Annotated in this window: 51 protein-coding genes (1 of these 51 running past the window's edge); 29 read left to right on the top strand and 22 right to left on the bottom strand. The window is 33.9% G+C overall.

Annotated elements, in window-relative coordinates:
• From HOG71_12485 to ffh, 7 genes are all read right to left on the bottom strand, one after another.
• A protein-coding gene (locus HOG71_12485) for a glycosyltransferase (GenBank protein MBT5991661.1) crosses the window boundary here: on the bottom strand, positions 1 to 190 show its beginning. 728 nt of this gene lie to the left of the window's left edge; only the first 190 of its 918 coding nucleotides appear in the window; it begins with the start codon at positions 188 to 190; its stop codon lies beyond the left edge, outside the window.
• A gap of 2 nt (positions 191 to 192) precedes the next feature.
• Positions 193 to 891, bottom strand: coding sequence for a hypothetical protein (locus HOG71_12480; GenBank protein MBT5991660.1), 699 nt, complete (start codon positions 889 to 891; stop codon positions 193 to 195).
• A 10-nt stretch (positions 892 to 901) separates the two neighbouring features.
• The gene (locus HOG71_12475; protein ID MBT5991659.1) at positions 902 to 2,473 is read right to left on the bottom strand and encodes a S8 family serine peptidase; all 1,572 of its coding nucleotides are present in this window, start codon (positions 2,471 to 2,473) and stop codon (positions 902 to 904) included.
• Positions 2,474 to 2,572: 99 nt separating this feature from the next.
• Complete coding sequence (locus HOG71_12470; GenBank protein ID MBT5991658.1) at positions 2,573 to 3,532, bottom strand: hypothetical protein; 960 nt, start codon at positions 3,530 to 3,532, stop codon at positions 2,573 to 2,575.
• Positions 3,533 to 3,537: 5 nt separating this feature from the next.
• Positions 3,538 to 4,047 (bottom strand): 16S rRNA processing protein RimM, encoded by a 510-nt coding sequence (rimM, locus tag HOG71_12465; GenBank protein MBT5991657.1) that lies wholly within the window; start codon positions 4,045 to 4,047, stop codon positions 3,538 to 3,540.
• 19 nt (positions 4,048 to 4,066) lie between these two features.
• Positions 4,067 to 4,819, bottom strand: a complete 753-nt coding sequence (gene rpsP, locus HOG71_12460) for a 30S ribosomal protein S16 (protein ID MBT5991656.1) — start codon at positions 4,817 to 4,819, stop codon at positions 4,067 to 4,069.
• Between the two features lie 67 nt (positions 4,820 to 4,886).
• Positions 4,887 to 6,215 (bottom strand): signal recognition particle protein, encoded by a 1,329-nt coding sequence (gene ffh / locus HOG71_12455; protein MBT5991655.1) that lies wholly within the window; start codon positions 6,213 to 6,215, stop codon positions 4,887 to 4,889.
• A 364-nt stretch (positions 6,216 to 6,579) separates the two neighbouring features.
• On the opposite strand from ffh, the gene HOG71_12450 reads away from it, so the two are divergent.
• Positions 6,580 to 6,738 carry a hypothetical protein gene (locus tag HOG71_12450; GenBank protein ID MBT5991654.1) on the top strand — a complete coding sequence of 53 codons (159 nt, stop codon included), beginning with the start codon at positions 6,580 to 6,582 and terminating at the stop codon, positions 6,736 to 6,738.
• An 8-nt stretch (positions 6,739 to 6,746) separates the two neighbouring features.
• On the opposite strand, the gene HOG71_12445 is transcribed toward HOG71_12450, so the two are convergent.
• Positions 6,747 to 9,344 carry a hypothetical protein gene (locus tag HOG71_12445; protein MBT5991653.1) on the bottom strand — a complete coding sequence of 866 codons (2,598 nt, stop codon included), beginning with the start codon at positions 9,342 to 9,344 and terminating at the stop codon, positions 6,747 to 6,749.
• 133 nt (positions 9,345 to 9,477) lie between these two features.
• Here HOG71_12445 and HOG71_12440 point away from each other — a divergent pair, with 133 nt between their 5' ends.
• Together HOG71_12440 and HOG71_12435 are read left to right on the top strand one after the other, a co-directional pair.
• Positions 9,478 to 10,470: an aspartate-semialdehyde dehydrogenase gene (locus HOG71_12440; protein ID MBT5991652.1), complete on the top strand. Its 993-nt coding sequence runs from the start codon at positions 9,478 to 9,480 to the stop codon at positions 10,468 to 10,470.
• Between the two features lie 8 nt (positions 10,471 to 10,478).
• Complete coding sequence (locus HOG71_12435; protein MBT5991651.1) at positions 10,479 to 10,709, top strand: cytochrome b5; 231 nt, start codon at positions 10,479 to 10,481, stop codon at positions 10,707 to 10,709.
• A 49-nt stretch (positions 10,710 to 10,758) separates the two neighbouring features.
• On the opposite strand, the gene HOG71_12430 is transcribed toward HOG71_12435, so the two are convergent.
• The 3 genes from HOG71_12430 to HOG71_12420 form a co-directional block, all read right to left on the bottom strand.
• Positions 10,759 to 11,154 (bottom strand): 30S ribosomal protein THX, encoded by a 396-nt coding sequence (locus HOG71_12430; protein ID MBT5991650.1) that lies wholly within the window; start codon positions 11,152 to 11,154, stop codon positions 10,759 to 10,761.
• Positions 11,155 to 11,382: 228 nt separating this feature from the next.
• Positions 11,383 to 13,848, bottom strand: a complete 2,466-nt coding sequence (gene priA, locus HOG71_12425; GenBank protein MBT5991649.1) for a primosomal protein N' — start codon at positions 13,846 to 13,848, stop codon at positions 11,383 to 11,385.
• Between the two features lie 11 nt (positions 13,849 to 13,859).
• The gene (locus HOG71_12420) at positions 13,860 to 15,878 is read right to left on the bottom strand and encodes a hypothetical protein (GenBank protein MBT5991648.1); all 2,019 of its coding nucleotides are present in this window, start codon (positions 15,876 to 15,878) and stop codon (positions 13,860 to 13,862) included.
• 212 nt (positions 15,879 to 16,090) lie between these two features.
• Between HOG71_12420 and HOG71_12415 the strand changes: the two genes are divergently transcribed.
• The gene (locus HOG71_12415; protein ID MBT5991647.1) at positions 16,091 to 17,104 is read left to right on the top strand and encodes a fatty acid desaturase; all 1,014 of its coding nucleotides are present in this window, start codon (positions 16,091 to 16,093) and stop codon (positions 17,102 to 17,104) included.
• A 152-nt stretch (positions 17,105 to 17,256) separates the two neighbouring features.
• Here HOG71_12415 and HOG71_12410 read toward each other — a convergent pair whose 3' ends face one another.
• The 4 genes from HOG71_12410 to HOG71_12395 form a co-directional block, all read right to left on the bottom strand.
• Positions 17,257 to 17,598 (bottom strand): type II toxin-antitoxin system PemK/MazF family toxin, encoded by a 342-nt coding sequence (locus tag HOG71_12410; protein MBT5991646.1) that lies wholly within the window; start codon positions 17,596 to 17,598, stop codon positions 17,257 to 17,259.
• Positions 17,588 to 17,818, bottom strand: a complete 231-nt coding sequence (locus HOG71_12405) for a hypothetical protein (GenBank protein ID MBT5991645.1) — start codon at positions 17,816 to 17,818, stop codon at positions 17,588 to 17,590. Before HOG71_12405 ends, HOG71_12410 begins: the two co-directional genes overlap by 11 nt.
• Before the next feature lie 161 nt (positions 17,819 to 17,979).
• Entirely contained in the window at positions 17,980 to 18,528 is a 549-nt protein-coding gene (locus tag HOG71_12400; protein MBT5991644.1) for a transposase, read from the bottom strand.
• Between the two features lie 125 nt (positions 18,529 to 18,653).
• Positions 18,654 to 19,235 (bottom strand): hypothetical protein, encoded by a 582-nt coding sequence (locus HOG71_12395; protein MBT5991643.1) that lies wholly within the window; start codon positions 19,233 to 19,235, stop codon positions 18,654 to 18,656.
• Between the two features lie 287 nt (positions 19,236 to 19,522).
• Here HOG71_12395 and HOG71_12390 point away from each other — a divergent pair, with 287 nt between their 5' ends.
• Positions 19,523 to 20,527 carry a DUF288 domain-containing protein gene (locus tag HOG71_12390; GenBank protein MBT5991642.1) on the top strand — a complete coding sequence of 335 codons (1,005 nt, stop codon included), beginning with the start codon at positions 19,523 to 19,525 and terminating at the stop codon, positions 20,525 to 20,527.
• 41 nt (positions 20,528 to 20,568) lie between these two features.
• Here the strand turns inward: HOG71_12390 and HOG71_12385 are convergent, their stop codons facing one another.
• The 3 genes from HOG71_12385 to HOG71_12375 are packed head-to-tail and all read right to left on the bottom strand — an operon-like array spanning position 20,569 to position 22,727.
• Positions 20,569 to 21,321: a transporter gene (locus HOG71_12385; GenBank protein ID MBT5991641.1), complete on the bottom strand. Its 753-nt coding sequence runs from the start codon at positions 21,319 to 21,321 to the stop codon at positions 20,569 to 20,571.
• A 1-nt stretch (position 21,322) separates the two neighbouring features.
• Entirely contained in the window at positions 21,323 to 22,054 is a 732-nt protein-coding gene (locus HOG71_12380; protein MBT5991640.1) for a tRNA threonylcarbamoyladenosine dehydratase, read from the bottom strand.
• On the bottom strand, positions 22,038 to 22,727 hold the full coding sequence (locus HOG71_12375; protein MBT5991639.1) for a TatD family hydrolase: 690 nt from the start codon (positions 22,725 to 22,727) through the stop codon (positions 22,038 to 22,040). Before HOG71_12375 ends, HOG71_12380 begins: the two co-directional genes overlap by 17 nt.
• Positions 22,728 to 22,866: 139 nt before the next feature.
• Between HOG71_12375 and HOG71_12370 the strand changes: the two genes are divergently transcribed.
• From HOG71_12370 to HOG71_12355, 4 genes are all read left to right on the top strand, one after another.
• Positions 22,867 to 23,604, top strand: a complete 738-nt coding sequence (locus HOG71_12370) for a glycosyltransferase family 2 protein (GenBank protein MBT5991638.1) — start codon at positions 22,867 to 22,869, stop codon at positions 23,602 to 23,604.
• 21 nt (positions 23,605 to 23,625) lie between these two features.
• The gene (locus HOG71_12365; protein ID MBT5991637.1) at positions 23,626 to 25,656 is read left to right on the top strand and encodes an NAD-dependent epimerase/dehydratase family protein; all 2,031 of its coding nucleotides are present in this window, start codon (positions 23,626 to 23,628) and stop codon (positions 25,654 to 25,656) included.
• A gap of 27 nt (positions 25,657 to 25,683) precedes the next feature.
• Positions 25,684 to 26,247: a UpxY family transcription antiterminator gene (locus HOG71_12360; protein ID MBT5991636.1), complete on the top strand. Its 564-nt coding sequence runs from the start codon at positions 25,684 to 25,686 to the stop codon at positions 26,245 to 26,247.
• A 158-nt stretch (positions 26,248 to 26,405) separates the two neighbouring features.
• Positions 26,406 to 26,771, top strand: a complete 366-nt coding sequence (locus tag HOG71_12355) for an endonuclease domain-containing protein (protein ID MBT5991635.1) — start codon at positions 26,406 to 26,408, stop codon at positions 26,769 to 26,771.
• Between the two features lie 207 nt (positions 26,772 to 26,978).
• Here the strand turns inward: HOG71_12355 and HOG71_12350 are convergent, their stop codons facing one another.
• Positions 26,979 to 28,430 (bottom strand): Do family serine endopeptidase, encoded by a 1,452-nt coding sequence (locus tag HOG71_12350; protein MBT5991634.1) that lies wholly within the window; start codon positions 28,428 to 28,430, stop codon positions 26,979 to 26,981.
• A gap of 233 nt (positions 28,431 to 28,663) precedes the next feature.
• Between HOG71_12350 and HOG71_12345 the strand changes: the two genes are divergently transcribed.
• The 4 genes from HOG71_12345 to HOG71_12330 are packed head-to-tail and all read left to right on the top strand — an operon-like array spanning position 28,664 to position 37,604.
• Positions 28,664 to 30,364 carry a T9SS type A sorting domain-containing protein gene (locus tag HOG71_12345; protein MBT5991633.1) on the top strand — a complete coding sequence of 567 codons (1,701 nt, stop codon included), beginning with the start codon at positions 28,664 to 28,666 and terminating at the stop codon, positions 30,362 to 30,364.
• A 4-nt stretch (positions 30,365 to 30,368) separates the two neighbouring features.
• Positions 30,369 to 33,245 carry a T9SS type A sorting domain-containing protein gene (locus HOG71_12340; GenBank protein MBT5991632.1) on the top strand — a complete coding sequence of 959 codons (2,877 nt, stop codon included), beginning with the start codon at positions 30,369 to 30,371 and terminating at the stop codon, positions 33,243 to 33,245.
• 2 nt (positions 33,246 to 33,247) lie between these two features.
• On the top strand, positions 33,248 to 36,133 hold the full coding sequence (locus HOG71_12335; protein ID MBT5991631.1) for a T9SS type A sorting domain-containing protein: 2,886 nt from the start codon (positions 33,248 to 33,250) through the stop codon (positions 36,131 to 36,133).
• Between the two features lie 31 nt (positions 36,134 to 36,164).
• Positions 36,165 to 37,604 (top strand): T9SS type A sorting domain-containing protein, encoded by a 1,440-nt coding sequence (locus HOG71_12330; protein MBT5991630.1) that lies wholly within the window; start codon positions 36,165 to 36,167, stop codon positions 37,602 to 37,604.
• 106 nt (positions 37,605 to 37,710) lie between these two features.
• Here the strand turns inward: HOG71_12330 and HOG71_12325 are convergent, their stop codons facing one another.
• Entirely contained in the window at positions 37,711 to 38,331 is a 621-nt protein-coding gene (locus tag HOG71_12325; GenBank protein ID MBT5991629.1) for a YihA family ribosome biogenesis GTP-binding protein, read from the bottom strand.
• Between the two features lie 129 nt (positions 38,332 to 38,460).
• Here HOG71_12325 and gcvPA point away from each other — a divergent pair, with 129 nt between their 5' ends.
• The 14 genes from gcvPA to tpx all read left to right on the top strand — a co-directional run bounded on the left by gcvPA (position 38,461) and on the right by tpx (position 53,640).
• On the top strand, positions 38,461 to 39,798 hold the full coding sequence (gcvPA, locus tag HOG71_12320; GenBank protein MBT5991628.1) for an aminomethyl-transferring glycine dehydrogenase subunit GcvPA: 1,338 nt from the start codon (positions 38,461 to 38,463) through the stop codon (positions 39,796 to 39,798).
• Positions 39,799 to 39,806: 8 nt separating this feature from the next.
• Entirely contained in the window at positions 39,807 to 40,535 is a 729-nt protein-coding gene (gene ubiE, locus HOG71_12315) for a bifunctional demethylmenaquinone methyltransferase/2-methoxy-6-polyprenyl-1,4-benzoquinol methylase UbiE (protein ID MBT5991627.1), read from the top strand.
• A 17-nt stretch (positions 40,536 to 40,552) separates the two neighbouring features.
• On the top strand, positions 40,553 to 41,215 hold the full coding sequence (locus HOG71_12310) for a PorT family protein (GenBank protein ID MBT5991626.1): 663 nt from the start codon (positions 40,553 to 40,555) through the stop codon (positions 41,213 to 41,215).
• A gap of 90 nt (positions 41,216 to 41,305) precedes the next feature.
• Positions 41,306 to 41,965: a bifunctional nuclease family protein gene (locus HOG71_12305; protein ID MBT5991625.1), complete on the top strand. Its 660-nt coding sequence runs from the start codon at positions 41,306 to 41,308 to the stop codon at positions 41,963 to 41,965.
• Between the two features lie 109 nt (positions 41,966 to 42,074).
• Entirely contained in the window at positions 42,075 to 43,649 is a 1,575-nt protein-coding gene (locus HOG71_12300; protein MBT5991624.1) for a Na+ dependent nucleoside transporter, read from the top strand.
• 86 nt (positions 43,650 to 43,735) lie between these two features.
• On the top strand, positions 43,736 to 45,733 hold the full coding sequence (locus HOG71_12295; GenBank protein MBT5991623.1) for a hypothetical protein: 1,998 nt from the start codon (positions 43,736 to 43,738) through the stop codon (positions 45,731 to 45,733).
• A gap of 281 nt (positions 45,734 to 46,014) precedes the next feature.
• Entirely contained in the window at positions 46,015 to 47,388 is a 1,374-nt protein-coding gene (locus tag HOG71_12290; GenBank protein ID MBT5991622.1) for an AAA family ATPase, read from the top strand.
• Between the two features lie 110 nt (positions 47,389 to 47,498).
• Complete coding sequence (gene mltG / locus HOG71_12285) at positions 47,499 to 48,545, top strand: endolytic transglycosylase MltG (protein ID MBT5991621.1); 1,047 nt, start codon at positions 47,499 to 47,501, stop codon at positions 48,543 to 48,545.
• Between the two features lie 4 nt (positions 48,546 to 48,549).
• Complete coding sequence (locus HOG71_12280; GenBank protein MBT5991620.1) at positions 48,550 to 48,957, top strand: acyl-CoA thioesterase; 408 nt, start codon at positions 48,550 to 48,552, stop codon at positions 48,955 to 48,957.
• A 70-nt stretch (positions 48,958 to 49,027) separates the two neighbouring features.
• The gene (locus HOG71_12275) at positions 49,028 to 49,918 is read left to right on the top strand and encodes a YihY/virulence factor BrkB family protein (GenBank protein ID MBT5991619.1); all 891 of its coding nucleotides are present in this window, start codon (positions 49,028 to 49,030) and stop codon (positions 49,916 to 49,918) included.
• 676 nt (positions 49,919 to 50,594) lie between these two features.
• Positions 50,595 to 51,170, top strand: a complete 576-nt coding sequence (locus tag HOG71_12270; protein MBT5991618.1) for a Crp/Fnr family transcriptional regulator — start codon at positions 50,595 to 50,597, stop codon at positions 51,168 to 51,170.
• Between the two features lie 84 nt (positions 51,171 to 51,254).
• Positions 51,255 to 52,238, top strand: coding sequence for an NADP-dependent oxidoreductase (locus HOG71_12265; protein MBT5991617.1), 984 nt, complete (start codon positions 51,255 to 51,257; stop codon positions 52,236 to 52,238).
• 18 nt (positions 52,239 to 52,256) lie between these two features.
• The gene (gene hchA, locus HOG71_12260) at positions 52,257 to 53,105 is read left to right on the top strand and encodes a protein deglycase HchA (protein MBT5991616.1); all 849 of its coding nucleotides are present in this window, start codon (positions 52,257 to 52,259) and stop codon (positions 53,103 to 53,105) included.
• A 37-nt stretch (positions 53,106 to 53,142) separates the two neighbouring features.
• Entirely contained in the window at positions 53,143 to 53,640 is a 498-nt protein-coding gene (gene tpx / locus HOG71_12255) for a thiol peroxidase (protein MBT5991615.1), read from the top strand.
• Between the two features lie 322 nt (positions 53,641 to 53,962).
• Here the strand turns inward: tpx and HOG71_12250 are convergent, their stop codons facing one another.
• Both HOG71_12250 and HOG71_12245 read right to left on the bottom strand, forming a co-directional pair.
• Positions 53,963 to 54,475 carry a hypothetical protein gene (locus tag HOG71_12250; protein MBT5991614.1) on the bottom strand — a complete coding sequence of 171 codons (513 nt, stop codon included), beginning with the start codon at positions 54,473 to 54,475 and terminating at the stop codon, positions 53,963 to 53,965.
• Positions 54,472 to 54,696: a hypothetical protein gene (locus HOG71_12245; GenBank protein ID MBT5991613.1), complete on the bottom strand. Its 225-nt coding sequence runs from the start codon at positions 54,694 to 54,696 to the stop codon at positions 54,472 to 54,474. Before HOG71_12245 ends, HOG71_12250 begins: the two co-directional genes overlap by 4 nt.
• Before the next feature lie 455 nt (positions 54,697 to 55,151).
• Here HOG71_12245 and HOG71_12240 point away from each other — a divergent pair, with 455 nt between their 5' ends.
• Positions 55,152 to 55,793, top strand: a complete 642-nt coding sequence (locus HOG71_12240; GenBank protein ID MBT5991612.1) for a hypothetical protein — start codon at positions 55,152 to 55,154, stop codon at positions 55,791 to 55,793.
• 197 nt (positions 55,794 to 55,990) lie between these two features.
• On the top strand, positions 55,991 to 57,409 hold the full coding sequence (locus HOG71_12235; GenBank protein ID MBT5991611.1) for a TlpA family protein disulfide reductase: 1,419 nt from the start codon (positions 55,991 to 55,993) through the stop codon (positions 57,407 to 57,409).
• The last annotated feature ends 262 nt before the right edge of the window (positions 57,410 to 57,671 follow it).

Raw genomic sequence — 57,671 nt, 5'->3', positions numbered from 1 at the left:
TTCGCCTGACTTCTGCTATGTTTTTTTGAGCAGTTTCGCCAATACCATCTTTAGGGCCATCAGCATAAATATATAAAACTGAATCCTTGGCTAATAAGTTTTGGGTAAGACTACGAAGCGTTTTGAGGGTATGCTCTGGTCGTCCGTAAACAAATAAACAAATGGGCGCAATATGTTTATACGTACCCATTTTTAGTCAAATGTGCTGATTTCTATACCTAGCATTAATCTTGGTAATTCGGGAAGGTTAGCACTGCTTTTAAAAAAATCGGAATAACGATAATTAGCCGTAAGAGCAAATTGGTTATAACCAAAACGAAACAAGGGGCCAAAATTATATGGAATGTCGAAATCATAACCATAACTGTTAGATTTAAACGTGACGCTGCCAACCTTATTTTTTCGTTGAAGTAGCATGTGGTAATTATAATCTGCTCGTCCTCCCAGATCCATATATAGTCCGATTAAATTTCCTCTTTTTTTCGAAAAATTAATTCTGAAATATAATTCGCCACCAATGCTATAAAAGCTCAGCGTTTCTTTTTTATTAATGCTAGCATCTGGCAATATCTTTCCCGCTTCCTGAACCAGCTTAAACGATGAAAAACGACCACTTACTCCATAGCCTCCTGAAAATACTTTACTGAATTTTCGTTTGTGTCGGAACCCAAATTCATAAAAGCCGGAGCTGCCATAATGAATTTTTGCACCTGCTATGTTTTCTCCTAGATTTAAGCCATAGGTCACATAGGTGTGACTGAACTTTTTAAGGTTAGGTCCGTTTTCATCTAATTGACTATAATCTTTAACTTCATTTTCAAACACAACATCTTGTGCTGACAGACAAAATGAGGTTAGGAGCAGTATGCTTATAAAAAGTACTTTATGCATTTTTTTATCTTTAAAATTTATAATGAGAGCTGAATCCTCTAAAATGTACATTGATCGTTTTGGGAGTTGCATCCATCTCTGTCCGATCAAATTCAAGAACTACTTCTTGTGAGACTTCAACAACATAATAGGACTCAAGAATACCGTCTTCTCCTTCCATGTTATAATACAAAAGATGATTGCTGTTTGTCGCATTTTTATTGTTGTAGTTTTCTAAAATTGCCCGAACAATCAATTTATCATCTTCTTCAATAAATTCAAATGTTTGCTGAATTGGTTTTTTATCTGCATCTAAAAAATAGGATGCTTGTGGAACGCCATATCCATGCGCATAGTCAAAATATGGGTAGAGGTGTCCTGATTTCTCCAACTCATAAAACAAATCCATATTGGTAAAACCAGGATTGTGTTGCAATATACAAGCTGCAAATCCTGCTGTTAGGGGGGATGAGAATGAGGTTCCATCTACTTCTTTTAATCCTTTTTTGTCGGCTGTAACCACATGACCAAAAGCTGAAACATTGGGTTTCATTCGCTTGTCTGCCGTAGGTCCATATGAGCTAAAAGAAATGTGATAATCGAGATCAGGATCAATTCCTCCAACTGCCAATACAGAGTCTCCATCAGCTGGAGTAATAATTGTTTCCCAGCTGTCAGTTGCTTCATTTCCTGCTGAATTAACGACTAAAATCCCTTTTCTTGCAGCCATATGAGCTGCCTTTACCACCAAACTAGTTTTTCCATCCATATCATTGGTGAAATAGCGATGGTGACCATAACCCAAGGAACTATTAATAATATCGGCTCCATTTTTATCAGCCCATTCGGCAGCTGCCATCCAGTATTCTTCTTCAGCAAAAGGTTCTGTGCCGATTTCTGTTTTAGCTAACATATACTCAGCACCTGTAGCCAGTCCAATGTTGTTTTCTTTCCAAAAACCACCAACACAAGCAAAAGTCATTCGACCATGATTATTGCCATAAAAAACATTTTCCTTGTTTTTGATAAAATCCCAGGTGGCAACTAGTCGGTTTTGATTAATGATATGAGTGAAAGACGGATGTGTATTTACCTCTGGAAATCCACCATCAAAAATAGCGATCCGAACCCCTGTTCCATCTAACTCCTTTTCTTTCAACAAGCTTCCACCAAAACGTTCTGTTTGGTTTTTCATGAGCTCTTCATCGTAATACTCATCACTGAATTCAGTTTCGGCAGTATACAGTATTTCGACTTTTATGGATTGCTCCATCTTAGCCACGCAATCCAGTTTTCTTAAGTCATCTAACTGTTTTTGATTCGAAACATCCACTAAAACAAAATTAAACCAACGTGATTCAAAACCGCTTGCATCTGCTATTTCCCTAACCTGGCCTACATAATTTTGATTTAACGGGAAGTCGCTTGGATCATACAATGAAACATCATGTTTAATTCTTCTGTCGATTGCTTTTTGATCAAAATAAGCCTCAGGGTTGAATTCAACCCCAGCTTTATCTTTGAAATAAACCCTGTATTTCTGCTGAGCGGATAAGTTCAGCAAGATGGAAAAAAAGACTAGCAATAAAATTATTTTTCGCATTATAGTTTGCATTAAAGGGAATGATTTGAATAATAACACCACAAAATAAACAAATATTATACTTTGGTTGTTATTCTGTTACAAAAAAAAGAAAAGTTTCTAATTTTTCAGAAAAATCTCAGTAGCTCCATAACCGTATTCTCTAACGTTTGCATCCTTATAATGAAGAACATATTTGTTCCCATTCAAGTATTTCCTAATTTTTTCTTTTAAGGTATTAATCCCGATTCCATGAATGATAATGATGTTTTCATAGTCGAAGGCAATCATTTTCTCAAATTCTTTAATGAAATAATTAAACTGAATTTGAAAAATTTCATCTCTTGCTAAAATGTCGAAATTGGGTTCAATTTTATCAATGTGTAAATCAATTATATTATCTGGTCTGTCAACATCGATAATTGCTTCTGGCTCAGATTCAATAATTTGAATTGGAGCAGTGCTAGTAGCTTCTTGTTTTTCAATTTCATACAACCATGCATGATAATCAACCAAAGGTGCTTTTTCCTGTTTTTTCATTAATTCTTTCCCTGATGGTGAAAAGGAATAAGAAAAGGACTCATCAATTTCAGTTGCATATTCATTAAATGGGAGAATACAAATGGTATAAGTAGGAAATTTAACGGATCCAAGTTGATCGTAAGTAATTAATGCCGTGTCGGAATAAGCTTTTAAATGACCATGACAAAGGGCACTGCTCGCATTGTTTATTTGACTGTAAAAAGTGAAGTAAATTTGATTTTTTGTATCGTTTATCAATTGGAATTGAAATGTTTCAGGTTTTTGTCCAGTTGAAAGTGCAATAAATAATCCTTTATTTGTTGCTTCTGATTTTTGTGTAAAGCTATTAACCTGTGTTAAATCATCTTTGTATTTTTCGGCCAGATTTGTTGCTTTTACTGGTCCTTTTGATATTCTTATGAGTTGTGATTTATATACAGGAATTTCAAGTCCTTCGATGGAAATGATAAGTTGCTTATTGTCCAGAATAGAAACAACGGTTCCAACAGTATTATCATCGATAAACTCGACCTGATCACCAACTTGAAAATTTTCCATAAAATTTAATCGATAAGTCCTTCCGGAATTTGGAGATAAACAGCCTTTTTCTCAATATTCAACTCGATGAGAAGGTCTTCATGAAAGGGAATTAGAATGCCATCTGCTGTTTCCAGAATGTAATGTGCTGGATTTTCAATGATATGCTGAACAATTCCAATTTTACTATTATGCTGGTCAAAGACAGAATATCCTTTCAAATACGCCATCTGAAATTCTTCGTCAGATGATGCTGTTTGGAACGTATTGTTCAGGAAGAATTCAAGGCCAATGAGTTCTTTTGCTTGATCAATGCTGTTGATATCTTCTAGTTTTAAGATAACTGAAGATGCTGAAAAATGTGAGCATTCTTCAATAAAAAAAGGTACTGGCTTTTTATGAATCATAATAAAGACAGTACCTTGAGGTTCTTTCTCGGCTTTGTATATGCTCGAGAAAACTATTTTAATTTGGCCTGAGAATGCATGTGCTTTTGTAATCGTTCCTGCGTGAAAGATATTTTCAATTTGCAGCATATTTTCTCATTGAATAGGATTATTTCTTATCGGCCTCTTCTTTTTTCTCTTCTTCTTTTGGGGCTTCTTCAGCAGCAGCCTCTTCTTTTACTTCAGCAACAAGAGCTTCTTCTTTTGGAGCTTCTGCAACAACAGCTTCTTCCTTAGCTTCAGCAACAGGAGCTTCTTCTTTCGGAGCTTCTGCTACAACAACTTCTTCCTTAACTTCTGCTGCAACTTCTTCTGTAGCTGTTTCAGGACTAGCTTCAACAACTTCTTCAGTTGCTTCTACTTCTTCCTCAACCTCTTCTGCCGGAGTTAATGCGTCAATCTCCGCTTTTCTTTTTGCTGCTATTGCTGCTGCACGTTTTTTATTTACCTCAGCCTCGTGATCTAAAGCTGCCTGCTTACTCTTAGTTGTTTTGTCTTCTAATTTTTCAATTTTCTTACTATACTGGTCTGCTTTCTGAGCAATGAACTCATTGAATTTTACTTCAGCTTCTTCTTCAGTAAGAATACCCATTTTTATACCTCTTGATAAATGCTTCTTAAACAGAACACCTTTAGTTGACAAAAGTGTTTTCACTGTTTTGGTAGGAACTGCTCCTAAATCTAGCCAGCTTACTGCTTTGTCTGTGTCAATATCAATTTGTGGTATAGTAGGAATCGGGTTATAAGAACCTATCCTCTCGATGAATTTACCATCTCTGGGAGAGCGGGCATCCGCAACCACTATATAATAATATGGTGCTTTTTTTCTCCCCTTGCGTTGCAATCTAATTTTAACTGCCATTTTAAATAAAATTTGAATGTTTTAAAAGTCGTGCAAATATCTGATTTATTTTGGTTTAAACAAGGAATTATCGTTTAAATGGCATTTGCGCAGCCATTTTTCCTTTAAATCCCGGTTTGTTCATTTTTTTCATAATCTTTCGCATGTCTTCCAATTGTTTTACCAACTGATTAACTTGCTGAATACTGGTTCCACTACCTCCTGCAATTCGTTTCCTTTTGAGTCCATTAAGCAATTCAGGATGCTTTCTTTCTGCTGGTGTCATGGAAAAAATGATTGCTTCAACATGTTTGAAAGAGTCATCATCCAATTCTTGATCTTTCATTGCTTTATTCATGCCCGGAATCATGCCCATCAAATCTTTGATGTTTCCCATTTTTTTGATCTGTCGTAATTGATTCAGTAAATCTTCAAAATCAAATTGGCTCTGTCGGAGCTTTTTTTGAAGTTTCTTGGATTCTTGTTCATCAAATACATCCTGTGCTTTTTCTACGAAAGAAACAATGTCTCCCATACCCAGAATACGACTGGCCATACGATCAGGATAAAAGATATCGATGGCATCCAATTTTTCACCAATACTAATAAATTTGATTGGTTTTTCAACAACTTTTAAAATTGAAATAGCTGCTCCACCTCTTGTATCACCATCAAGTTTGGTCAGCACAACTCCATCAAAATTCAAAGTGTCGTTAAATGCTTTTGCTGTGTTCACAGCATCTTGTCCTGTCATTGCATCAACAACAAATAGTATTTCCCCTGGATTTACTGCTTTTTTGATGTTGGAAATTTCATTCATCATGGCCTCATCAACTGATAAGCGACCTGCCGTATCGATTATAACAACATTGTTGTTATTAGATTTAGCATGTTTTATAGCATCTTGGGCAATTTTAACAGGATCTTTTATATTTTCATCACTATAAACTGGAACGTTAATTTGTTCACCAAGTACTTTAATTTGTTGAATTGCAGCAGGACGGTATACGTCACCTGCTACCAACAAGGGTTGCTTTCCTTGTTTTGCGATGTGACCTGCAAGTTTTCCTGCAAAAGTGGTTTTACCAGATCCTTGTAAACCTGAAAGCAAGATGACTGCTGGATTGCCTTTGGTATTGATGTCTTTTTTGTTGACACCCATAAGTTTTACCAACTCGTCATGAACAATTTTTATCATTAATTGTCCGGGAGAAACAGCGTTGATAACATTTGCACCAATTGCCTGAATTTTCACTTCATCGGTAAATTCTTTCGCAATTTTATAGTTAACGTCAGCATCAATGAGTGCCCGTCTGACATCCTTTAAAGATTGTGCAACATTAATCTCTGTTATACGACCCTTTCCTTTAAGCGTTTTAAAAGCTCCTTCTAGCCGTTCTGTTAAGTTCTCAAACATGTTTTAATATGTATTATTCCTTGTTCATATGAGCCTGCAAATATAGGAAATATTGGTGTTAGTTTTTAGGATTGTGACTGGTTTCTCGTCTCTGGTTTCTTGTATCTCGTTTCTGGTTTCTCGTCACTGTAGTTATTTTGTCTTTCTGAGTATTATTTCTTTCTGAGTCTTTGCAGACTTGGATTTACATCTTTCCTAAATCAAACAACCTATTTTCTCATAGAAATCGTAAAACTACTAAATGGAATAATCAGCTGGCCTGGATATTGAATTTATTAAGATGAATTTATACTGTAACAAATAAACAAGTTCATACGTATAAGAACAAACAGGATTTTCCGTTAATCAGTAAAAGGACAAAACGATGAAAAAGCAAAGAAGAATTGAACTCGAAAGAATTATTCGCGAAAAAAGAGAACAAGCAATCTCATTCATGACATCTGGAAATATTTCAGCTTATATTAAAACCCTAATTGATATTGAATCACATTCAGAAGGTGTTGAAACAATGTTGGCTAGTTAAGATTTTTTTTATTGAAACTTAGCTAATGTGCAAGTCCGTTTATATTTAAATGTGCTGCCGTCTAAATTATTGATTTCGGCTACAATAATATAAACGCCTGATGGCGACAATTCTCCATGATCATTAATGCCATCCCAGCTATAAAAACCATCCAAACCAAATAAATCGTTATTGACCAGAGTTTTAATTAATCGTCCACCAATATCGTAAATGCGAATGCGGCCAAAATTATCTGCATTTTGAAATGCATAATTAATAAATAATACATCATTGTAACCATCTCCATCAGGTGAAAAAACTTTTGGTTCGAGCCAGAGTTCTTTTTCTCCAACACTTGTTTCGCTGAACTGAGAGTTTTGATAAGTAGGTGTTGCATATCCATAGGATGAAGCTGCTGAATGCCAATTCGAGGGATTGGCTGTTTTCTCTTCAAAACTAACTCGTTCCATACTCACGCCTTCATCATCATCCAATAAAGCAAAATGCATATCACTGGAATAATGAAACATATCAATGACCTGATTGTTTTGATCCAGTAAGGCTACAATTCCTTCATCATCTGAAAAGGATGGAAGTTTTGTTTGGAATAATCGATCAGGATATTTACACAAATACTGTGATTCAATATCTGATGTGTTTTCAGAGATGACTAAATATTCTTCTGGATAAAGAATTTTTGTTTTCGCACTGATTGAATTTACATTTTTGATTTGCATGCTGTCATCAAAGGAAGCAATCTTGATTGTTTTTAGGTCAATAATATTTTTTGAACGATTGTAAATTTCAACAAAATCATAACTATTTGGGTATGGATTGAAAAGAATCTCATTAATAACCAAATTGGCACTATCAGCATTAACAGGAATGGCTAATTGCGTGTCAACCACAGTCATGTAGTTATTGCAATCCATTAAATGTGCTATTTGAATATGATAAATACTGTTCTTCTCCAATGTTTTATTGCAAGTAAATTCATATGTATTGGTTGCTGGTTGTGATTTTGAAATGAAATTTATGTTTTCCTGAATATTTGTCAGTGATGTAATATGACAGGTCGTTAATGATATGTCGTCAATATCGCGAAGTTTTTTATTGGCAGTAATTTGAACTACACAATCTGAAATAGTAGAAAGCGTAACAATTTGTGGAGGATTGAATCCAAATGTTTGATCATAATTTGAATTTTCATCTCCAGGTGTCCCTCCATTTTTATCAATGCTTGCTGTCCAATTATACTTATCAAAAAGACAATTCTCTTTCGGATTAATCAATTCCAAAGACCAACCACCCTCTTTTTTGATATCATCTTTATACCAGTTGTCACTGTAGCTAATTGAATCAACCAAGGTTTCATACTTATCTCTTAAAGTAATTATGTCTGACGTATTGTTTAAGGATGGAAGAGAGATGCCAATAACTTCACCAAATGGACTAAAAAGTGAAGTGTCTTGATGATTGCACAGAATTACATATTTATCTGGCTCAAGTTTAAAATCAGGTAAAACTGTTTGCTTTGACTGATCAGAAATAATGAAATCTTCTAAATTTATTGTGCTATTAGTAATATTATCTAACTCAATAAATTCAGCCTCAGGTAATTTATTTGCTGGTGAGGGATCGGGCATAATCTCATTGATTACAATGTCTTTAAAGTTTAGGCCGTTGAAAATTCTAATTCCTCCTGATGAATTTAAGTTACCAATCTTGTCATATATTTTATAGGAAAACATTATTGGGATGTATGAGAGAAAAGTTTCAGGGCTAATATCAAGCAAAAGAGTTTTTGAGTTTAGAATCTGAACATGAGTAATTAGATAAGCGGTGTAAGTCGGAGATGTAAGAGCAATCAGCGAGAAATCAGATACATCTACGGAATCCGTCAAGAAATCTTCATCAAACTGAATTTGAAATGTCGATTTTGTTAGAAAATCTGTTTCAACGGCCTTTGGGCCAATCGTATCTATTTGCTCTCCACCTATATAGAAATCATCGAAATAAAAATCATTGGCATTGCTTGACGTGTATTTACAGTAAACACCAAAATAGTTTGAGGTTTTGATTGCTGTATCAATAGCAGATCCTTCCAAAACAAAATTCTTGTTTCCTAAAGTATCAACATACAATTCCCACATCCCATCTTTTTTATGCAGGACTTTAATCCGTATTTCAGGTTTTTTAGCGGCATGACCATTTATCCCAGCAATTAATAGGGTTTCTGTTAAGCCTTCTTGTTTGTATAAATCGATTCCATCCTGCGCTAAATTTTCACCAATATTTATAAAATAACCATTCAGGGCTTTTGTGAAATCCTGCTTATCTGAAGCCAGATACACTTTAAGTTGATTGTTTGCTGATGGATCGAAATTTAATTTGCACCAGAAATTCCATTCTGTATCGGTAATGCTATTATTTGCAGTGAGAAGAAATTTTGTAGCACTTCCGATGGTATCTAGCTGCAGCTGATTATCACCATTGATAATAAAACTGCCAGTGTTTCCTGTCCATGTTGGATTTGAACTGAAATCACCATCTTCAAAATCATCAATTAATTGAGTGTAACCGATCAGCGGGATAAATAATGTGAAAAGAATCAATACTTTTTGCATAGAAATATTTGTAATAGAGAAAGTTTATTCTTCAAAAATACATATTCTTGATTTGGCTTGTATGAAGTATCTGTAGGAAAACAAATTTGTCGTTAGGTTTGTGCTGCTTATTTTTGAATATAAATTAGCAGATATGAGATTAGCTGTAATAGGTGCAAAAGGAATAGTAGGGCAGAAAATGCTTCAAATTATCCATGAAAGAGGGATTCAATATGACCATCTTTTGGTTGCAGCATCAGACTCCTCAATTGGAGATGAGATTTTTGTAGAGGGAAAGAAGTACGAATTAATTAGTGTTCAAGATGTTTTGAACCAAAAACCTGATATTGCTTTGTTTTCAGCTGGTGGAGCAGCTTCTAAAGACTGGGCTGTGAAATTCGCAGATTCTGGATGTTATGTTATTGATAATTCATCTTGTTGGCGCATGCATGAAAATATTCCTTTGGTTGTACCTGAAATAAATGGCTATACAATTACAAGTAGTCATAAAATAATCGCTAATCCAAACTGTTCAACAATACAACTAGTGGCTGTTTTAAATCCACTACACATTGCTTTTCAATTGAAAAGAGTGGTTGTTTCAACCTATCAGTCTGTTTCCGGATCTGGCATCAATGGGATTAATCAATTGATGAGAGAACGAGAAGGCGATTTTGAATTTAAAATATACCCTCATCAAATCGATCTGAATGTATTGCCTCATGGAGGTGATTTTCTTGAAAATGGTTACACTTCTGAAGAAATGAAATTACTGGATGAATCCAGGAAAATACTTGGTATCCCAGAATTAAATTTAACCAGTACAGTTGTTCGTGTCCCTGTTATTGGTGGTCATTCTGAAAGTGTGACTATTGAATTTGAAAAGGAATTCAAATTGGAAGATGTAAGCAGATTGTTGTCTTCAACTGACGGAATTGTTGTTGAGGATGACGTTCAGCATAACATTTACCCAATGCCTGTTAATGCTTATGAAAAAGACGACATATTTGTGGGTAGAATCAGGCTAGATTTATGTCAGCCCAAAACCTTGAATTTGTGGATTGTTTCTGATAATGTGCGAAAAGGAGCAGCTACGAATGCTGTACAAATTTTAGAATACTTGTTAAACAATAAAATCGTTTCGTGATGAGTGTGATTCCTGAATATACTCGAGGTGAATTAGCATTGCGTAATGGACAGGATATGGATGAAATTTGGCTGGCTTTTAAATCGTTGATATATGATGCAAGCCAAAGCAGGTATTGGAAGAAAGGCTTTCATTATGAACACTGGGCAGGACAGGATTTGACCGATGAATTAAAAGATGCCCCGCATACTATACAAGTATTTGAGAGATTAACAATTGTTGGAAAATTATTAAAGTAAAAAAGCCCTAAACCAAATTGGAAAAGGGCTTTAATTTATATCAAAAGTATTATTCTTCTTTTTTATCTTCTTTCTTCGCTGCAGCTTTTTTAGCAGGAGCTTTTTTTGCTGCTGCTTTCTTTACAGAAGCTTTCTCCTCTTTTTCAGCTTTTGGCTCAGCTTTTTTTGCAGGAGCTTTCTTAGCAGGGGCTTTTTCTACTTCTGCTGCTTTTTCTGCTTTGGGCTCAACTTTTTCAGTGGTTTCCTTTTTAGGTGCTGCTTTTTTTACAGGAGCTTTCTTTTCCTTAACTACCTCAATAACCTCTTTTTCAATAACTTCCTCGACAACTTTCTCTTTCTTTTTGACAACGATTACCTCTTCTTTTGGCTTTCTTGCTAAACGATGTTTGCCAAAACTACCTTTGAAAATTTTACCTCTTTTTGTTTTAGGATCACCTTTACCCATAATGTTTTTAATTAGATATTGCTTGTTTGCTGTTTTAAAATGCGAGGCAAAAATAAGGATTATGTTTTAATGTACAATATGGAAATTAAATTCAGTTGAAAGTAAATAAAGAAGGCTGGTGATTTGGAGTTGTTGAACTGACTTAAGATAATAAGTTCTCCGTATTATACTTCCTGAGAAATCCATATTTTATTGCCTAAGCTAATTGCAAGGCATTTTAGTTTAAATCTAAAACGGATCGACATCAACAATAATCTTTATTCTACGATACTTGGGGATAAAGCTAAAAGAAGCCAATTCATCCATTATTTCATTTTTGATTTGAGGAATATTATTATTTCTATTGAGCTTAATAATAATTTCCTGAATGTATTCACTTCTTATTCTGGAAACCAATGGCGCCTCAGGCCCTAACATTTTGTTTCCGACTATTCGCTTTAATCGACTTCCTAATAACTGACTTCCTTCAAGTAAAAGATTGTTATCTCTGTTTTTAAGTGTTAATTTGATCAGTTTCTTAAATGGAGGATAATTAAATTCATCGCGCTCAGGTAAATATTCTTTGAAAAAACCAGAATAATTATGTTCTTTTAAAAAGTCAAAAATTTTATTCGCTGGATTCATACTTTGAATAACAACCCTGCCTCTGTCTTCTCTTCTTCCAGAACGTCCACTAACTTGCGACATAAGCTGATAGCTTCTTTCCACTGCTCTGAAATCAGGAAAGCTTAACATTTGATCTGCATTCAAAATACCAACCAGTTTAACTTTTTCGAAATCTAATCCTTTGGTAACCATTTGTGTGCCGATCAAAATTTGATATTCACCCTTTTCAAAACTTCTTATCATGGTATCAAAAGCCTTTTTGCTCCTGGTCGTATCCATGTCCATTCGCATGACTTGATAATCAGGAAAAATGATTTCAATATCATCTTCTACTTTTTCGGTACCAAAACCTTTCATCAACATTGATGAATTACCACATTGAATACAAGTATTTGGAACTTTCTGTTTGCTTCCACAGTAATGACAATTTACCCGATGACTGTATTTATGATAGGTCATGCTGATATCGCAATTCGTACAATAAGGAATCCAACCGCATGTTTGGCATTCTAAGTAGGGTGCATAACCTCTTCTATTGATAAATAATATTATCTGATCGCCTTGTTCTAAAGTCTTTACACATTCTTCGTATAAAAGACTGGTTAGCTGTCCTTTTAATCTTTTTCTTTTTTGATCTTCAGCTAAATTACTAATTAAAACTTCGGGTGGTGTTACTTCGCTATAGCGCTTATTCATTGTAACCAGTCCAAATTTCTTCTTAGCCGCATTGTAATAACTTTCAAAAGAAGGAGTGGCGCTACCTAAAATGGTTTTAGCTCCATGTAAATTGGCCAATACAATGGCTGTATCCCGTGCCTGATATCTTGGAGCAGGATGTTGTTGCTTATAGGTGTTTTCATGTTCTTCATCAACTACCACCAATCCTAAATTCTGGAAAGGTAAAAATAATGCTGAACGAACTCCTAATACTACTTTGTATTCTTTGTTTAGTGTTTTATGCCATATTTCATAACGCTCGTTGGCGGAGAATTTGGAATGATATATACCAACTTCAGAACCAAAATAAGCTCGTAGTTTTCTGATTAATTGAGCTGATAATGCTATTTCAGGAACTAAATATAGTACCTGTTTTCCTTGCTCAATTATTTCTTCAATTAGTTTTAGATAAACATGTGTTTTTCCTGAACTGGTTATTCCATGAAGTAAAACTACATCCTGACTTTTCTGATTCAGTTTAATCTCATCAAATGCTTGCTGCTGGAAATCTTTCAGTTCAAAATCTTCTTTTTCTTGAATGAATGTTTCAATCCGATCAATATTGATCTTTTTTTCAACAAAGATTCCTTTTTTTATTAATGCTGTAGCGATGGCTGTTGATACTTCGGCCTTATTAAGGACATCTCGTTTAATAACCAGCGGAAACGATTGTGAGATTTGTTGGTAAGCCAAAAGTAAATTCAATTGTTTTGGTGCGGCAGATAGTGTTGAAAACAATGCTTTTAAGGCTTCTTTTGTCGAAAAATCCTGATGTAATTCTAAAACAGTTTCCAGTTTAGGTTTGTATGCTGTAAGCACTTCTTCACGGAAGAAAATAACACCCTGATTGTAAAGTGATTTTAAATAAGGAAAAGCATTTTTAATCTGAAGTATTTGCTCCAATTCGACAACCGACAGTTCCTCTTGCTTTCGCAGACTTTCAACAATTATCTTTTCGTATTCGTGCAAATAATCAATGTTTCCATCAAAGTCATAATTAAGTATTACACGACTTTCACTTTCCATTTTCATGCTGGCGGGTAAGGCTGTGTTCATTACCTCGCCCAATGAACAACAGTAATACTGCGCAATCCATTTCCAAAGTTTAATTTGAGAATCGTTAACAACAGCATGTTCATCCAACACGTCCAAAAGGTCTTTGGCTTTATATGTATCGGGTTGTAGGTTGTGCATCTCAAGTACAATGCCGGTGTAAATTTTCTTTTTCCCAAATTGTACTAAAACTCGTTTGCCTATTTCAACTTGATCTTGAAATTCAAGAGGAATTCTATACGTAAATGATTTATGCAACGGAAATGGCAAAATAATTTCTGCAAATAAGTGGATGTTTTGGTTTTCTGATTTTGCCATGAAGCAAGGAATTATTTCACTTCATACAGTATGGCCGGATACTGTGAGTTTGCGGACAAATCTAAAATAGGAGTCAAACCTTGTGGTGCCATATCTGGATTTAATAAAAAGGCCAGATTCAAATATCGTGATGCTTCGTGCTTGCCAAAATATAGATATTTTATCCCTTTTTGCTTTAAATCCGCTACTAAAAATTGAGCTTCAGATGGAGCGAATTCCACAAATGTACGGTTGATATAATATCCGATTAGTGGCATGGCGGCCATAATTTTTTCTTCCTTTACTTCAGGGTGATCTTTAAAAGGGAAGTGTTCGTTCATCCAATCGCCTGCTTTTACAATTTGTGCTTCAGCCGAATCAATTTTTATTTTGTAAATCAAACCAAATTCTTGTCTTTTTTTAACCTCAATTTTATAGGTTTGATTGCCCTCTTCTTTTTGTGTAATGACTTTGTTCTTTTGATTTGAATAGGCAACCAACTCAAAGTGTGGTGGGAGATTGTTAGGATCTTGCAAAAAGTTAAGTCCTCGGCCCATTTCCCAAACTCCATAAGATACATAATCGACTCCACTTCGCAAAATCAAAGCTAATTGTTCATTGTAGTCAGACGCATTGGGCACCCATGGTTTTTCCAAACCTAAATAATAGGCAATATGCCCCTTTCTGGCCATAATTTTATCACCTCTTGTTTCAATAGGTTCTGCTTTGTCGAATTGCTCTTTTAGTTTTAGCAAGTTTTTATCACCTGAATTTATATTTTCACTGTTGTATGTGTAGGAGTTTGAAAAGGTCCAGATGATTAATATTCCTGAAAGTAGGATTATTAAAACATTCGACTTAACAATTTTGTCTTTAAGAAACTTGTTTTCAGCAAACAAAAAATTCACAGCAAAAACTGTATAGAATGGAATCAGAAATAGAGAAAATCGCTCGCTATAAAAAACCAGTAATAGCACAGCAAAAAATAGTAAACTGGCTAAATAATAAGACCATTGTTGTTTATTAGGTGGTTTTGAAAACAATAGGAGTAAACCCAATAGTGAGAAAATAGAAATATGCCATCCAATTAAACTACTTAAATCTTTTCCTAAATGATCAAAGCCATTATTGAAATACTGTTTAAAAAATTTAGCTGGTTCTTTAAATATAACTTGACTTAGCGAAGAGTACTTATCGCGATTGCCTTGATACCAGAATTCGTCCCAACCCATTTCACCTTTTGCCAAATATTCATAGGCAACATTCTGATAGTTTTGATTGAAAAAAGCTTTGCCTTTTTCTTTGTGGGTATAAACACCCCAAGGAGTGATAATAATAATAAAGGTTCCAATAAAAATAGCAGAAGCAATAATACGATTAAGCCATGTGGTTTTAAATAAATTGATAAAAAGTATTACTGCCAGTGTTGTTATTACGATAAACACACCATTGTAACGAGTAATGTAGGCCAATCCAGCAAATAGCCCAGCCAGCAATAAATTACTCCACTTATATTCTTTGTTGCGAAGCAGAAAGTACAATGCAGCTGAGGCTATCAGGAAAAAGAACATATCAGTTCCTGCTGAATAGGTATACAAGTTAAAGGTTGTGTTTACAGCCATTAGAATAGTTGCTATTAATGCAACCAGTGGTGTGAATAAGTTTCGCAGTATGTTGTAAATGAAATATATAACAATACTGGACGATAGAACTGCAATGAGTATTCCTGCGGAAAAATAATTCCCTGTGATTATTTGTACTAGTGCCAAAATCATTGGATATAATGGTCCTCGGTATTTATCAATTTCAATAGTTCCATCCAAAAAGCTTTGTGCCTGAGGCACGTATGACCAGAAAAAGTCAGTTTCTATTCCGTAATCCCCAATTTTATGGTAGGTGAAGCTGATAATAGCCATGAGGATAAAATAAATTCCTCCTAATACCCAACCCATGTGTTTGTAATCGACAAAGGCAAGAGTTTGCTTTTTTTGTGATTTCTTTTCAACTTTAATTTCAGGCTGTTTTGCTATCTGTTTCTTCTTCTTGGGCATATTGAGATAAATTTTATTAAACCGATATATTATGAAAGAAATTTATTGAAGTCCATGCATTAATTTTCGTAATCCTTTAATTCAATTAAAAATAGCTGCATTTTTTTCAGAAGAAAAATACGGAAATTAAACATTTTTAAAGGCAGCAGATAGTCAAAAAGCTAATTAGAGAACGATGATATTAATAAAATGTTATTTATCTTTGGAAGGTAATGAAACACAATGTGCAAGAAGATTCCAATACCAAATTATCCTGGTACGAAATCGTTTCTAAATATAATCATCCAAGTAGCTTGCGAGGCGCTTGGCAAATTGTTAATTCAGTTGGCCCATTCTTAATCGTATGGTATTTTATGTACCAAAGCTTATCGGTTTCGTATTGGTTAACCATTCTACTATCCTTTATAGCAGCTGGTTTTTCAGTTCGGATTTTCATTATCTTTCATGATTGCGGACACGGATCTTTTTATAAATCCAGACAATGGAATAAAATAGTAGGTTCTATATTGGGCTTATTCTTTTTTACTCCTTTTTGGAAATGGAAAATAAGCCATGATATTCATCATCAAACTGTCGGGAACTTAGATGAAAGAGGAGTAGGAGATGTTAAGACGTTTACGGTTAAGGAATATCTGAAGTTACCCAAATCGAAAAGACGATTTTATAAATTCTATCGTCATCCTTTGCTCATGTTTCCTATTGGTGGACTCTTCATTTTTCTCATCCAGAATAGATTTTCATCCAAAGATCGAACTGTTAAAGAACACCTGAATGTTCATCTGATCAATCTTGTTATGGCTGCTATTATAGTGGGCATAAGTCTAATGATTGGATTCAAAGCGTTTATTCTTATTGAGTTGCCCATTTTGTTAATTGCTTCAGCAGCAGGTGTTTCTCTTTTCTACATCCAACACCAATTCGATGATGTTCAGTGGGAACGTAAAGAAAGTTGGGATTATAAAACGATGGCATTAAAAGGAAGTTCATATTTTAAATTACCAAAAATACTGCAGTGGTTTACTGGAAATATAGGCATTCATCATATCCATCATTTAAGTCCTAAAATACCCAACTATTATTTGCAAAAATGCTTGAGCGAAAATGAGGAATTTCATATCAAACCCATTACCATAAAGAATAGTTTTAAAAGCCTTAGGCTTCGTTTATGGGATGAAGATAAAAATCAGATTGTAAGTTTCAAATCTCTGCAATCGAATGAGAATTAATTTGAAGATTAATTGTTGAGTTCAACTATTTAAGAGAAGTTAGCACTGTTTTTCGGTTTTCGTCACGCACATAATGTGCGCGCGAGTGAGGGATTAATTGTTGAGTTCATATGGGACTAGTTGAGTGCTGATGAGCAAGTCAAAGTAATTCTTTATAAATCAAGAACAATCTTTATATTTTCTTTGATTTGTTCTTCAATATTAGATGTTAATCTCCCAATTCTTTTTATTAGTCTTTTATTGTCTATAGCTCTTAATTGATCAATAAGGATGTCAGCTGCTTTATCAAGATTTGCGGTTCTTTTTTTCAGATGAACTCTCAGTATTTTACTTTCTTTTTGAATGTTTGTTGTTAGAGGGCATATTATTGATGAAGGATGCTTGCTATTTAATAAATTAGTTTGAACAATTACAACTGGTCGTGTTTTACCTGGCTCAGTTCCTATTCTAGGATTAAGGTCAGCAATCCAAATCTCAAATTGCTTAATATGCATCTTCGAGTAATTCAAATTCGCTTAAAACATTTATGCTTTCTTTACTTACAAGTTTCGATTCTTTTTCTAACTGTTTTTCTAACAATTTCCTTTTCTGAATCTGATTATAGAATGCTAATGCTTCATTTATGTATCGATTTCTAGGAACTTTAAATTTTTTCAGTAAACTTTCTGTTTCTTTAAAAATTGAGTCATCTAGTTTTAATGATAAATTTTGCATTGTTGTATATTTTGTTAGTATATGCTACAAATATATGCTATTGTTATTAAAATTCCAAATATTTGTCATGACTCCAAGGGGTTGAGATCTGCGCTGTGTCAATCCTTCTTCTCAATACTAGTGCGCGCATTTTGCGCGTGCAACACATTTAGCAATAACTTTTATTCAATAAGTTCAATTTCCAATTGTCCTTTTTCTCCACAGTAAGTTTTAGCTGATGAATATGCATAGTCTTCTGCAATTGACATTAGACTACTTTTAACTGGATTTTCATGTAGATAGTTCAACCTATCATCAAGCATTTTATTTGTATACAATTCAACAGGATGATTTCCATCCTGCCAAATTTTATATTTCTTGATTCGTTTCAGCTCTTCAGCCCTTTTACTGAAAACTTTTAAAGCTTTTTGATCTTTATCGGAATTAGAAGATTCGATTTCTTTGGCAATCTTAATAGATGTAAATCTTTTAAAATCTCTTAAAATGTCAGATAAGAAATACGTCCCTTTTCTACTAATGATTAAATGAATATGATTTGGCATGATGCACCACGCATGTATAACTAATCCTTTTTCTTGTTGACAAAATTTTAATGAGTTGAGAATGATATCGCACATTTTCTTTTTCAGAAACAATGGTACCCATTCAACAATTGTTGATGTGACGAAATATATTCCATCGGGATTATGAAATTTATATTTTTCAGACATGAAGTAAAAATAGTGAAAATATGTGATTGTGTAGGTTTTTTCAGTTTCAAAATGGATGTTAGTGGTTTTGGTCACGCACATAATGTGCGCGCGAGTAAGTGAACTCCTATTTATTAGGGAACGTTTTATTTAAACATTGCATCCAAATCAATTTGAACTGGAATTGTTTTTTCTAATTTTCCATAAACGAAACAAATCGAAAGGATATTATTCCCAATTAGTTCTATTCCACAATTCCATAATATTGAAGTTGATGTTCTTTCAAAATTATCAAGCGAATATGGTGATATGTTTTCAAGTGATAAATTTAAAAGTTGTGTTCCAAAACTATCATAGATCACAATAATCTCATCACCAAATCCTGAGTAATACCAATTATCTATTGTAACAAGATATTTCCCATTATTTGAAACATGAGCAGAAATAGGAGATATTTTATTCAATAATTGCTTTTCCCAAACTAAACTATCTCCTATCAAACTTCTTGTGTACATTTTTGCAATACACGGTTCAAATTCAAGAATATCTAAATCCATAGAATCTCTATAATTTTCTAAGCTTTCTTTAATAAGTTTACCAGGTATTATACACACATAATATGAGCTGTCTGAACTATAATAGACTTTCGTTTTTGGTTCTTCCCATGAATCAGCATAGGAAATATGCCAAAATGTGATTATCAAGTATATAAGTACAAATTGTTTCATTTTAATGTTCCCTAACTTGGTTTCTAACGAATGTTTATTTCACAATAACTACGATATATAATTATAATGCGAATGTTTAATGCTTTGATCAAAAACAGATATTTATTGTCAACCAAATCAGATAAAGAATTCTCAAATTTATGTAATAGTTTTATAAATATGTAACGCATAATGCTATTTATGAATTTGTTCTTTTTTCTCTAAACAGTTTTCTAGATCATTTGAATTCTATTAAGAAAGGGTAGATAAGCAAATGCTTTGTATTTTTGCTCGCAAAATCTGATGTAATGGAAAAAACAGCCCTGATAATAACGTCAATTTCTGCTCCTAATCCTGTGATGAAAAGTCTGGCTGAAGGTAGCTTGAAAAACAATGTTGACTTTATAGTAATTGGTGATACAAAGTCGCCTGACAAATTTGAACTGAATGGATGTGATTTTTATTCTTACGAGGAGCAATTAAAACTGAAATTCAAGTTTGCCAAAGAAGTTCCAACCCGTCATTATGGTCGTAAAAATATTGGTTATTTATTGGCTATTCAAAATGGTGCTGAATTGATGCTGGAAACAGATGATGACAACTTTCCACGAGCTTCTTTTTGGGCAGATCGAAACATTCAGCAAAAATCAGCTGTTTCGGAAGGTGATTATTGGTTGAATACCTACACCTATTTTACAGATAAATTCATTTGGCCACGTGGTTTTTCATTGGAGCATTTGCAACAGATTCAACCGGCTAAGGATTCTTTCCCCATAAAAGACATTATTTCACCCATACAGCAAGGTTTAGCTGATGAAAATCCGGATGTAGATGCCATGTTTCGTTTATCATATCCTTTGCCTGTAAGTTTTGAAAAGGATTTTAATTTAGCTTTAGGAAAGGGAAGTTGGTGTCCGTTTAATAGTCAGAACACTACTTGGTTTAAAGAGGCATTTCCATTGATGTATTTGCCATCCTACTGTAGTTTTCGTATGACCGACATTTGGCGAAGTTTTATTGCTCAACGCATTTTGTGGGAAAACAATTGGCATTTACTTTTTCATAACTCTACCGTGTGGCAAGATCGAAACGAGCATAATTTAATGAAGGATTTTGAAGATGAAATTCCAGGTTATTTAAACAACGATAGGATTGTTAAAACATTGGAAGATTTAGATATCAAATCGGGAGAACAATATTTAAGCGATAATGTTATAAAATGCTACCAAGCTTTGGTAGATATGGAGTTAGTTGGAAAAGACGAAATAAAACTCATTCATAGCTGGTATGAAGATTTGGCTTCTATTAATTAATTTTCAATATTCTGGCTCAAGATAGGACGAGCAACAATAATTTATCTTGGAATTCGCCAACTCAATCCTGCGGATAAATAGTAGTCTGTTGCCATGTCATTTAATCCAATTCCTGCAGAAGCATCTATTTGTAAATTGTCATATAGTAGGAAAGTTAATCCTCCATCAGCTAATTGTTGGACACCTTCCTTATTCCAAATATCTCCAAATGCTTCAATATAGCATCCAAACTTTTCTGTAAGTCCTAATCCTAATGCTACGGTATAAACTCCCACGGGCATATTATGATTTCCATCCCATTCAATCGCTACATTATAACCTAACGAAAGCTTTTCTGAGAATGTATGCGAAAATGCTAACCTTAGGTCTGGTGCTATTCTATCTGTTTTAAAATCTTCGCTTGCAATTTTGGGAATTCCTAAACCTCCTAGTAAAGCAATACCGGGAAATACTCCATCCTCATTCGTAAATTCAAGCTTAAAACCAACATAAATAGGATTAAAACCTTTCAATTTTGCAGCTCCTGTTTTGGGCGTGTATATAGAATAATCAACGCCAAGTCTTAATTCAAAATCCTTAATAATTCCATACCTCAAAAGTGTAGAGTTTGCGGTAATTGTTTTTTCTCCAAGCTGAATTTTTGTTTCAAAGACATATCCTGATTCTATTTGCAAACTATGTAAAGGCACAACCTGAGCCGATTCAGTTTGATCTGGTCGATCTGTAATTAGTTCCTGAGCGTATGTATAAACTGTAGATGCTACCAATGCAATTATCAATACTAATTTGTTCATCTTATTCTTTTATTAAGTCATTAATTACTACTGATGCACAATAGTTCCCAAAAATAGCAGGCATATAAGAAATTGTACCCACATTGGTTTTTTTATTTTGTTCATTTTCGACATAAATCAATGCTTCTTTAATGACTTTTTCTGAGGAATAAACGGCCTTAAAACCGCTGGTAATATTTAGTTTCCTTAGTCTTTTCCGAACATGAATGGCCAAATTACAAGTGTGTGTGTCAGCAATATCAGCAATATGTATTTTTGTCGGATCGAGTTTAGCACCTGCCCCCATAGCACTTACAAGCCTTTGCTTATTATTCATGGCATGAAAAAGAAGAAAAACTTTGGGCGAAAGTGTGTCTATTGCATCCACAATATAATCGTATGGTTTTGAAACAAGATCTGTTAAGTTTTCATCCTTCAGGTAAGTGTTTACAATATTCAATTTTAAATCAGGATTTATATCTTTTAATCGGTTAGCGATAACTTCCGTTTTATCCATCCCAATTGTTGAATGCAATGCCGGAAGTTGGCGGTTTATATTACTTAAACTCACTTGATCGCTATCAGCAATTGTAAGTTCACCAATTCCTGCCCGTACCAATTGTTCGGTAGCAGTTGCACCAACCCCACCCAAGCCAATAACTAACACATGCGCCTGATTTAAGCGATTTAGTTTTTCTTCACCCAATAATAATTTGGTTCGCGATTGCCAGTGGTTTTCAAATTGTGAGCTCATCAAACAGTCTTTTATAATTCGCAAAGATCTGTTCTTTTATTTTTTCGACATAGCAATCTTTAAAATCGGCAGCTAATTGATAAAGTTCAATAACTGTAAATGATTTGTCATCTGTTTCGAAAAACAATTTATCCAAAGGGAATTTTTGAAATTCTTTAAATGTTTTACTGTTTTTATTCATTAATAAATGACCGATAGATATATAGCAGCCGGCATCAAAAATTTTAGTAGCTTTTTCAAAATCACCACTAAAACCATGAAAAATCCAAGGGATATTGGCTTTACTTTCTTGTCGAATTCTTAATAATTCATTAGTGGATTTAACATTATGTATGATAAGTGGTTTCTTCAGTTTTTCAGAGATTGTTATATGTGCTTTTAATACTTCGATTTGCTCAGCTAAAGGAGTTTCAATTTTTTTGTCAAGGCCACTTTCTCCGATTGCCAATACTTTGGGGTATTTTGCAAATTGGGTTAATCGTCTGAATTGACTTTCAAGATTTCCATATTTGATGTGCCAGGGATGAAGCCCCAATGAGTATGTATCTTGTTTGGCAAGTAAATCATTATCCATTTCTTCCGCAAATACATTACGAAGAATGAAAACAAAGTTCCTGCAACTTTTTCGATGAGTATGAATATCGATGAACTGATCTTCAAATGGTCTTAGCATGTTGCGAATTTATAGATTATTTAAGAATATACATATAGCACTATATTAATCATTGAATGTTGCACAACAAATCAAGATGTAAAAGCATGGACAAAAAATGATTGCTTTTGGTACTTTTGCATTGCTTAAAATTAATAGCATGAACTATTACGATAATGATTTTGCAATCACGGTTCCTATGGCTAACGAGGAAGAGGGCTTTGACGAGTTCGTGACTCTTGTCAAAAAAGTGTTTGATAAATTGGGTCAGGGAACAGCCTATTTTGTAATTGATAATGTTTCAAAGGATAAAACTTTGGTAATGAGCCAGGAATTAGAAGCCAAAGACAAACGATTTAAAACCGTTTGGGCTCCTGAGAATAGAAATGTAGTGGATGCCTACATGCGTGGTTTGCGTGAAGCTTACAATCATAATCATGATATTATTATTGAAATGGATGCAGGATTATCACACGATCCAAGGGCTATCAATATGTTTATACGCGTTTTAAACGAAGGCAATGAATGTGCATTTGGCAGCCGTTTCAACAATGGTGGCTCTATGGCCGATTCACCACTTTTCAGGCGTTTACTTTCAAAAAATGGAACCCGGATGACAAACCTGTTATTAGGCACTCGCATGTATGACATGACTTCTGGCTTTCAAGCATTTCATCGTGAAATTGTTAAGCAAATCATTGATTATCCTTTTAAGTCAAAAGCACATTTTTACCAAACAGAAATGCGTTATTTATTACGCAAAAAACGCTATCAGGAAGTTCCTATTCATTACCGCGCACCTTCAAAAAGTGTTTCTAAGGGAGCAATTAAAAATGCTGTTTTAGTGTTACTCTATTATTTCAGGAAGCGATTAGGATTTAGCGCAAAATATTTATAAGCAAAAGCAAATTAATACAGAATGAAAAAAGTTGTTGTAACAGGGGCATCGGGGCATATTGGATTTCATGTTGCTAAAGAATTATTGAGCAGGGGATATGATACAACAATTCTGATCAGGAGAGAAAACTTAAATGTATTTAAACTCAAAAAATTAGGCGCAAAAACACATAATTGCGATTTACTTAATCCTGAATCATATGCCAATCAACTTACTCATATTGATGCAGTTTTTCATTTAGCAGCAGAAAACACGACCAGTCGATCAAATGAAGACCGGATCATTCAGAACACAGCTGGAATTACAGAGGTCTTTTTCAATTCCTGCTTGGAGCAGAAGGTTCCTATTCTAATTTATACAAGTTCTGTGGTCGTTTTAGGTAGAAGTGAAAATAAGGATGTTCTTATCACCGAGAATGATCGTACAAAATTCATTGAAAGTCCGTATGTAAACGGAAAACTGATAGCAGAAGATTTTGTTGAATCATTGATTCAGGAGAAAAATGCTGACATCAGGAGAGTTTATCCATCTTGGGTAATCGGTCCAAATGATCCTAAGATGACTCCCCCTCATAAAATCATTACTGATTATGTTTCAAAGGGTCAACCATTCTATTTTTCCGGAGGTATATCGTTGGCATCAGTTACAGAAATTGCCAAAGCTCAGGTTAATCTTTTTGAACGAGGTGAGAAACAAGGGAAATATATTCTGGGTGGTTCAAACGTTACTTTCAAAGAGTTTTATGATACATTATCAGATTATAGTCTTTTTTCAAAACCTGTTATTAAAATACCAAAATGGTTAATTGTTTTGGGTGCTCGAATGACTGCTCCTATTTTTAAACTATTTGGCATGCAACCCATACTTGAAGCATCTTATGCAAAGAGTGTTTTTGGGAACTTTTCATGGTATGATAGTTCTAAAGCAGTACAAGATTTGGATTATAAAATAATTCCTACAAAAGAATTGATTTCGGATGCTGTACATGAAGCAAACAAACGAATTACAGGCACAACTAAGCTGGGAATGAAGCTTAAGGAGAATGCAAATGTGTCAAAAGAAGAGGGAAAACTGTTAATAACAGGTGCTCCAGGTTGGTTGGCCAATCGTATGATCGACATCATGATCAATGGAGATATTGATGGTGAGTTTCAGTCCAACCGTGCCGTTAGGCTATTAGTTCAAAAATCACACAGTGATTTGTTGGATTTACCATCGAACTATGAGATAGTGTATGGTGATATTACTAATAAAAAAGATATTTCGGATGCATTGGATGGCGTGACAAGCGTATTTCATATAGCTGGTGCTATTTATCCATCCAAGATCAAAGTGCTATATCAGGTTAATGAAAAAGGAACCCAAAATTTGGTGGATGCTTGCATAGAAAAAAACATTCGAAGAATTATTTACATGTCTACTGATTCAGTTTGTGGTCATGGCACGAAAAAGAAAAGGATATTTGATGAATACAATATAGCATCGCCCTACAAGAATTATGGAAAAAGTAAATATCTGGGCGAAAAGTATTTATTGGATCAAACAAAGAAAGGATTTGTTGATGGAACATCCATGCGAGGGTTCTGGTTTTTCGGGCCATTTGCACCCCCGCGACAATTGAATTTTCTGGGGATGTTTAGCTGGCCAAAACAATTGGTATTTGGAAATGGAAGGAATTTTCGTTCTACATCCCATGTAGATGATATTGTTCAAGCTTTTTTCAAAGCTGAAAAAAAAGAAAACACCTATGGCAAGTGGTATTGGATTGCTGGGAATGAACACACGATGAGTGTTGACGATATTTATCAAACCATAGCCAAAAGTTTAGGAACAGATTATAAGCCAATTCATCTCCCGAATTGGATGTGCAGCATGTTTAGCCTTGCTGATAGTATGTTGGGATTATTTGGATTCTTGCATCCAACTATTCACGCTGCTGGCAAGTTTCATTACGATATTGCTGGTAAAATTGATGCTGCAAAACGAGATTTTAACTATGAACCGAAATTCAGTTTTGAGGAAACAGCAAAAGGATTAAAAGAGTTGATTTAGACAAAAGACTAAATTATCATGTAAGAAATGGCAACTATTATTGATAAGGAACCCAAGTGGTATGCAGCATATACAAAATCAAGAGGCGAAAAGAAAGTTAGTGAGAAGCTTACTGAAAAAGGGGTAGAGCATTATCTGGCGATTCACAAAATTCTGAAACAATGGAGTGATCGCAAAAAATGGGTTGAAGAAGCTGTATTCAAGTCCTATATATTTATTAAAATTGGAATGGATGATTACTATGATGTTCTAAATACAGAAGGAATTGTCTCTTTTGTCAGGCTTGGAAGATTTCCCGAACCAATTCCTGAACGACAGATTTTAGCCGTAAAAAAAATGTTAGAATCTGATATTGAAATTGAAGTGAATACGCAGGAATACAAACTTGGAGATGCAGTTCAAATTATTCGAGGACCACTTGAGGGATTAATTGGGAATTTAGCTGAAGCACAGGGGCATCATAAGTTTATAATACATGTAGAGGTTATTGGACAAAACTTAGCGATGACAATTCCCAAATCTCATCTTAAGAAGATCAGTGGTGCGGAGGAAATGCACCAGAAGAGCAAAATGCAGAAGCGGTTTTTGTAGGTATTTGGAACTCATCCCTAGCCCTTCTCTACTGCGTAAAGAAGGGAACAGATTGTACTCCTATATATTTGTGAATAAAATTATAGTTTTGAAGTAGGATTAATTCCCCTTCTTTGATTTTTCAGAGAAGGGGTTAGGGGATGAGTTAAATTCAAGCCATGAATAAATGGGACGCTATAAAAAACACAGCTCGAGATTTGAGGAAAAATCAAACTCCAGCTGAAAAAATACTATGGAACATTCTAAGAAATAGAAAACTCGGAGGAAAGAAGTTTCTCAGACAGCATCCAATTGTGATAAAAGACTCAACCCAACCAGAGTTTTATATTGTTGATTTTTATTGTGCAGAGTATAAATTGATTATTGAATTAGATGGTAAGATTCACGATTTCCAAATGGAATATGATCAAGATAGAGAAGCAGTTTTAAAGAATTTGGGATATAGAATCATTCGCTTTAAAAATAAAGAACTTGGTGATATCAATTTAGTATTGGATAGGGTGAAAATTAGTTTTGAAGTATAGGTGTTAGGAACTCATCCCTAGCCCTTCTCTACTGCGTAAAGAAGGGAACACATTGTACTCCTATATATTTGTGAATAAATTTATATTTTGAAGTAGGATCAATTCCCCTTCTTTGATTTTTTAGAGAAGGGGTTAGGGGATGAGTCAAAAAAAGGCCATCCCGAATTATTCGGAACAGCCTTTATAAACTCTAACCTTAAATCAAAACTAATCACTTAATCCAAAGCCATAATATGCTTTTGAACCATCAGGTTCAATTCCTTCAATAAGTACGCCATCTTTGGCACTTCCAAGAAATTCATATACATCTTCAATTTTAATGACTCTTTTTCGATCAATTTTCGTGATCACAAAGTTTTTAGGAATGCCTGCAGATTTCATTTTTCCACTGGAAACATTACTCACCCGAACTCCATTCTCAAGACCCATTCTGGCTTTTTCTTTTGCAGTTAACTCAGCAAATTCAGCACCTAGTTCACGTCTTAATTCATCTGTTTTATCAATAACAATTTCTTCATTGCCTTTGAAATCTTTAAGAGTTACACTAAATACTTTTTCATTTCCGTTTCTGATTAAAGTGACGTCAATTTTATCTCCAGGTCTGTTAATGAAAACTTCTTCTTGCAAAGCTTGCACTGAGTTTACTTTCCTGTCATTGATTTTTATTATTATATCGCCCTTTTTTATTCCAGCTTCTTTTGCAGCACCTTCTGCAACAACATCCTGAATATATACACCTATAGGTTTATCCAATTTGTTATCCTTGGCAATTTCAGTAGTTACTTCAGAAATATTTACACCAAGTAAACCGCGTTGTACTTTTCCATATTTCTTAATATCATTAATAACCTTAATAACAATATTTGAAGGCACAGCAAATGAATAACCTTCATATTGCCCACTTCTGGAAGCAATAGCTGTATTAATGCCAACAAGTTTTCCTTCCACATTTACTAAGGCTCCTCCACTATTCCCGGGATTTACTGCGGCATCAGTCTGAATAAATGATTCTATTGCAGAACCACCACCTAATATTCCAATGCTTCTGGCTTTGGCACTAACAATACCAGCGGTTACAGTCGAGTTTAAATTAAAAGGATTTCCAAGTGCTAGCACCCATTCACCAACTTTCAATTCATCCGAATTTCCATAGTCTAAAATTGGTAAGTCCTTGGCATCTATTTTTATTAAAGCTAAATCGGTTTGTGGATCTTTACCAATTACTTCAGCCATGTAAGTTCTTTTATCGTATAAGCTTACTTCAATTTTATCTGCATCAGCTACAACATGATTGTTTGTCACAATATAGCCATCAGATGATATGATAACACCTGAGCCACTTCCTGATTGTGGATATTTAAACATTTTTGGATCAAGGAACTCAAAAAATGGATTGCCTTTATGTGGATTTTCAACTGAACTAGCATCAATCGTTGTTTTGATATGAACAACAGTTGGTGTAATGTGTTCGGCTATAACTGAAAAATCGAATGTGGGTATTGTAATTTGGTCGACTGTAAAATTAGTAAGATTGCCTGGTTTGTTGCCATCGGTATTCTTGTCATTATTATCAATTGACATGACAATTCCAACGCCAATTATTCCACCTAAAATCCCTGCAATTAAGAGTAGTATTAGTTGTTTCCCTATTTTATTCATGTTTTTTTATTTTAAATCAAGAATCAAATTGGCAAATGATATGCCAGCAGAATAATTTTGACATTTTTTAACAAATTGTCTGATTGTAAAATTAAACAAATATTTTATGTTTAATGGTTACTTTTGGTCTGACATATATACTAAAGGATGTTAATACGAATTTTCCTGAAAAGGTAAAACTCATTTCTCTTATGCTTGTAGTGAAAAATTTCTTATCAATAAACAGAAATCTTATGAAAAAACAGACTTTTCTAGCACTTGCTCTATTTATCTCTTTATCATTTTTTGTAAAAGCACAAACTGGCTATCTTGGAGGTGATATTACCTGGACGTGTATAGGTTCCGATAGTTTTATAATTAAAATGGTCTTGTATAAAGATTGCAATCAAGCTGCAATGCCAGATTCTATTCAAATGCCTATTAAGTGTAAATCAACAGGCACTTTAATTCAAAACCTTACAATAATGAAACCACCTCCGGTTGATATTACACCAACTTGTGGAGCAACTTCAACACGTTGTCAGGATCCCAACAGTACTTTTCCATATGGTATCGAACAATACACTTATTCAAAGTTGATTGTAATACCAAGTTCAGTTAGTTGTTGCGAAATTAGTATGTCGTATACAGCTTGTTGCAGAAGTAAAGCATTCACAAATATTCAGGGAAATAGTCCTTTTCATTTGGAAGCATGGTTAAACCGATGTATTTCTCCATGTGATAATTCCCCGAGTTTTACGAATCCTCCCATTGCTATTATTTGTAAAGATCAGGATTTTGTTTTTTGCCATGGAGTTGTAGATATTGATGTTGGAGGAAGTGGAGGCTTACTCGATTCCCTATCATATGAGTGGGTGGCTCCAAAAATATCATCTACTGCTATTGTTACCTATAATAGTCCATTTACATTTGATAAATCCATGTATTTTTGGGGATATCCAAATGAGAAATTACCATTTCCTAGAGGATTTCATTTGGATCAAATTTGTGGTGGAATTCAATTCAGACCGGATTCTTTTGGCTTTTCATCTATGGCAGAGAAAGTGACTGAGTTCCGTAATGGGCAAAAAATTATTGGTGAGACCACCCGCGAAATTGCCATTATTGTAATTCAATGTCCAAAAAACAATGCACCTGTTTTAGCTGGGCCCTATTATAAAGAAACATGTGCTACTTCTACAGTACACTTCAGTATTCACACAAATGATTACGATTCAAAAGATACTTTATTGATAAGCTGGAATGGAAGTATTTCAGGAGCTTTATGGAATGATAATAATAAAGTAGTAAAACATCCAACAGGAACGCTCTCTTGGACACCTGCTAAAGAAGATGCCAGTGACATTCCTTATGTTTTTACGGTTACAGTAAAAGATGATGCATGTCCGGTAAATGGGAGTGCAACAAGAGCCTATCAAATTTTAGTAAAACCTCTGCCAGAAGCAGAACATACCAAAATTGACAGTGGAGGAGGTCTTTATTATTTTCATGCAAAAACGATTGTTGGAAAGAATCCTTCTTACACATGGGTTGGGAATTTCAATCCGGGATTTGTTTTTGCCGGACCTTCCATGCATTATAAATTTGATAAACCAGGGAAATATCCATATACGCTGCAGGTTGAAACTCAGCAATGTCAGCGCATTTATTTTGATACTTTAGTTTATGATACCAATGTGTCGATATCTCCAGTAAAAGCAAAAAAATTAGTGGTTTATCCAAATCCAGCAGGTGAACAAATCCTGTTAAAGTTTGAAAATCCTGAAGTTATTCGAGCAATTAGTGTTTTCAATTCTTTAGGCGAAACTGTATTGCAAAAATCAAAAACTAATTTACCCTATTTATTGGACATAAGCTCATTAAATACAGGAGTATACATCCTTCAACTTGATACGCAAACTGAAAAATATTGGAAGCGTATTTTAATAAAATAGCCCTATGAAAAAATTACTTTTAATCTTATCCATTATTTTAGCAAGCTTCTCTTTAAAAGCCATTCATATTACCGGAGGCGAAATTGAATGGAGCTGTGTTGGTCAGGACAGTTTTCTGATTACTACAACTCTATATCGAGAATGTGCCACATTGTTCCCAAGTAATCTAACGGTTACTATCAAGTGTGAGACCGGTGCATTATTGGCTTCAGAAACTATTACACAACCCGCAGAAACTGATATTACACCTACTTGTGCTTCTTCATGCAATAAATGCACACACCCTCAATTTTGTACTTTTCCATATGGTATTTCAAAATTTGAGTATGTAAAATTATTTGTATTATCTAATGCTGGAAGTTGTTGCAACTTATTGATTAGTGCCAGTATGTGTTGCAGAAGTGATAATATTACAACTGGAGCATCGAGCAATGACATTTTATATCTTAATGCTAAACTTGATAGATGTTTATTTCCAATAAATGCCTCCATGGAATTTGCCGATGATCCCACTACTTTAATCTGCTTAAATCAAAATAGTTTACTCAATTATCAAATAAGTGCGCAAAGTGATATTGTAGCAAATTCAACAACAGATTCTGTTTCCTATGAACTGACAGATAATTGCACTTATTCTGGCTCATATTCTTATGACAAGCCTATTTCATTTTGGGGCTTCCCTCAAAAAAATAATTATTTGCCGAAAGGTATTCATATGGATAACAGAAATGGATTTTTATTATTTAATCCGCAAAAAGTTGAACAAACTGTTGTTGCCGTAAAAGTTAAAAGATTTAAAAAAGTAAACAATACATGGATTAAAATTGCCGAAACCATTAGAGATCATCAACTAATTGTTATGTCTTGTACGGGAAATAACTTACCTATTATTACTGGCGATTATTATGAAGAAATTTGTGTAGGCGATACAATACAATTAAGCTATATGGTCTATGATAAGGATATAAATGATTCACTTACATTGATGTTGGATTCATTTGCATCAGGTGTTCAATGGTCAATAACAAAATATTCCCAAGATAGTTTGTTGGCAGTTTTAAACTGGGTGCCATCAGAGCAACAAGTAAGTTCTATTCCCTATACTTTCGTTGTCAATGCACACGATCAACATTGTCCTATAAATGGACATGATTACAAAAAAGTGCAGATAAGGGTAAGATCTTCAAATTTGAAACCCGGATTTACTATTCTTGATCAAAATTGCGGCAAATACATACTTGAGTATAATTATAAAAAAGTTCCTGCAGCTATTGTTAATTGGCTTATAAATGGAGACACAATCTCACAAAATTTCAAATGTTCTTTGGATTTTAATCAAAGTGGATTGTATCCCTTGGATATTATAGTCGAAGATCAATTTGGGTGTGTGCAGAAGTCTGTTGATACTTTTAATGTCCAAAATGTCCTTAAAGTTGAATTGCCAATAGATACTATTATTTGCATGGGAGATAGTATTCAAATTCAAAGCAAAGTTATAGGAACAAGCTCACCACTATCCTATTTGTGGATAGGAGGGGATACGAACTCTTATCTAAATACGATACCCTTATTTAAAGATACTTACTTTCATTTATCAACTTCAAATACCGATGGCTGTAGTGATGAGGATTCTATATTAATTAAAGTCGATGACTTTGGTATTTCACTTTCTCAGGATACAATTACCTGCCCTGGTAATCCAGTAGAACTGAGAGCTACATCGCAATTTGATGAAGGCCAAATAGTATCATCTTTCAGTTGGCTGGATTTGTCTTGCACATGCCCACAAGGACACACCGATAGTATTATCGTTTATATGCAAGGTACTTTTAGTTGTGAAGCGATTAATGAAAATGGCTGTATGGACAAAGATACAATTGTAGTTATTTATGATAAAGAACCTGAGCTTAGCTTTTTGCCGATTCCAGATATTTGCCTGAATGATGAAAATCTGGCTCTCGATAGTTTTGTATCTCCAAAAGGAGGAATCTGGTATGGTCAGGATACTATTATTGTTAAAAACAATATGTTGCAGGTAAATAAAGCACAAGCTAAACATTATTTGCTTTTTTATTCCTACACAGATACAACCACACAATGTTTCACTTTCGACAAAACAACTGTTGAGATAAAAGATTATCCTAATATCAATATGATTCAAGCCTTTAGTTTTTGTAATGTAGACAAATACTATGATTTGGAGCCTTATATTTCGCCTGTTGGAGGAATTTGGAGTGGTAGCACAGCAATTGGTTTTGATCATTTTTTCAATCCATCCAAAGCAAATTCAACGAAACCATTAGTTTATAAAGTTACTGATTCCAATGGTTGTGTAAATAGCAAGGAAATCTATTTTAATTTGAATCCACTACCGATTGTAGATTTTGTTGCTGATAAAGATACAGGAACTCTGCCTTTGCAGGTTCAGTTTTCCAATCAAAGTAGCATAAGCTCTGGTATAATTACTGATTATTTATGGTATTTTGGTGATGGAGATAGTTCGTTTTTCGAGCATCCAACTCATACTTATCTAAATCAGGGATTGCTGGATGTAAAACTAATTGCTATCAGTGATTCAAGCTGTATTGGTGAATTGACAAAAGAGCAATTGATAGAGGTATTTAGTTCATTAGGTAAACATCCTGATCAAATTGTGCAAATCTATCCAAATCCTGTCTCACAAAGTTTATTTATTGATTTGGGAAAAACTACTATCAGTCAATCAATTTCCTTATTTAATACCCTAGGCGAAAAAGTGTTCTCTCAAAACGAAAAAACACTTCCTTGTACAATTAATGTTAGTACTTTTAAACCAGGCGTTTATCTTCTTCAGATAGAATTAAATGAGAATCAGTTTCAAAAGCGAATACTAATTGAATGATTATGAGAAAGTTGTTTTTTGTTTTATTAATTGTATCCTTAAGTTTTTTTGCAAAAGCCACCCATCAATATGGTTCTGATATTACTTGGACTTGTGTGGGTCAGGATAGTTTTTTGGTTAAGTATACTTATTATCGAGATTGTAATGGGATTCAAGGTTCAACAAATACACTTAATATTAGAGATCATAGTACTAACACGTTGATCAGGTCTGAATCATTAGCATTTTCTTCTACAGTTGATATTACTCCCATTTGTTCAAGCATTGATTCAAGGTGTAATGGTAATTCAACTTTTCCATATGGAATAGAAAAAAAGATTGCCCTCAAAGTAGTTTATCTTGGAAATGTTGGTAGTATTTGTGAAATCAGGTTTGAGAACTATGGGGATTCAAGAGTTGGCACATCAAATTTATCCAGTGGAGGAGTAGGCGTTTTTGTTTATTCAGTATTAAATCGATGTTTAAGTCCTTGCGATAATAGCCCACAATTAATGAATGATCCTATCTTATTAGGTTGTATTGGTACTGATTTTCATTACAATATTGGAGCAAATGATCAGGATAGAGATTCCATCGGCAATTTGTCGGATTCAATTTCGTATGAGCTTAACCAACCACGTAATAGTTATGGTACTACTATAAGTTATTCGGGCAGTTATAGTTATGATAAACCATTGTATTTCTGGGGATTCCCAAATGCAAATGCCACATTACCACATGGTACTGGCTTTCGTCTTAACAAGCAAACTGGAGATATCGAATTTCGACCAATGAAAATTGAAAGCACATTCTTAATGTTAAAAGTAATTGAATGGCGAAAAATTAGTGGAGTGTATGTGAAAATAGGGGAAGTTAATCGAGACATAGCTTTTCAGGTTATTTCATGTCCTCAAAATAATAAGCCTCGATTTTCTAACTTAAACACATTACGAATTTGTGCAGGTAATAATCTAGTACTACCAGTTTTATATACTGATACTGACTTCCATGATACTGTTCAATATAAATTAATTCAAAAACCAGCAGGGAGCACATGGTCAGATAACAATTTAACAACTAGGAAAGCAAGTGGTACTTTATATTGGCAAACAGATAGCTCAGATATTTCTGTAAACCCTTATACGCTTACGTTACAGATATATGACAATAAGTGTCCAGCTTATGGGCAATCCTCAAAATCTTATTTGATATATGTTGAACCTTCACCAAAGGCCGAAATAGAGATCTTACATGTTGGAATAAATAAATATGAATTAAAAGCAATCAATACAAAAAGTGTCATATCCTACAAATTGTATGTTAATAACAAGCATGTAAAGTCGAATGCTGATTATTTTTTAATTATAAATAGTATTGGCTCATATCCAATCAGATTGGAAGTGGAAGGAAGTGGATGTACAAAAGCTTATTTTGATACGTTAGAAATTCTGAAAAAAATTAAAGTTGAATTACCGAATGACACAGTAATTTGTAAGAATGGGAGCATTTCAATTACTCCTATAGTTTCGGACTCACTTAGCCATGTCAGTTATATATGGAGTACTGGAGATTCAACATCTTTTTTGCAACTAAATTCTTTGGTAAAGGATACACTTGTAATTTTAGAAGTAAGAGATTCAATGTTTTCCGATACAGATAGCATGTGGATTAAAGTCGATGACTTCAATATTTCTCTATCTCAGGATACAATTACCTGCCCTGGTAATCCAGTAGAACTGAGTGCTACACCCCAATTTGATGAAGGTCATATAATTTCATCTTTTAATTGGCTGGATTTGTCTTGCACTTGCCCCAAAGGACATACAGAAAGTATTATTGTTTACATGCCCGGTACTTTTAGTTGTGAAGCGATTAATGAAAATGGCTGTAAGGATAAAGACACTATAATAGTTTTTTACGACAAAGAACCCAAGATTAACTTTTTACCTATTCCAGATATTTGCCTGAATGATGAAAATCTGGCTCTTGATAGTTTTGTATCTCCAAAAGGAGGAATCTGGTATGGTCAGGATACCATACTTGTTAAGAATAATGTGTTAAGAGTTAATAAAGCCGATGCAAAATCTTACTTGTTATTCTATTCCTATACAGATACAGCAACCCATTGTTTCACTTTCGACAAAACAACTGTTGCGATAAAAGATTATCCTAAAATCAATATTATTCAAGCATTTAGTTTTTGCGATGAAGATGAATACCTTGACTTGGAACCTTATGTTTCGCCTGATGGAGGAATTTGGAGTGGTAGCACAGGAATTGGTTTTGATCATTTTTTCAATCCATCTAAATCAAATTCAACGAACCCATTAGTATATAAAGTTAGTGATTCCAATGGTTGTGCAAATAGCAAGGAAATCTATTTTAATTTGAATCCTCTACCGATTGTAGACTTTGTAGCTGATAAAGATACAGGAACTCTGCCTTTGCAGGTTCAGTTTATAAATCAAAGTAGTATAAGCTCTGGTATAATTACTAATTATTTATGGTATTTTGGTGATGGAGATAGTTCGTTTTTCGAGCATCCATCTCATACTTATCTTAATCAAGGATTGCTGGATGTAAAACTAATAGCTATCAGTGATTCAACCTGTATTGGTGAATTGACAAAAGAGCAATTGATAGAAGTTTTCAGCTCGCTACATGAAAATCACGAACAATTCGTTACAATTTATCCCAATCCAGTATCAGATAAGTTATTCATTGATGTTGGAAAAATTACTAATTGTCAATCAATTTCAATATTTAATACCGTAGGTATGAAAGTGTTGTCGGATAATAATGCTAAATTACCTTGTACAATAGATGTTATTGGTCTGAAACAAGGAATTTACTTTCTTCAGTTGGATTTGAATGAATTTCAGCTTAGTAGGCGAATATTAATAGAATAGATTTTGAAATCAACATAAATATTTTCATCAGATGAAAAATTTACTTTTAACCTTATTATTGATTACTACTGGGTTTTTGGCAAAAGCTAGTTTTATGGCTGGCGAAATAGGCTGGACACAAATAGGGCAGGATAGTTTTTTAATTGAGGCAAAACTTTACAGGGATTGCAATGAAGAAGAGTTCAAGCAAAAACTGTTGTCTGTAAATTATGCAAAATCGGGTGCTTTGGCTAAAAAGATAATCCTAGAACAGGTTGCAACAAAAGATGTAACACCCGTTTGCAAGCATTGCTGTACGCGTTGTGATAATTTATCATGTTCTTTTCCTTTTGGTTTTCAGGAATGTATATACCAGGGTGTTTTAGTCATACAAAGATTACCAACAGAATGTGAAATTATCCTGCGAGTTGACGACCTGTTTTTCAATAAAAATATTATGACCCTAAAAGAGGGGCAGGCTGCTGTATTGGAGTCCAGGATAAATATTTGTTTGAAGTCTAAAGTAAATTCGCCAGACTTTCAATCTTTGCCTACTCAGATTTTCTGCATCGGACGAGATATTGAAGTTGATTTGGCATGCTCAAATGAAAAGGAGTATGATTCCATTGTCTATTCCATGAAAGAAATACCTGCAAATACAGGGCATCCAATTAGCTACAGCGATAACTATAGTTATAGTAAACCTATTTACTATTGGGGGTTTCCAGATCAATATCCATTTCCCAGAGGTTTTGTTTTGCATGCGCAATCGCAGAAATTACGTTTTCGACCCATGAAAATTCAGACTACGGTTTTTATGGTTGAAGCATCTGTATATCGTGGTGCTACTCGACTTGGACTTGTAAACAGAATTTTTCAATTCATTGTTCTGAGTTGTCCGAATAACAATCCTCCTGTATTGTCGGGTCCATATTACAAAGAGGTTTGTGGAGGAGATACAGCTAAGTTTATTATTCATTCAAATGATTATGATTCAAAGGATACATTAAGGCTAACTTTAAATAACAAAATTGCTGGTGTACATTGGTCTGATAATAATAATCAAACAAAGCATCCTACAGGAACTTTTTTATGGGCAACAACTACTACAGATATAAGCACTATACCCTATAGTTTTTCAGTTTCTGTTGTCGATGACGCTTGTACTATGGAGGCAACTTCTAGTCGTGCCTATCAGATTTTAGTAAAGAAATGTGGTTCAACAGACATTGAGGTAGATTTTATACGGGACTTTTTGATTTATCCCAATCCTGCTACTACCTATCTGTACATACAGTCTTATCATTTGGATTTAAGCATTGGTGAAATTGAATTGTTTTCAGTAAGTGGAGACAGGCTTTATCATGTTACTGATTTACATGAAAAATGGCACAGAATAAATATCGAAAAGCTAAACAAAGGAACATACATTGTAAAAGTTACTCCTTTAATTGGGAAACACCGAATTCAAACTATTCAGATTTATCGATGAGATTGCGTCTTTCCACTTCGTTCCATTCGCAATGACGAATAGGAAGCAAAGCAATTCTACAATATAACAATTTAACAGTTTAGCAATTTAACAGTTTAGCAATTTCTTAATCCTTCAACAATTCAACTTCCTTATTGAGTTGATCAATATAACTGGTTATCTTTTCAATTCCATCTTTGGTATTTGCTGATGTACGGAAAGAAGGGGGGAGTTCTTCCCACTCTTTTAGCAGTTCTCTTTCGAATGCCTGTATGTTTTGATTGATTTTGTTCAATGTACTTTTATCCGTTTTGGTATACACAATTGCGAAAGCCACTACATTTTCACCCAGAAAGTTGATGAAATCAATATCAATTTTTTGCGGAGGAATATTGGGATCCACCAGCACAAACACATTGACCAAGTTTTTGCGATTATTGAAATAATCACTCAACATTTCCTGAAATCCAACTCGATCAGTTTTAGATGCTTTTGCATAACCATAGCCAGGTAAATCCATTAAATTCCATGCATCATTGATCCTGAACAAATTAAGCATTTTTGTTTTACCGGGTTTTTTTGAAACCAGTGCTAACTTTTTCTTATCACACAAGGCATTTATCAGTGATGATTTTCCAACATTAGACCGCCCAATAAAAGCATATTCATGACTTTTTTCAAATACTAATGTTTTCCATGTTGGCTGACTTGAAATATACTCTGCTTTTTTGATTATTTTTTTAATCATCTCTTTGATAAATAGTTTGTTGTGTAGATATGTTTTTCTCCAATATAATTAATATGAAGAACAACTAAAATTATTAACTTGCCACCGCAAAAATATTGTCATTTAGTTAAAAACATCATAATAAAAAATATTTACATGACTTACATTCCAAATACTGATGCTGAAAGAGCAGAAATGCTTAAGATTATTGGTGTAAATTCATTTGAAGATTTAATTTCAAATATTCCTGCTTCATTAAGATTAAAAGGTGATCTGAAAATTTCAGATGCTTTTTCTGAATATGAAGTATTAAAGCATATGAGAGATTTAAGTAATAAAAATGAAACCGTAACGGAATTTGCCAGCTATTTAGGTGGAGGCGCTTACGATCATTTTATTCCAGCAATTGTTGATCATGTCATATCTCGTCCAGAGTTTTACACAGCATATACACCCTATCAGGCAGAATTATCCCAAGGTACTTTACAGGTTATGTATGAATTTCAATCATGTGTAAGTATGTTAGCCGGATTGGATATTGCCAATGCTTCATTATATGATGGAGGAAGTGCTATTGCTGAAGCAGCTATTATGGCCATGAATATAAGCCGAAAAGATAAAATTCTGGTTGCATCTACACTTCACGATCATTATAAGGAAGTATTAACAACTTATTTATCTGGAATAAGTGTCACTTATGATGAAATCGCAGAAGATGATGGAACCATTAGTCTGGCTGATTTAAAGTCAAAATTGAGTGATGATGTAGCCGCTGTCATCGTGCAACATCCTAACTTTTTTGGCAATTTGGAGCAAGTTGATGAAATCAACAAATTAGTGAAAGAGTTTCCCAAAGTACAGTTTATCGTTTCTTTTAATCCTATTACAGTTGGTATATTAAAATCACCAGGCGATTATGGAGCTGACATAGCTATTGCTGAGGGTCAACCGTTAGGTGTTCCATTGAGTTTTGGTGGACCTTACATCGGCTTATTCGCAACCAAGGACGCTAATATTCGTAAAATGCCGGGAAGAATGGCTGGTAAAACACTCGATTCAAAAGGCAAAGAGGGATTTGTATTGGCTTTACAAACACGCGAGCAACACATCAAGCGCGAAAAAGCAACATCGAATATTTGTACAAACCAAGGTCTTATTACATTGGCCGTTCTAACCTACCTGACTTATATTGGAAAAGAAGGTTTAGTCGAAGTAGCTAAGCAATGTTATAACAAGGCACATTATTTGGCAGAAGAAATTGAAAAAATACCTGGATTTGAGTTAAAATACAAGAAAGAGTTTTTCAATGAATTTGCCATCAATTGTGAGAAAAATGTAGATGATATACTGGCCAAATTGCACGATCAAAAGATAATGGGTGGTTTGAATCTTAAGAAATTTGGAAACACAGGCTTATTAATAGCAGTTACAGAAAAGAGAAGCAAAGCGGAACTCGACAATTATGTGGAGGTTCTAAAATCTTTGTAATCTAATTGATGAATAAAAATGAAGCTGACCTTGCCCGAGAGCAGGGAAAGAAGATATATGTGCGGGAAATGTTTAATTCTATTTCCCAAAAATACGATTTAATGGATCGTATACTCTCTCTTGGAATTGATATTAGATGGCGTAAAATTGCGACCAAAATATTGAAAGAGAATAATCCAAACATAGTATTGGATATTGCTACTGGAACAGCAGATTTAGCTATTCAGGAAGCAAAAGATTTGAATGCTGAAAGAATAATTGGCGTTGACATTTCAGAAAAAATGTTAGAAGTAGGTCAGGTCAAAGTTGAAAAACTTAAACTGGATAATGTAATTGAGCTTCAGCTTGGTGATTCAGAAAATCTTATTTTTGAAGACAATTTTTTTGATGCAGTTAGCGTTTCTTTTGGCGTAAGGAACTTTGAAAATTTGAATCAAGGTTTGAAAGAGATGCATAGAGTTCTTAAGAAGGATGGTAAATTGTTAATTATGGAATTTTCAATGCCTAGTTCAAAACTAATTAAGGCATTGTATCTTTTTTATTTTAATAGAGTTGTACCTTTAATTGGTCGAATTATAAGCGGTAATGTTTATGCATACCGTTATTTACCCGAATCTGTTGAGCAGTTTCCTTATGGAGAAGCGTTTTTATCATTATTAAAAGAAATTGGTTTTAGTAAGTTAGAGGCAAAAACATTAAGTTTAGGAATTTGTACAATATACACAGGCATAAAATAATAGTAATCATACTTTTAATGGTGCTTTTTCCGGTCTTGTTAAATGCACAAACCAGAAACTTGCCTCGTTTTGATTATGGACGTAAAATTCATTTTGGGTTTACTTTAGGCACCAGCTTTTCCACTTTTAAGTACGAATTTTCACCCAAGTTTTATGAAGAAACCTCCTTATTAACAGTGGAGATGAAACGAATACCAGGCATTACTATTGGTGCTGTTTCTGATATTCATTTTGGACAATTTTTTGACTTAAGAGCATTACCTTCATTGGTACTTTCTTCTCGTTCTATTAATTACTATTTTGCTGACAATTCCATCATCACTAAAAGCATTGAATCGGTCTTTTTTGAGTTACCTGTTTTGGTTAAGTATAAATCTGTCAGACACGGAAATATTCGATTTTATGTTATCGGAGGAGCAAAGGGATCATGGGATTTTGGTTCCGATGCACAAGCTGTTCGTGATCCAAATAATTCAGTAGTTGCTATTAAACCTTTCTCATATGCCTATGAATTTGGATGTGGATTCGATATGTATTTTTATTTCTTTAAGTTTTCTCCCGAAATCAAGCTCAGTAGAGGCATAAACAATATACTTGCCCCTTATGATGATATTTATACAGGCATATTTGACAAGTTTTATTCAAATTTTGTTTTCATTTCCTTTCATTTTGAAGGATAATGTATATCAATTACCTTAGCTTTAAATTTCACTTAAAATTTTCTTTTCTGAAGCGCTTGAGTTAACTTTGATCAGTCATAATTTATTTAGATGCAAAAAGTACAGTTGAAAATATTGGGTATTTCATCAGGCAATGTAGCTTCTTCCTATACGCTTCTATTGGAAGAAGTGAATGGAGAACGTAAGTTACCAGTCGTAATTGGAGTGCTTGAAGCGCAAGCTATAGCTATTGAAATTGAGAAGATTGAGCCCTTACGTCCTATGACTCATGATCTTTTTAAAATGTTCTCAAATTCATTTGGAATCAGAGTTAAGGAAGTGATTATTCATAAAATTCATGAGGGAATTTTTTATGCGAATTTGATTGCAACTGATGGCACAACTAGTCAGGAAATTGATTCCAGAACTTCCGATGCAATTGCCTTGGCTTTGCGATTTAATTGTCCGATTTATACCTTTGAAAGTGTGATTGAAGAGGCTGGAATTTCTATGAAATCAATGGATATTAAAGGAACCCAAGCAGAAGAGAAACTTACTGAAGGTTTTGAGGAGAATGAAGACGAGTTAGAAGAGTCTGTGCAGGCATTGCTTGAGAAAGAAGAAGATTACAACAACTATTCTGTGAGTCGCTTAAAAACTTTATTGAAAGAAGCCATTAATCGGGAAGATTATTTCAAAGCAGCTAAGATAAGAGACATCATAAAAAAAATCGAAGAAGATAATGAATCCACTGAAACTGATTCAAATTAGGCCAAAGCGCAAACTCTTTTATTTCTTTATCCTATTTATTATTTCCACTTTACAAATTGCACAAGCCAGCAATATTGAAATTAGTAATTTCAAAAAGCAGTGGAATTTTATGCCCAGTCAGGCAGGGAAAATTGGTGTTAAAAAAACTGTCCCAATTGCTCATTTAACATTATCAATCAATGAAAACGGCAGCTATGTATATTCAAATACTAAAAGTAAGCTAGAGCTAAAAGGGCAATGGAATTTTATCGATAGCACATCTACTTTGGTTTTGAAATCATCCTCTTCTCATGTTCAGGAATTCGAAATAATTAAGTGTAATGAAAGAGAGTTAGTCATTAAAAATTCCACTCATGTATTTGTTTTGCGATCGTCATCAATAAGTTCGAACTTATTTGCTGATTACCGGGGTATACTTGGAATTTTAGTATTAGTTTTCTTTGCATTTTTAATCAGTAATAATAAAAAGGGCATCAATTGGCGAATTCCCTTGGTTGGTATAAGTCTGCAGATAATTTTTGCATTTAGTATTTTGAAAATTGGTGTGGTTCAAACTGGTTTTGGTTATATTTCTAGGTTCTTTGTTGAATTATTAGCGTTTACTGATAAAGGTTCTGCTTTTGTTTTTGGTTCTTTGGTAGAAAACACAGATTCTTTTGGGATTATTTTCGCTTTCAAAATACTACCAACTGTTTTGTTCTTTTCAGCTTTTACGTCCTTGCTCTATTACTTTGGTATTTTGCAGAAAATTGTTTTCGTTTTTGCTTGGGTAATGAAAAAAACAATGAGCTTGTCGGGTGCGGAAAGTTTGGCTGCTGCCTCCAATGTTTTTATTGGTCAAACCGAAGCTCCATTGGTTATTAAGCCCTATTTGGAGAAAATGACCAAATCTGAAATAATGGCACTCATGACAGGAGGTATGGCCACAATTGCAGGAGGTGTACTTGCAGCTTACATTGGTTTTTTAGGAGGATCAGATCCTGAACAACAAAGGCTATTTGCAACACACCTGCTTACAGCATCCATAATGAATGCTCCAGCGGCTCTATTCATAGCTAAAATCATGCATCCCGAGAGTGAAAAGATTGATAAAGATCTGAAAGTTTCAAAAGAAGTTGTAGGTAGCAATGTGTTGGATGCCTTAGCTAAAGGAACAACTGACGGATTGAAACTAGCAGTCAATGTTGGGGCAATGCTCTTGGTGTTTACAGCTTTAATGGCCATGCTTAATTATGTGGTTTTCAATTGGATTGGAGCTCCTACAGGATTAAATGAAATTATTGCTGTAAATAGTGGAGGACAATACGAAGGCCTAAACATGCAGTACTTATTGGGGATGATTTTTGCCCCAATTGCCTGGTTAATTGGGATTCCTAATGTGGACTTGGTAATGGTTGGCCAGCTTTTAGGTGAAAAAACCATATTGAATGAGTTCTATGCATATGCTAGTATGTCTAATCTGAAAAATTCCTTCCTGTTAACTGATCCAAGGTCAGTGATTATTACAACCTATGCTTTGTGTGGGTTTGCAAATTTTGCTTCAATTGGGATTCAAATAGGAGGTATCAGTGCATTGGCTCCCGGGCAGCGGAAAAATCTTTCAAAATTGGGTTTGAAGGCACTCGCTGGTGGCACAATTGCATCACTTTTATCAGCGAGTATAGCAGGTATGATCATTGGTTAACGATTGCATTGCTTTCCACATCTTGCACAAAAGATTTATGAATTCTATTCCATGAATAGCCTTATTTTCGTTTTAAAATTAGGCATTTGATCCAAAAACAGAAATATTTGCTGCCTCTTTATGGCTTTTTTTCAATTGCTGTAATACTCTTTGTTACCTTGACTCAGAAAAGAACTGAGCTTGAAGTACTGCACTCTTCAGACGAGGAACTGGTATACAGTTTGGGTTTCCTTAATCTACACGATTCGGTGGAATATGTTGGTATTGAGGCTTGCAAAGAATGTCATTTAGATATGTGGAAAGCCTATATGCAAACGGGCATGGGACATTCATGGGGAGCTGCAAACAAAGAAAAAAGTGCATCTGTTTTTAATCCACATCTGCCTTTGTACGACTCTAAGTCAAACTACTATTATCAGCCTTTTTGGAACAATGGGCTAATGATGCTCAAGGAGTACAGAGTTGAAGAAGGAGACACAATATATGAGCGAACAGAAATAGTGGATTACATTGTTGGTTCGGGTCAGCATACCAATTCGCATATCCAAAGTGTAAATGGCTATCTTTTTCAGGTTCCTTTTACGTACTACACTCAAATCAGTTTATTGGATTTTCCCCCAGGTTTTGAAGGAGGTAATAATGCCCGATTTAGTCGAATAATTGGTCACGAATGCATTACATGTCATAATTCCTATCCAACTCCAGTCAAAGGTTCGTTAAATAAATACGAAGAAATCCCTTTAGGAATTAATTGTGAAAGATGCCATGGCCCTGGAGAATTGCATGTGGAAGCAATGAAATCAGGGAGGGTTGTGAATACTGATCTGCAGGCTGACTTCACCATTGTTAATCCAAAACGATTATCAGCTGATTTGCAATTTGAACTTTGCGCAAGATGTCATACGCAAGGAAATGCTGTTTTAAAAGAAGGAAAAGATTTTTATGACTTTAAACCCGGCATGTATTTAACCGAAGTTATGGATGTTTTCAGAGAAAAGTATGAAAATGAAGAGGACGCTTTTTGGATGGAAACACATCCCGAACGACTTCAAAGAAGCAAGTGTTTTCTTGCTACTCAAAATCATCCCGATTTCAAACCTTTGACCTGTACAAAATGTCATTTTACGGCATCTATGCGACATATCAGTTATAAAGAAACACCCATAGATACTTTTCGAAATCAATGTATGAGCTGTCATAATACGGATAATAAGCTTGTATGTCAGGAAAGCTTTTTGGAAAGAAATAAGCAAAACGACAACTGCATGACTTGTCATATGGTAAAAACCGGTGTTTTCGATATTCCACATGTGCGAATCTCTGATCATTATATAAGGGTTACGGATAAATGGAAAAAAGAGATAAAAAGTACTGATGAAATTGAAACAGGTGCATTTCTTGGTTTAAAGTGCATGACCAATAGTAATCCTGATAATTTAACAATAGGTAGGGCTTATTTGTATCATTTTGAAAAGTTTAATCCAGATCCTTCCTTATTGGATTCAGCCAGCTTTTATTTTAAAAAGTATTCGGAAATTGAAATTGTTGAATGGTGGATTTACTACTATTTTTTAGCACAGAACTACAACAAAATAATTCAACTGACTGAAAAAAACGTAAAGAATGAAGTGTTTGAAAATCCAGTGATGAATTATCAGATTGGGCAGTCGTATCATTATTTGAAATTAATCGACAAGGCTATTCAATATTTTTCAATCGCAGTAAATCAGCAGCCTTATAATCTTGATTACCGAAATAAACTGGGTACTGAATATCTCCTAAAAAAGAAATATGCCGAAGCTCAGAGAGAGTTTGAATTTATTATTACGGAGAATCCAAAGATTCCAATTGCGCATAATAATCTTGGTTTTATAAATTTAATAAGTAATAATTTTCCAGCAGCTGAAAAAAACTTCAATGCTGCATTACGGATTGATCCAGATTATTTTAATGCTCATTTAAACTTGTTAAAACTATACATCAGCAGGAGAGAAATTTTGCGTGCAAAGGAGTATTACAGTTTATTGAATCAAAAATATCCTTCAAATTCCGAATTGAATGAGTTTAGGAAGCTGATGAACTAATGTGAGTTCTAAAATCTTCTGAAACCTGTTTTAGCTCTTAATCAAGGTTGTTGTTTGCTTGAAACGCTTCCAAATCTTAAATAAAATCATACATTTGGAAGGATTACAAACAGGGGTAAGTATGTGTGAAAATCTAAATCCAATAAATATTAATAACTGAAACGCTTCCAAAACTCAAACAAAACTGTATATTTGGAAGGATTTAAAACATAATTGGATATTGTAATGAGGCGTGAAATATGCTAATTGGGCGAAAAAATGAAATAAAAACGCTGAATAAGATGCTGTCTAGCAATGCTTCAGAGTTAGTTGTAGTTTATGGAAGAAGAAGGATTGGGAAAACTTTTCTGATTCGAGAAATTTACAGAAAGCATATGGTGTTTGAACTAACCGGATATTATCAAGGTAATATGCGAGATCAGCTCCAAAACTTTCATAGTCAATTAAAATCTTCATCAAGCAGATTTAGTAAAACAAAAACTCCCGATAATTGGTTTTCCGCATTTCAATTAATGGAAGAATACCTGAACAGCTTGACGAAAAAAGAGAAGAAGGTAATATTTATTGATGAGTTTCCATGGATAGCTACCACACGGTCTAAGTTCCTAATGGCATTTGAACATTTTTGGAATACATACTGTAGCAAACGAAACGACCTTGTTGTTGTTATTTGTGGTTCTGCTGCATCTTTTATGATTAATAATATTGTTAAAAACAAGGGCGGCTTACATAACAGATTATCGTGTAAAATAAGGTTAATGCCTTTTAATCTAAACGAAACGTATCTTTTTTTGAAGAGTAAAAATATACAGCTAAACAATTACGATATTCTTCAGTTGTATATGGCTATTGGAGGAGTACCACACTATTTAAACAAAATAAATAAAGGTGAAAGTGTTATCCAAAATATTGATCGTTTATGTTTTGAAAGCAATGGCGATTTAGTTAATGAGTTTAATGAAATATTCACCTCATTATTTTCCAATTCTAAAACTCATGAAATTATTATTCGTCAATTATCTAAAACTAACAAAGGGGTTACTCGAAATAGATTGTTGGATTTATGCAAATTTGGAAGTGGAGGTGTTTTTACAAAAAGTCTTGATGAGTTAATTGAGTCTGGTTTTGTAAGCCAATATACTCCATTTGGGAAGAAAAGTAAAAGCTCACTTTTTAGGTTATCAGATGAATATTCACTGTTTTACCTTAAATTTATTGAACCAAATCAAGGACAAGGAAGCGGAACATGGGCAAATATGTTCGTTAAGCAGACCTATAAATCATGGTCTGGATTTGCCTTCGAAACTATTTGCCTGAAACATGTGTTACAAATTAAAAAGGAATTGGGTGTGTCAAAAATTTTTACAATACATTCAAGTTGGTTCAATGATAAAGCCCAAGCTGACCTTGTTATTGATCGTGATGATGGAATTATAAACCTGTGTGAAATTAAATTTCACAATAGTCCATTTACAATAAACAAAGTCGACTATGAAAAGCTTAAGAATAAAAAACTTCAGTTTCTGCTAAGTTCAGGAACAAGAAAAAATGTTTTTATCAGCATGCTAACCACTTATGGTGTTTCAGAAAATGCGAATAGTCTTGAGCTGGTCACAAATAACTTAACCATGGACTGTCTTTTTGTAGAAGATTAGCTCGAATTGAGAAAATGATTGCTTTGTCATATGGTTAATAAATCCTTTATATACCTAATCATGCATTTTCTCAGGATGTAGTAGATTTGCAACCTTGATTTAGAATAATTATGGCAAGAAGAAAAAAAAGAAAATCACCCTTTTCGGGAGTCCTCATTGTATTCATCATACTTTCATTAATTGTGCTATTGGTTGGATATAAATTCTATTTAGGAATTTTTGCTCCCAACATCAATCCGGCTTACATCCAAAAACATGATGTGATTGAAATTAAAAGCGGAATGACTTACGATCAAGTACTGGATCAATTTGAAAGAGACAGTGTGTTATTGGATTTGCGTTCGTTTAAATTAGTGGCAAAAAAAATGAATTATGCCAATCATATTTATGCCAGACGTTATCCTGTTACAAAAGACATGAATAATTATGATTTGATCAAAATGCTTAGAGCAGGAAATAATACACCTTTCATGCTTACTATTGATAAATACCGAACAATTTATGAACTAGCTGGTGGAATAGGAGCGCAGCTTGAAATTGACTCAGCCGAAATAGTAGATTTTATACTCGAAAAGGATTTTTTAAATGAACATAATCTGAATAGTGAGAATGCGCTTTCTTATTTCATACCAAATAGTTATGAATTTTATTGGAATACGTCAATAGAGAATTTTTTCAATCGTATGCAAAAAGAAGCAGATAAATTCTGGAATGAAGAAAGAATAGAAAAAGCTAAAGCTATTCGTTTTTCAAAAGCCGAAGTTTACACCATGGCTTCCATTGTACAAGAGGAGGCTGTTTATGAAAGCGAGTTGGAGAGAATTGCAGGAGTTTATCTGAACAGGATGCGAAAAAAAATGAGGCTACAAGCAGATCCTACTATCAAGTTTTTAATCAAAGACAGAAAAGACCAAAAACTTTATTTGAATGATTATAAGATTACTTCGTCCTACAATACCTATGAGAATTCAGGATTGACACCTGGCCCAATTATCATGGCTCGTATGAGTGCTATGGATGCAGTGCTAAACGCAGAAAGACATGAGTTTCTCTATTTTTGTGCCAAGGCAGATGGAAGTGGCTTTCATGAGTTTTCAACAAACTTGAGGCAACATACTAATTACCGCAACCTATATTTAAGAAGTAAAAAGAAATAAGTTTATGTTCCAACACGATACAACAGTTAGGGTTTTATATGCAGATACAGATGTGATGGGTGTTGTATATTATGGCAATTATCCCAAATTTTATGAAATAGGAAGAACAGAAATGATTCGAAGTTTAGGTATGCCCTATGCCGATTTGGAACGAACGGGGATAATTATGCCTGTTAGAGACATGACATGCAATTATATTAAATCGGCCCATTACGACCAAGTATTGACTATTCGAACAAGAATAGAGGAGATTCCTAAGGCCCGAATGAAATTTTTTTACGAAATTTATAATGAAAATAAAGAGTTGGTTCATACTGGGGAAACCACTCTGGTCTTTTTGGATATGAAAACCAATAGACCAGTTAGGGCTCCAGAACTATTAATCAAAAAACTGAAACCTTACTTTGAATAGAACGAAAACACTTAGAAAACTTATCCTGTTAAAGGATAGAATTAAAAACTATAGAATAATAGTTTATTTAATGAGTATTAGTTTTCCAGGTTTTGCAGGTGTTCCTTTATATGGTGTAATTCGTTTTTTTTATACGCAATTAATGCGTGAGTCAATAGCTCTTCGGTCAGGTGCAACAGCTTACAGTTTTTTCCTATCTCTTTTTCCAGCATTAATATTTTTGTTTACATTGATACCATACTTTCCGATAGAAAACCTATACCAGGAAATCGTTTTTCTTATGAATGAATATATGCCCGCAAATGTTTTTCAAACCATAGAAACAACCTTAAGCGACATTATTTTAAAAAAGCGTGGGAGTCTATTATCCTTGGGTTTTATTCTTTCGATTTATTTTGCATCTAATGGAATAAATACACTGCTGGTTGCATTTAATCGCAAGTTAAAAAGACCTTGGTGGAAAAAATATCTGATTGCTGTATCATTAACTTTCGCCATTTCTTTTATGATATTAATTGCCATGTCATTTCAGATAGGTGGCGAGGTATTCATCAGTTATTTCAAAGATTCCATGATTTTTCAAGGGAATTGGGTTGTTTATTTTATTTGGACATTTAAATTGCTGATTACACTATTTATGTCGATTACAGCTATATCTCTTCTTTACTTTTTTGCTACGGTTAAAGAAGAACGTTTTCGTTTTTTTAGTCATGGTGCTTACTTAGCCACCATACTCGTGGTATTGGTTTCCTACGGCTTTGGATATTATGTAGAAAACTTTGCCCAATACAACAGGCTTTATGGCTCTATTGGAGCTATTATCGTTTTACTGGTTTGGTTATACCTGAGTGCTTTATCGCTCATTACCGGATACGAATTCAATCAAAGCATAGTGAAAGCAAAAGCCCAAGCGGATGAAAAGCTTTCCTTGCTTGCTGATGAAGAAGATGAAGAAGATTGATGGTTTTCGAAGGTTCATCAATAAAATTTCCAAGCTTCATTATGAAAAATTGAAACATCATTTCTTGAGCAGAAAGAGCAGACGTTTAGCATCTTAAGCAAGGTTGATGCTCATGTCCACCGATTTTACCACCAATTTTGCACTATTTTGGTTGTCTTTCAGAGATAAAAAAACTTATCCAAATTGAGCAAAATAATATTTTAGAATTTGTTCATTACTGATCAATATCGAATCTTCATTCTAATTAGGAAATACATTGTAGATAATGTAATGTCTAAATGGTTCAAGTATGCCTTTTTTCTATCAAATAATAAATATGGTCCTATTATTTGTACCATGCTAAAGAAAGAACATATTTTTCCAAAAGCAATGGTTACGATAGTTTGAATTGATTTGGGTTCGAACTTAAAATCAAAATATTTATATTTACTCGTTTTATGTTACAGCCTAAAGTTAAAATTCTTTTTCATTAGTATTCTTCTGTTTTATTTCAAATTCAAAGCATTTTAAGTCTATATTACACGTTCAAATTGATGATGGAAATTATTAGATAATAGTAATGAAACGATAAAGGCAATTGACTGTAGCTATTGATACAAGAATAGCTAACTTAGCATATTGTTTCTAGGGTTTGTCCCTAAACTCCCGTTGTGAGTAATTACCCTATTATTGAGAAATGGAATATTTAATAAAAAAAATAAAGGAAAGCATAATTTTAAGCATAGAAGCAGAAGAGTATCTTATTTCTATTTCAAAAGAAAAAATAGTTCCAAAAGGATCAATCTTAATCCGTCAAGGACAAAGGGTAAATAAAATATTTTTTGTTACAGGCGGTTGTTTAAGATCCTACTGCATTGATAAAAACGGGAAAGAGCACACCCTGCATTTTGCTATTAAAAATGACTGGATAAGTGATTATATCGCTATTCACGGAAATGAATCTGCAACGCTAACCATTGAATGCCTTACAGAATCAAACATCATCGAGTTTAATGCTGAAAAGATTAATGGAATGCTCAAGCTATTTCCTGAATTAGAACCCTTTCAAAGGGGGAATTTAGAACGTCTTTTTGTAAGTCTGCAAAAAAGAATTTTAAATCAGTTACAATTATCTGCTGCTGAAAGGTATGATTTGTTTTTAGAGGAATACCCCGATGTAGAGCAGCATACCCGGAATTATCACATTGCATCTTATTTAGGTATCACGCAAGAAAGCTTGAGCCGTATTCGGGTTGAAAAAGCAAGAAAATAGCTTTCTTACCATAGGTCAATTTTTTACTGTACCCCTCACTCTATCTTTGTATCAAAATATTATGAACAGTTAATTGATACAGATATGAAAGCATTACAAATAGTAAAATACGGTGAATTAAGAGATAGCTTGGCCTTTAACGAAGTAAGCAAACCGAGCATTCAAGAAACAGATGTACTTATAGAAGTTAAGGCTGCTGCCATTAACCCCATAGACAAAATTATTGTCTTGGGACATCTGCAAGGCATGCTTCCTATTCCTCTACCGAGTACCACTGCCTATGATGTTAGTGGAATAGTAGTCGAGAAAGGTGATAAAGTAAAGAATTTTGAAATTGGAGACTTGGTTTATTCCCGGGTACCTCAAGAACAAATGGGAACAATAGCAGAATATGTTGCTGTTACTAGTATTGCCGTTTCAAAAAAACCTGGAAATATTTCTTTCGAAGAAGCTGCAAGTTTACCATTAGCAGGACTTACTGCCATGCAATCCTTGGAATTCGCAGGGATAAAGGAAAACGATAAAGTGCTTATTCATGCAGGTTCAGGGGGTGTAGGTAGTATAGCTATTCAGTATGCCAAGGCAAAAGGAGCCTATGTATATACAACCACAAGTACTAGCAATGTAAAGTGGGTGAAAGAACTTGGAGCAGACCACGTAATTGATTACAAAACGGAGGACTATAAAAACATCGTAAAAGACGCTGATATAGTTTTTGACACACTTGGCAACAACTATTCTTTGGAAGCATTGCAAGTTATAAGGCAAGGTGGAAAAGTTATTAGCATTGCCGGTCCCCTAGATGAAGAAATTGCTAAACTGTTTGGGATGGCTGACTACAAATTACCAGAAGAATTAGCTAAACTAATTAGTGCTAAAAACGCAGCGTACAAATATATTTTCATGCAGCCGAATGGAGCACATTTGAATGAAATTAAATTATTGGTTGAAGATGAAAAAATCAAACCAATCATTGATAAAGTTTATTCATTCTCTGAGAGTATTGATGCATTCACACATCTTGCCTCAGGAAGAGCAAAAGGTAAAATTGTTATTAAGATTAAGTAAAGCCTTAAAAAAAATGATATGCTAAAGAAAATATTAGGAATTGCACCAAAATTAGAATCAGATGGATCTTATAGTCCTTCAAAACTTGCTTTAAAATTAGGAACGGTTAACACAACTGATTTTGAAAATATTTCATACACAAAATACCAAGGCAATAAGTCGAAGATCTTAGTGATTTTCACCGAACAAAAAAACATGAAAATGAAGAATGGCAAATTGTTTTCTACAGGAAATCATCCGGTAGAAGCCTTATTGCCTATGCTGCATCTTAAAAATGCTGGTTTTGATTTTGAAATAGCTACTCCCACTGGAAAACCTGTAGTTTTTGAAATGTGGGCCTTTCCAGAAAAAGATGAACATGTAAAAGCAATTTATAATGACTTCAAAACCAGCTTTGAAAACCCAATGAAATTAGCGGACTTTATCGGTTCTTTTTTCAACGATACCGCATCTTATGCAGCGCTATTCGTGCCTGGTGGACACGGAGCTATGATAGGTATTCCTGAAGACGAAAACGTTGGAAAGGTATTAAATTGGGCTCATCAAAACGATTTATTTACTATAAGCCTTTGCCATGAGCCCGGTTCATTTTTAGCAACCACGCTCAATGATCAAAAATTTATTTACGAAGGATACAAAATGGCGGTATTCCCTGATTCGGTAGATAAGATGACGCCTATGATTGGTTATTTGCCAGGACAAATGCCTTGGGGTTTAAGTGAGAAACTAAAGAGCTTAGGAGCTAATATTATAAATACCAAATCAGACAAAACCGTTTGTTTGGATAGAAAATTAATCACTGGTGCAAGTCCATTAGCTTCTAATGAATTGGGAAAACTTGCAGCTGAAACCTTATTAAAACAATAGAATTAATACCTTCTTACAATAATATAAAACATATAATATGACAAAAATTACATTAAAAGGTAACACTATAAATACAAGTGGAGAATTACCAAAAGTTGGAAGCTTAGCGAAGGACTTCAAACTGATAGCACCAGACTTATCTACCAAAACATTGAACAACTTTAAAGGAAAGAATTTAGTGTTAAATATTTTCCCAAGTATTGACACTGGAACGTGTGCAGCATCAGTTCGCAACTTTAATAAATCAGCTGCTAATCTTAATAATACTAGTGTTTTGTGTATCTCAAGGGATTTGCCATTTGCTCAAACAAGATTTTGTGGAGCAGAAGGAATTGAAAATGTATTTATGCTATCAGATTTTAATACTGGTCAATTTGGTAAAGATTACGGTTTAAACATTATAGATGGACCACTAGCAGGTCTAAATTCAAGAAGTATCGTTGTTATTAATACTGAAGGTAGGGTGATTTATTCAGAGCAAATAGCTGAAACTACCGATGAACCGAACTACGATTTGGCTCTAGAAAGTTTGTAAAACACCAATAAGGAAAAGAATTGTGTTTGCATAGCAAGTAATTGTAGTTCTATTCCTTACAAGCAATTCTGGTGGACTTGGGTTCGAAAATGCAATGCCACCGCTAATGCCACCGGTCCATATCAAAGTTTAAAGATTTGCAAAGAGAGTGAAAAAGAAAAAGCCTTTAAATTTCATCAATTTAAAGGCTTTCTTTCATTTTAAAAGTGCATTTTAATGCATTTAAATAATTTCAGATCTACGTCTATTAATCGCTTATTATCAGTACTATATTCGCTTACTGTAGGGGAGGGTTTATTTCATGATCCCGTTTTGAGGTAGTTCAATCCAAAACCTTCGTGCTACGCATGTATACTTTTTTCTGGTTCATAACCTTAAGCCCACTTAGGTCAGGACAATAAAAAAACCCAACACTCATGTGCTGGGCTTTTCTTGCGCGGAGAGTAGGTAAGCCATACTTTTTTGATAGTAGTGTGTTGATAATAGTCATCCATCCAAGCTTAAACTTGATAGTATCTAATGTTAGTTCTGACAATGGATTGATGTTGTATTCTTTTTGGCTGACCGGACTTTGCGCTATAACAGATTTGCCTGAAAGGATCTGCATATAAGGTTGTGTAACTTTCAAGCTTCCTCGGGTTGGATTTTGCAATTGCAGTTCAAATCCAACTTCCAATCCTCCTGAAAATGGATTTTTATCAGCATTGATAACTCTTGGATTGAGGATATTGATCTTCAACTCTTCAGTGACATTGAAGGCTTGAACTGCTGAAAACAATTTGCTGATACCGAAGATGCCCAATCCTGCAACGAATACTTTCCCAACGGCATTCATGATTTACTCCTTTTTCTTTTGATAAAAGCTCGGAGTTCATCAAATCCCAGTTTGATGGAATAACCAATGAAGGCAGATAATGCTGCATAAAAGGCTACATCAATTACTTGTGGCAATGAAATATGGCAAAGGATAAAACCAGAATTGATAGCTTTGGCAACTCCTCCGATTACTCCTGATGAGGTGGTGATTATTGAATTGTGAATGGATTGTAAAGGCATTTATGCTTGCTTTTTGAATTTGAAGGCAAACATAGGAGGGGCTTATATTCTGTTGTATAATAAAACCTTATAATACTGCTCAATTCGTATAAAAGCTAATAATTACTAAATGATTCTAGAAATCTAATTGTATAACTATACATGCAATAATAAAATAATAGACCTAGATTATTATAGCAGCGTTAGATGTTTAAATCACACAATATGAACAGAATAGGAAGGTTTTGTCTCGAATTGTGACCTATTTAGACATTAAGTACATGTGCATAACAGGCATCTTGCACATTTTCAGGTTTCTGTATGTGTTTATATTTATTAATTAATGTACCTTCGAGTAAATTACTATTATCATTATTCATCGAATTTATACTAATTGTTTATTGAGGCTTATAGTCGGTAAATGTTGCTGACTAAGTGCTGGTGATAGTGTATAGTCAGTAGTTAGCAAGAATTTTATGAAACGATATACAATAATTTTCCTTGTACTTATTCTTTTTAGTTGTTCAAAAAATATTGAAGATGACTATGAATATCATTTTCCAGTAGATTGGTTTGAATATTTCTTTTTCCCAACAGGAAGTTGGTGGGTTTATAGTATAAATGATACAATAACAGATTCAATAGTAATTGATAATGAAAATTATAATTTATTATCTGATCAGATTCAAAAATACTTATTAGTTTATTCCCATTATCTAAGTGATTCGCTTGAAAAATTCTATGGAAATCATTCATTTAAGATTGAAAGGTCAAGTTATAAATGGATATTGTTTTCAGATTTATCAACAGACAACTATTATTGGAGTTTCCCTTTTTATTTTTTTAAATCTGACTTTGTTATTGGTGAACGCATGAACGGTCACATTAGGAATTATGATACCATGTTTATTGAAATTGCTGATACTAGTCCAGTGGTTCTTAAAACGGGTGAAATTAAAAATAGTGTTCATATTAAGGTATATTGGGGCTATCATAAAATGTATGTACCTGGTTATTCAGTAACTGACATTTGGTTTTCTAAACAAATTGGATTAACGAAGTTAAAATTCTATGATTCTACCGAAATTGAACTTAAGAAATATCAAATAAAGTATTAAAACTCTTGCTAACATCAGCTCCATCGTACGTTTAATTTTTCACTAAGGACTTAAAAATATATTTTTATAGAGACAAAAATTAAATAAAATGAAAAAAGCACCATTTGCGATACGATTTAATAAATCTCCATTGTTGTGCCTCATATAAAGGTAAAAGTACTAATTATGATTTTTGAATAAGAACTAAAAAAACTGATATGAAAACAATATTTATCATTTTATGCATAATGCAACTTTCTATTCAGGGGTTTTCCCAAGTTTTTATTTCTGGTGAAGTTAAGAATGCTCCCGTAGATGCACAAGTAATGCTTACGTATTACAATAATACAATTGAATATACAGAAGTCGAAGCAATCAATGTATTGCTTGATAGTTTAGGCTGTTTTAAATCAACTTTTACACTTAATAAGACAACACCAGCTAAACTTACAATATCAGATGAATATACGAATGTATTTATAGAAGCAAGCGATAGTTTGCACATTATTGTTGATTTTAGTGCGTTCGATGAGACAATCAAATATTTTGGTAGAGGGGCTGCAAACAATAATTATTTAGCTGCTGATTTATTAGCTAATTTCACAAAGAAAGCCAATAAGTATAATCATTTTAAGAGCGCTGAAAAATTCGAACTATATATTGATAGCCTCGAAAAATCAAATGTTGAGTTCTTAAAGTCACATGATTCACCTGAATTTACTACAGCTTTCAGAAATTACATAAATGTTACTACAAGATATAGATTCATCAACCCACGTTGGATGTTTACAATTGAATATGATAGGTCAACAAGAAGCTTTAGAATAAAAAAACTTCCTAAAGAGTATTATGACTTTCTTAAAACTATTGATCTAAATGATGAATTAGCGTTTGATAATATTACATACCAAATTGCCTTATCCCGATATCTCTCAGAAGTAGAAGAGCTAAAAATAATGTATCCAGATTCTATAAGTCCAGATCAAAAAGCAAAAATTCGTATACAGAAAAACTATGACTATAGAAAATCAATATTCAAAAACAAAGTTTTAGATGACCAACTCACCAGGTATCTTAAACGAAATATTGGACTTGTCATTTCAGATATTAAATTTACTGATGAGTTAATTAATGATTACAAATCAGTATGTAAAAATCCTGAATACATTTCAATTATTGATGAAATATATTCAAAAGCAATCAATCTTTCCTCTGGAAAAAATGCGCCTGACTTTACATTGATTAATGAAAAGAATGAACCTAATTCGCTTTCTTCTTTTAATGGGAAAATAGTATTTATTGATTTTTGGGCTACATGGTGTGCTCCATGTCTTGTTGCAATGCCAAAGACTATTGATCTTATGAATAAATTTAAAGACAATAAAGAAGTAATCTTTTTATATGTAAATGTAAATGATGATAAGGAAAAGTGGCGTAATTATATTTCAAAGAAGAAGATTGGTGGAGAACATTGGTATGCTGACAAAAAACAATCAGCTGAACTTTATAAATTATACAACTTTAGAGGCATTCCACACTATGTATTAATTGATAAAAAGGGAAAGCTAGTTAATGCAAATGCAGAATTTACAAAAGAACCTGAAAAGTTAATACTTGAGGCAATCAAATTGAAATAAGACAAACGCACAAAGGCTAATGAACAGTTTACACCTTCATTCATACTCTGGCTCCCCCAAAAACTCATATATTTTTTTGTATTGTCTTGGAAGTAATAACTTCCTTTTTCCTTCATAAATTTCGGGAGTGTAAATCAAACTCTGTCTGGTTATAATTTCCTTTAATTTCAAATTTATAATAATATTCATAATGCTGTTGTAATGTTGGTAACTTTTAGCTTTAGCGTTTAAAAAGTTATCAATATTTCAATGGCTTTGGTTT

The organism is Bacteroidota bacterium (genome assembly GCA_018698135.1).
Taxonomy (GTDB): Bacteria; Bacteroidota; Bacteroidia; order CAILMK01; family JAAYUY01; genus JABINZ01.
Note: the sequence above shows the minus strand (reverse complement) of the source record. Positions and strands in the feature narration are given on the sequence as shown.

Coding starts and splice junctions, on each gene's coding strand:
- HOG71_12400 (MBT5991644.1), bottom strand. CDS start 18,528: ATGTCTGAAAAATATAAATTTCATAATCCCGATGGAATATATTTCGTC.
- ubiE (MBT5991627.1), top strand. CDS start 39,807: ATGAATAAAAATGAAGCTGACCTTGCCCGAGAGCAGGGAAAGAAGATA.
- HOG71_12410 (MBT5991646.1), bottom strand. CDS start 17,598: ATGCATATTAAGCAATTTGAGATTTGGATTGCTGACCTTAATCCTAGA.
- HOG71_12445 (MBT5991653.1), bottom strand. CDS start 9,344: ATGCAAAAAGTATTGATTCTTTTCACATTATTTATCCCGCTGATCGGT.
- HOG71_12300 (MBT5991624.1), top strand. CDS start 42,075: ATGCCCAGTCAGGCAGGGAAAATTGGTGTTAAAAAAACTGTCCCAATT.
- HOG71_12405 (MBT5991645.1), bottom strand. CDS start 17,818: ATGCAAAATTTATCATTAAAACTAGATGACTCAATTTTTAAAGAAACA.
- HOG71_12380 (MBT5991640.1), bottom strand. CDS start 22,054: ATGAGCTCACAATTTGAAAACCACTGGCAATCGCGAACCAAATTATTA.
- HOG71_12240 (MBT5991612.1), top strand. CDS start 55,152: ATGAAACGATATACAATAATTTTCCTTGTACTTATTCTTTTTAGTTGT.
- HOG71_12355 (MBT5991635.1), top strand. CDS start 26,406: ATGAATAAATGGGACGCTATAAAAAACACAGCTCGAGATTTGAGGAAA.
- priA (MBT5991649.1), bottom strand. CDS start 13,848: ATGGCAAAATCAGAAAACCAAAACATCCACTTATTTGCAGAAATTATT.
- HOG71_12375 (MBT5991639.1), bottom strand. CDS start 22,727: ATGCTAAGACCATTTGAAGATCAGTTCATCGATATTCATACTCATCGA.
- mltG (MBT5991621.1), top strand. CDS start 47,499: ATGGCAAGAAGAAAAAAAAGAAAATCACCCTTTTCGGGAGTCCTCATT.
- HOG71_12385 (MBT5991641.1), bottom strand. CDS start 21,321: ATGAACAAATTAGTATTGATAATTGCATTGGTAGCATCTACAGTTTAT.
- HOG71_12360 (MBT5991636.1), top strand. CDS start 25,684: ATGGCAACTATTATTGATAAGGAACCCAAGTGGTATGCAGCATATACA.
- HOG71_12290 (MBT5991622.1), top strand. CDS start 46,015: ATGCTGTCTAGCAATGCTTCAGAGTTAGTTGTAGTTTATGGAAGAAGA.
- HOG71_12420 (MBT5991648.1), bottom strand. CDS start 15,878: ATGCCCAAGAAGAAGAAACAGATAGCAAAACAGCCTGAAATTAAAGTT.
- HOG71_12345 (MBT5991633.1), top strand. CDS start 28,664: ATGAAAAAACAGACTTTTCTAGCACTTGCTCTATTTATCTCTTTATCA.
- HOG71_12250 (MBT5991614.1), bottom strand. CDS start 54,475: ATGAATGCCGTTGGGAAAGTATTCGTTGCAGGATTGGGCATCTTCGGT.
- HOG71_12395 (MBT5991643.1), bottom strand. CDS start 19,235: ATGAAACAATTTGTACTTATATACTTGATAATCACATTTTGGCATATT.
- HOG71_12325 (MBT5991629.1), bottom strand. CDS start 38,331: ATGATTAAAAAAATAATCAAAAAAGCAGAGTATATTTCAAGTCAGCCA.
- HOG71_12430 (MBT5991650.1), bottom strand. CDS start 11,154: ATGGGTAAAGGTGATCCTAAAACAAAAAGAGGTAAAATTTTCAAAGGT.
- HOG71_12305 (MBT5991625.1), top strand. CDS start 41,306: ATGCAAAAAGTACAGTTGAAAATATTGGGTATTTCATCAGGCAATGTA.
- rimM (MBT5991657.1), bottom strand. CDS start 4,047: ATGCTGCAAATTGAAAATATCTTTCACGCAGGAACGATTACAAAAGCA.
- ffh (MBT5991655.1), bottom strand. CDS start 6,215: ATGTTTGAGAACTTAACAGAACGGCTAGAAGGAGCTTTTAAAACGCTT.
- HOG71_12275 (MBT5991619.1), top strand. CDS start 49,028: ATGAGTATTAGTTTTCCAGGTTTTGCAGGTGTTCCTTTATATGGTGTA.
- HOG71_12480 (MBT5991660.1), bottom strand. CDS start 891: ATGCATAAAGTACTTTTTATAAGCATACTGCTCCTAACCTCATTTTGT.
- HOG71_12475 (MBT5991659.1), bottom strand. CDS start 2,473: ATGCGAAAAATAATTTTATTGCTAGTCTTTTTTTCCATCTTGCTGAAC.
- HOG71_12340 (MBT5991632.1), top strand. CDS start 30,369: ATGAAAAAATTACTTTTAATCTTATCCATTATTTTAGCAAGCTTCTCT.
- HOG71_12330 (MBT5991630.1), top strand. CDS start 36,165: ATGAAAAATTTACTTTTAACCTTATTATTGATTACTACTGGGTTTTTG.
- HOG71_12370 (MBT5991638.1), top strand. CDS start 22,867: ATGAACTATTACGATAATGATTTTGCAATCACGGTTCCTATGGCTAAC.
- HOG71_12470 (MBT5991658.1), bottom strand. CDS start 3,532: ATGGAAAATTTTCAAGTTGGTGATCAGGTCGAGTTTATCGATGATAAT.
- HOG71_12245 (MBT5991613.1), bottom strand. CDS start 54,696: ATGCCTTTACAATCCATTCACAATTCAATAATCACCACCTCATCAGGA.
- HOG71_12310 (MBT5991626.1), top strand. CDS start 40,553: ATGGTGCTTTTTCCGGTCTTGTTAAATGCACAAACCAGAAACTTGCCT.
- HOG71_12280 (MBT5991620.1), top strand. CDS start 48,550: ATGTTCCAACACGATACAACAGTTAGGGTTTTATATGCAGATACAGAT.
- HOG71_12390 (MBT5991642.1), top strand. CDS start 19,523: ATGGAAAAAACAGCCCTGATAATAACGTCAATTTCTGCTCCTAATCCT.
- HOG71_12450 (MBT5991654.1), top strand. CDS start 6,580: ATGAAAAAGCAAAGAAGAATTGAACTCGAAAGAATTATTCGCGAAAAA.
- HOG71_12265 (MBT5991617.1), top strand. CDS start 51,255: ATGAAAGCATTACAAATAGTAAAATACGGTGAATTAAGAGATAGCTTG.
- rpsP (MBT5991656.1), bottom strand. CDS start 4,819: ATGGCAGTTAAAATTAGATTGCAACGCAAGGGGAGAAAAAAAGCACCA.
- HOG71_12440 (MBT5991652.1), top strand. CDS start 9,478: ATGAGATTAGCTGTAATAGGTGCAAAAGGAATAGTAGGGCAGAAAATG.
- HOG71_12415 (MBT5991647.1), top strand. CDS start 16,091: ATGAAACACAATGTGCAAGAAGATTCCAATACCAAATTATCCTGGTAC.
- HOG71_12235 (MBT5991611.1), top strand. CDS start 55,991: ATGAAAACAATATTTATCATTTTATGCATAATGCAACTTTCTATTCAG.
- tpx (MBT5991615.1), top strand. CDS start 53,143: ATGACAAAAATTACATTAAAAGGTAACACTATAAATACAAGTGGAGAA.
- hchA (MBT5991616.1), top strand. CDS start 52,257: ATGCTAAAGAAAATATTAGGAATTGCACCAAAATTAGAATCAGATGGA.
- HOG71_12335 (MBT5991631.1), top strand. CDS start 33,248: ATGAGAAAGTTGTTTTTTGTTTTATTAATTGTATCCTTAAGTTTTTTT.
- HOG71_12350 (MBT5991634.1), bottom strand. CDS start 28,430: ATGAATAAAATAGGGAAACAACTAATACTACTCTTAATTGCAGGGATT.
- HOG71_12270 (MBT5991618.1), top strand. CDS start 50,595: ATGGAATATTTAATAAAAAAAATAAAGGAAAGCATAATTTTAAGCATA.
- HOG71_12365 (MBT5991637.1), top strand. CDS start 23,626: ATGAAAAAAGTTGTTGTAACAGGGGCATCGGGGCATATTGGATTTCAT.